The organism is Ketobacter alkanivorans, from assembly GCF_002863865.1.
Lineage (GTDB): Bacteria > Pseudomonadota > Gammaproteobacteria > Pseudomonadales > Ketobacteraceae > Ketobacter > Ketobacter alkanivorans.
In genome coordinates, this window is record NZ_CP022684.1 from 57,672 (window position 1) to 115,342 (window position 57,671).

56 protein-coding genes (1 of these 56 only partly in view) are annotated in these 57,671 nt (G+C 49.6%); 29 read left to right on the forward strand and 27 right to left on the reverse strand.

Annotated features, from left to right (window positions below):
* From scpA to zwf, 5 genes are all read right to left on the reverse strand, one after another.
* A protein-coding gene (gene scpA, locus Kalk_RS00255; RefSeq protein WP_101892311.1) for a methylmalonyl-CoA mutase crosses the window boundary here: on the reverse strand, positions 1–304 show its start. The gene continues 1,841 nt to the left of window position 1, outside the view; the window shows 304 of its 2,145 coding nt (coding positions 1–304); its start codon is at positions 302–304; its stop codon lies off the left edge, out of view.
* A gap of 309 nt (positions 305–613) precedes the next feature.
* Entirely contained in the window at positions 614–1,231 is a 618-nt protein-coding gene (locus Kalk_RS00260) for a bifunctional 4-hydroxy-2-oxoglutarate aldolase/2-dehydro-3-deoxy-phosphogluconate aldolase (RefSeq protein ID WP_158643235.1), read from the reverse strand.
* A 22-nt stretch (positions 1,232–1,253) separates the two neighbouring features.
* Entirely contained in the window at positions 1,254–3,062 is a 1,809-nt protein-coding gene (gene edd / locus Kalk_RS00265) for a phosphogluconate dehydratase (protein ID WP_101892313.1), read from the reverse strand.
* Positions 3,063–3,065: 3 nt separating this feature from the next.
* The gene (pgl, locus tag Kalk_RS00270; protein ID WP_101892314.1) at positions 3,066–3,743 is read right to left on the reverse strand and encodes a 6-phosphogluconolactonase; all 678 of its coding nucleotides are present in this window, start codon (positions 3,741–3,743) and stop codon (positions 3,066–3,068) included.
* A gap of 9 nt (positions 3,744–3,752) precedes the next feature.
* Entirely contained in the window at positions 3,753–5,225 is a 1,473-nt protein-coding gene (gene zwf, locus Kalk_RS00275) for a glucose-6-phosphate dehydrogenase (RefSeq protein ID WP_101892315.1), read from the reverse strand.
* 191 nt (positions 5,226–5,416) lie between these two features.
* On the opposite strand from zwf, the gene galU reads away from it, so the two are divergent.
* Positions 5,417–6,250, forward strand: coding sequence for a UTP--glucose-1-phosphate uridylyltransferase GalU (gene galU, locus Kalk_RS00280; RefSeq protein WP_101892316.1), 834 nt, complete (start codon positions 5,417–5,419; stop codon positions 6,248–6,250).
* Positions 6,251–6,262: 12 nt separating this feature from the next.
* On the opposite strand, the gene pgi is transcribed toward galU, so the two are convergent.
* Genes pgi through galE form a run of 3 tightly spaced genes read right to left on the reverse strand, consistent with a single transcriptional unit; the run spans position 6,263 to position 9,591 of the window.
* Positions 6,263–7,885 (reverse strand): glucose-6-phosphate isomerase, encoded by a 1,623-nt coding sequence (gene pgi / locus Kalk_RS00285; RefSeq protein ID WP_199767982.1) that lies wholly within the window; start codon positions 7,883–7,885, stop codon positions 6,263–6,265.
* Between the two features lie 10 nt (positions 7,886–7,895).
* Positions 7,896–8,585: a 4'-phosphopantetheinyl transferase family protein gene (locus Kalk_RS00290; protein ID WP_101892318.1), complete on the reverse strand. Its 690-nt coding sequence runs from the start codon at positions 8,583–8,585 to the stop codon at positions 7,896–7,898.
* A gap of 1 nt (position 8,586) precedes the next feature.
* A complete protein-coding gene (gene galE / locus Kalk_RS00295; RefSeq protein ID WP_101892319.1) occupies positions 8,587–9,591 on the reverse strand; it encodes a UDP-glucose 4-epimerase GalE in 1,005 nt (334 codons plus the stop codon).
* Positions 9,592–9,732: 141 nt separating this feature from the next.
* Here galE and Kalk_RS00300 point away from each other — a divergent pair, with 141 nt between their 5' ends.
* From Kalk_RS00300 to Kalk_RS00370, 15 genes are all read left to right on the forward strand, one after another.
* Entirely contained in the window at positions 9,733–10,689 is a 957-nt protein-coding gene (locus Kalk_RS00300; protein WP_101892320.1) for a hypothetical protein, read from the forward strand.
* A gap of 126 nt (positions 10,690–10,815) precedes the next feature.
* The gene (gene gspE / locus Kalk_RS00305) at positions 10,816–12,333 is read left to right on the forward strand and encodes a type II secretion system ATPase GspE (RefSeq protein ID WP_101892321.1); all 1,518 of its coding nucleotides are present in this window, start codon (positions 10,816–10,818) and stop codon (positions 12,331–12,333) included.
* Positions 12,334–12,336: 3 nt separating this feature from the next.
* Complete coding sequence (gspF, locus tag Kalk_RS00310) at positions 12,337–13,557, forward strand: type II secretion system inner membrane protein GspF (protein WP_101892322.1); 1,221 nt, start codon at positions 12,337–12,339, stop codon at positions 13,555–13,557.
* 47 nt (positions 13,558–13,604) lie between these two features.
* A complete protein-coding gene (gene gspG / locus Kalk_RS00315) occupies positions 13,605–14,045 on the forward strand; it encodes a type II secretion system major pseudopilin GspG (protein WP_101892323.1) in 441 nt (146 codons plus the stop codon).
* A gap of 4 nt (positions 14,046–14,049) precedes the next feature.
* Positions 14,050–14,757, forward strand: coding sequence for a type II secretion system minor pseudopilin GspH (gene gspH / locus Kalk_RS00320; protein ID WP_101892324.1), 708 nt, complete (start codon positions 14,050–14,052; stop codon positions 14,755–14,757).
* The gene (gspI, locus tag Kalk_RS00325; protein ID WP_158643236.1) at positions 14,735–15,148 is read left to right on the forward strand and encodes a type II secretion system minor pseudopilin GspI; all 414 of its coding nucleotides are present in this window, start codon (positions 14,735–14,737) and stop codon (positions 15,146–15,148) included. The genes gspH and gspI overlap by 23 nt, the downstream gene beginning before the upstream one ends.
* Positions 15,145–15,885, forward strand: coding sequence for a type II secretion system minor pseudopilin GspJ (gene gspJ, locus Kalk_RS00330; protein ID WP_101892326.1), 741 nt, complete (start codon positions 15,145–15,147; stop codon positions 15,883–15,885). The genes gspI and gspJ overlap by 4 nt, the downstream gene beginning before the upstream one ends.
* Positions 15,830–16,984, forward strand: coding sequence for a type II secretion system minor pseudopilin GspK (gspK, locus tag Kalk_RS00335; RefSeq protein ID WP_101892327.1), 1,155 nt, complete (start codon positions 15,830–15,832; stop codon positions 16,982–16,984). Before gspJ ends, gspK begins: the two co-directional genes overlap by 56 nt.
* A 30-nt stretch (positions 16,985–17,014) precedes the next feature.
* Positions 17,015–18,376 carry a type II secretion system protein GspL gene (gene gspL, locus Kalk_RS00340; RefSeq protein WP_101892328.1) on the forward strand — a complete coding sequence of 454 codons (1,362 nt, stop codon included), beginning with the start codon at positions 17,015–17,017 and terminating at the stop codon, positions 18,374–18,376.
* A complete protein-coding gene (gene gspM, locus Kalk_RS00345; protein WP_101892329.1) occupies positions 18,373–18,885 on the forward strand; it encodes a type II secretion system protein GspM in 513 nt (170 codons plus the stop codon). The genes gspL and gspM overlap by 4 nt, the downstream gene beginning before the upstream one ends.
* A complete protein-coding gene (locus Kalk_RS00350) occupies positions 18,886–20,625 on the forward strand; it encodes an ExeA family protein (protein ID WP_101892330.1) in 1,740 nt (579 codons plus the stop codon).
* The gene (locus Kalk_RS00355) at positions 20,625–21,305 is read left to right on the forward strand and encodes a general secretion pathway protein GspB (protein ID WP_101892331.1); all 681 of its coding nucleotides are present in this window, start codon (positions 20,625–20,627) and stop codon (positions 21,303–21,305) included. Before Kalk_RS00350 ends, Kalk_RS00355 begins: the two co-directional genes overlap by 1 nt.
* 76 nt (positions 21,306–21,381) lie before the next feature.
* The gene (locus tag Kalk_RS00360; protein ID WP_101892332.1) at positions 21,382–21,750 is read left to right on the forward strand and encodes a PilZ domain-containing protein; all 369 of its coding nucleotides are present in this window, start codon (positions 21,382–21,384) and stop codon (positions 21,748–21,750) included.
* Positions 21,751–21,817: 67 nt separating this feature from the next.
* Positions 21,818–23,104: an ABC1 kinase family protein gene (locus Kalk_RS00365; RefSeq protein ID WP_101892333.1), complete on the forward strand. Its 1,287-nt coding sequence runs from the start codon at positions 21,818–21,820 to the stop codon at positions 23,102–23,104.
* 141 nt (positions 23,105–23,245) lie between these two features.
* A complete protein-coding gene (locus Kalk_RS00370; RefSeq protein ID WP_101892334.1) occupies positions 23,246–24,439 on the forward strand; it encodes an MORN repeat-containing protein in 1,194 nt (397 codons plus the stop codon).
* Between the two features lie 14 nt (positions 24,440–24,453).
* Here Kalk_RS00370 and Kalk_RS00375 read toward each other — a convergent pair whose 3' ends face one another.
* The 3 genes from Kalk_RS00375 to Kalk_RS00385 are packed head-to-tail and all read right to left on the reverse strand — an operon-like array spanning position 24,454 to position 26,596.
* Positions 24,454–25,161, reverse strand: coding sequence for an LrgB family protein (locus Kalk_RS00375; protein ID WP_101892335.1), 708 nt, complete (start codon positions 25,159–25,161; stop codon positions 24,454–24,456).
* Positions 25,158–25,508 carry a CidA/LrgA family protein gene (locus tag Kalk_RS00380; protein ID WP_101892336.1) on the reverse strand — a complete coding sequence of 117 codons (351 nt, stop codon included), beginning with the start codon at positions 25,506–25,508 and terminating at the stop codon, positions 25,158–25,160. Before Kalk_RS00380 ends, Kalk_RS00375 begins: the two co-directional genes overlap by 4 nt.
* 59 nt (positions 25,509–25,567) lie before the next feature.
* The gene (locus tag Kalk_RS00385; RefSeq protein ID WP_101892337.1) at positions 25,568–26,596 is read right to left on the reverse strand and encodes an NAD-dependent epimerase/dehydratase family protein; all 1,029 of its coding nucleotides are present in this window, start codon (positions 26,594–26,596) and stop codon (positions 25,568–25,570) included.
* Between the two features lie 269 nt (positions 26,597–26,865).
* Here Kalk_RS00385 and Kalk_RS21145 point away from each other — a divergent pair, with 269 nt between their 5' ends.
* From Kalk_RS21145 to Kalk_RS00445, 12 genes are all read left to right on the forward strand, one after another.
* Positions 26,866–27,021, forward strand: coding sequence for a hypothetical protein (locus Kalk_RS21145; RefSeq protein WP_158643238.1), 156 nt, complete (start codon positions 26,866–26,868; stop codon positions 27,019–27,021).
* Between the two features lie 146 nt (positions 27,022–27,167).
* A complete protein-coding gene (locus Kalk_RS00390) occupies positions 27,168–27,803 on the forward strand; it encodes an OmpA family protein (RefSeq protein ID WP_101892338.1) in 636 nt (211 codons plus the stop codon).
* A 128-nt stretch (positions 27,804–27,931) separates the two neighbouring features.
* Positions 27,932–29,290 carry a glutathione-disulfide reductase gene (gene gorA, locus Kalk_RS00395; RefSeq protein ID WP_101892339.1) on the forward strand — a complete coding sequence of 453 codons (1,359 nt, stop codon included), beginning with the start codon at positions 27,932–27,934 and terminating at the stop codon, positions 29,288–29,290.
* Positions 29,291–29,700: 410 nt separating this feature from the next.
* Positions 29,701–30,390, forward strand: a complete 690-nt coding sequence (locus Kalk_RS00405) for an energy transducer TonB (RefSeq protein WP_101892341.1) — start codon at positions 29,701–29,703, stop codon at positions 30,388–30,390.
* A gap of 24 nt (positions 30,391–30,414) precedes the next feature.
* Entirely contained in the window at positions 30,415–31,149 is a 735-nt protein-coding gene (locus tag Kalk_RS21630; RefSeq protein WP_101892342.1) for a MotA/TolQ/ExbB proton channel family protein, read from the forward strand.
* A gap of 1 nt (position 31,150) precedes the next feature.
* Entirely contained in the window at positions 31,151–31,567 is a 417-nt protein-coding gene (locus tag Kalk_RS00415; protein WP_101892343.1) for an ExbD/TolR family protein, read from the forward strand.
* Positions 31,568–31,785: 218 nt separating this feature from the next.
* Positions 31,786–32,886, forward strand: a complete 1,101-nt coding sequence (locus tag Kalk_RS00420; RefSeq protein WP_101892344.1) for a polyamine ABC transporter substrate-binding protein — start codon at positions 31,786–31,788, stop codon at positions 32,884–32,886.
* An 18-nt stretch (positions 32,887–32,904) separates the two neighbouring features.
* Positions 32,905–34,020: an ABC transporter ATP-binding protein gene (locus Kalk_RS00425; RefSeq protein WP_101892345.1), complete on the forward strand. Its 1,116-nt coding sequence runs from the start codon at positions 32,905–32,907 to the stop codon at positions 34,018–34,020.
* On the forward strand, positions 34,017–34,940 hold the full coding sequence (locus Kalk_RS00430; protein WP_233716756.1) for an ABC transporter permease subunit: 924 nt from the start codon (positions 34,017–34,019) through the stop codon (positions 34,938–34,940). Before Kalk_RS00425 ends, Kalk_RS00430 begins: the two co-directional genes overlap by 4 nt.
* The gene (locus tag Kalk_RS00435) at positions 34,937–35,740 is read left to right on the forward strand and encodes an ABC transporter permease subunit (protein WP_101892346.1); all 804 of its coding nucleotides are present in this window, start codon (positions 34,937–34,939) and stop codon (positions 35,738–35,740) included. Before Kalk_RS00430 ends, Kalk_RS00435 begins: the two co-directional genes overlap by 4 nt.
* A 253-nt stretch (positions 35,741–35,993) precedes the next feature.
* Entirely contained in the window at positions 35,994–38,348 is a 2,355-nt protein-coding gene (locus Kalk_RS00440) for an arylsulfatase (RefSeq protein ID WP_101892347.1), read from the forward strand.
* 338 nt (positions 38,349–38,686) lie between these two features.
* Positions 38,687–39,190 (forward strand): hypothetical protein, encoded by a 504-nt coding sequence (locus Kalk_RS00445; RefSeq protein WP_158643240.1) that lies wholly within the window; start codon positions 38,687–38,689, stop codon positions 39,188–39,190.
* 126 nt (positions 39,191–39,316) lie between these two features.
* Here the strand turns inward: Kalk_RS00445 and Kalk_RS21570 are convergent, their stop codons facing one another.
* The 10 genes from Kalk_RS21570 to Kalk_RS21580 form a co-directional block, all read right to left on the reverse strand.
* Complete coding sequence (locus Kalk_RS21570) at positions 39,317–40,210, reverse strand: DUF3604 domain-containing protein (protein WP_199767983.1); 894 nt, start codon at positions 40,208–40,210, stop codon at positions 39,317–39,319.
* A 4-nt stretch (positions 40,211–40,214) separates the two neighbouring features.
* Positions 40,215–41,240 (reverse strand): DUF3604 domain-containing protein, encoded by a 1,026-nt coding sequence (locus tag Kalk_RS21575; RefSeq protein ID WP_199767984.1) that lies wholly within the window; start codon positions 41,238–41,240, stop codon positions 40,215–40,217.
* Between the two features lie 60 nt (positions 41,241–41,300).
* Complete coding sequence (locus tag Kalk_RS00455; protein WP_101892349.1) at positions 41,301–42,302, reverse strand: HupE/UreJ family protein; 1,002 nt, start codon at positions 42,300–42,302, stop codon at positions 41,301–41,303.
* 2 nt (positions 42,303–42,304) lie between these two features.
* Complete coding sequence (locus Kalk_RS00460) at positions 42,305–43,147, reverse strand: peptidyl-prolyl cis-trans isomerase (RefSeq protein ID WP_101892350.1); 843 nt, start codon at positions 43,145–43,147, stop codon at positions 42,305–42,307.
* A gap of 236 nt (positions 43,148–43,383) precedes the next feature.
* On the reverse strand, positions 43,384–44,238 hold the full coding sequence (locus tag Kalk_RS00465; protein WP_101892351.1) for a delta-class carbonic anhydrase: 855 nt from the start codon (positions 44,236–44,238) through the stop codon (positions 43,384–43,386).
* A 217-nt stretch (positions 44,239–44,455) separates the two neighbouring features.
* A complete protein-coding gene (locus Kalk_RS00470) occupies positions 44,456–44,809 on the reverse strand; it encodes a hypothetical protein (RefSeq protein ID WP_101892352.1) in 354 nt (117 codons plus the stop codon).
* 72 nt (positions 44,810–44,881) lie between these two features.
* Entirely contained in the window at positions 44,882–45,793 is a 912-nt protein-coding gene (locus tag Kalk_RS00475) for a fatty acid desaturase family protein (RefSeq protein ID WP_158643241.1), read from the reverse strand.
* A 444-nt stretch (positions 45,794–46,237) separates the two neighbouring features.
* Positions 46,238–48,955 (reverse strand): AAA domain-containing protein, encoded by a 2,718-nt coding sequence (locus Kalk_RS00480; RefSeq protein ID WP_101892354.1) that lies wholly within the window; start codon positions 48,953–48,955, stop codon positions 46,238–46,240.
* A gap of 371 nt (positions 48,956–49,326) precedes the next feature.
* A complete protein-coding gene (locus Kalk_RS00485) occupies positions 49,327–49,836 on the reverse strand; it encodes a site-specific integrase (RefSeq protein WP_199767985.1) in 510 nt (169 codons plus the stop codon).
* Between the two features lie 120 nt (positions 49,837–49,956).
* Positions 49,957–50,088 (reverse strand): hypothetical protein, encoded by a 132-nt coding sequence (locus tag Kalk_RS21580; protein ID WP_267892412.1) that lies wholly within the window; start codon positions 50,086–50,088, stop codon positions 49,957–49,959.
* A 297-nt stretch (positions 50,089–50,385) separates the two neighbouring features.
* Here Kalk_RS21580 and Kalk_RS21725 point away from each other — a divergent pair, with 297 nt between their 5' ends.
* On the forward strand, positions 50,386–50,679 hold the full coding sequence (locus Kalk_RS21725; protein WP_101892355.1) for an MbcA/ParS/Xre antitoxin family protein: 294 nt from the start codon (positions 50,386–50,388) through the stop codon (positions 50,677–50,679).
* 284 nt (positions 50,680–50,963) lie between these two features.
* Here the strand turns inward: Kalk_RS21725 and Kalk_RS00495 are convergent, their stop codons facing one another.
* The 6 genes from Kalk_RS00495 to Kalk_RS00520 all read right to left on the reverse strand — a co-directional run bounded on the left by Kalk_RS00495 (position 50,964) and on the right by Kalk_RS00520 (position 57,665).
* Positions 50,964–52,382: a hypothetical protein gene (locus Kalk_RS00495; protein ID WP_158643242.1), complete on the reverse strand. Its 1,419-nt coding sequence runs from the start codon at positions 52,380–52,382 to the stop codon at positions 50,964–50,966.
* A complete protein-coding gene (locus Kalk_RS00500) occupies positions 52,382–53,338 on the reverse strand; it encodes an ATP-binding protein (protein WP_101892357.1) in 957 nt (318 codons plus the stop codon). The genes Kalk_RS00495 and Kalk_RS00500 overlap by 1 nt, the downstream gene beginning before the upstream one ends.
* Positions 53,319–55,232, reverse strand: coding sequence for a hypothetical protein (locus tag Kalk_RS00505; protein ID WP_101892358.1), 1,914 nt, complete (start codon positions 55,230–55,232; stop codon positions 53,319–53,321). The genes Kalk_RS00500 and Kalk_RS00505 overlap by 20 nt, the downstream gene beginning before the upstream one ends.
* Positions 55,223–55,882, reverse strand: a complete 660-nt coding sequence (locus tag Kalk_RS00510) for a hypothetical protein (RefSeq protein WP_101892359.1) — start codon at positions 55,880–55,882, stop codon at positions 55,223–55,225. The genes Kalk_RS00505 and Kalk_RS00510 overlap by 10 nt, the downstream gene beginning before the upstream one ends.
* Before the next feature lie 287 nt (positions 55,883–56,169).
* Positions 56,170–56,556 carry a helix-turn-helix domain-containing protein gene (locus Kalk_RS00515; RefSeq protein ID WP_101892360.1) on the reverse strand — a complete coding sequence of 129 codons (387 nt, stop codon included), beginning with the start codon at positions 56,554–56,556 and terminating at the stop codon, positions 56,170–56,172.
* Between the two features lie 296 nt (positions 56,557–56,852).
* Positions 56,853–57,665 (reverse strand): WYL domain-containing transcriptional regulator, encoded by an 813-nt coding sequence (locus tag Kalk_RS00520; protein ID WP_101892361.1) that lies wholly within the window; start codon positions 57,663–57,665, stop codon positions 56,853–56,855.
* Positions 57,666–57,671: the final 6 nt, after the last annotated feature.

A 57,671-nucleotide genomic window follows, 5' to 3' on the forward strand; every position in this document is an offset into this window, starting at 1 on the left:
CTGCTGCCAGGTTTTTTCGGTAGAAGGCGTTGGATTCTTCGGCGGTTGAGAAGCCGGCGTATTGACGGATGGTCCAAGGGCGGCCAGCGTACATGGTGGCTTTGGGGCCACGTACGAATGGGGCAAAGCCGGGCAGTGTGTCGGCGTGCTCCAGGTTGGCGGTATCCGCGGCGGTGTAAAGTGGTTTGACGGCGATGCCTTCGGGGGTATCCCAGGTCAATTCATCGGGAGAGCGGCCCTTGCTTTCTTTAGTGGCAAGCTCTTTCCATTGTTCCAGTGAAGGCTTGTTGTTCTCTGTCGTCATAACTACCTCGCGTATTTTTATGCGGTTGACCCTGTGGTCACGGTTTTCCGCCTTCCTTCCCCAAGTTTGTGTTTCAGATTCTAAAGGGATACGGGATAAAACGGAAAAGGTACTGAGTTGAAAGAAGGGAAATGCCCCTCAAAGTGGCGGGTAGACTACCCAAATCCTGAGAAAAATTCACCCAAAAAAGCGTTACAACCCTTAATTTAGTGTGAAAATCAATGGCTTGAGGCTCATTTGTCCGTAGGGCCAGCGGTTTTGGCCAGGATTTGGTGGGGTTTATGGCTCAAATGTTGTCAACCCGATGATCTAACAGCGTTGCGCGATTTCGTGGATCTTGTTCCAGTCGCCCCTGCTTATCAGGCTCGTTGGTGTGAGCCAGGTGCCCCCCGCGCAAATAACATTGGGTAAGGCGAGATATTGATTCACGTTGTCTTCGGATACGCCACCGGTAGGGAAAAACTTGACGCCTTGAAATACGGCCGCCATGGCGCTGATGAATTCGGTACCACCGGCAAGCGCTGCGGGGAATAATTTGACGGTATCCATGCCGAGGTTGGCGGCCTGCATGATTTCGCTGGGTGTCATCACCCCCGGCACCAACGCGACTTGTTGTGCCCTGGCTTGTGTAATCATGTCTGAATCGGTGCCGGGGCTTACGATGAACTGTGCTCCTGCGTCGAGTGCCTGTTGCAGTTGCTGTGAGTTTTTAACGGTACCGGCACCGATGATTAACTCTGGTCGTTGTTGGCGCAGTTGGTTGATGGCGTCCAGTGCGCAGTCGGTGCGCAGCGTTATTTCCAGCATGGTAAACCCGCAGCTGCTAAGCGTGTCCGCCAGCGGCAGGGCGCTCTCCAAGGTGGGCAGCGCTATTACCGGCACGATGGGTTTGCTGTTACTGGCAAGTTCCTGAAAGCTGATAGTCACTGCGGTTCTCCTAAAGAATGGCTTAAAGAATAAAGCTGGCACCCTGATTCGCGGGGCTGACGTTGTTCCGTGCATTCTTGAACAGGGATCGTCCCAAGGTGGCGCTTGCTGGGTGGGGTTGGCTGATGGCGCGTGCGTTTAACCGGTCTTCGTCCACTTCCAGGTTCAGTTGGTCATCATGCCAGTTTAAGGTAATGGTGTCGCCGGTTTGGATCTTGCCGATAATGCCACCTTTGGCAGCCTCTGGTGTCAGGTGAATGGCTGCCGGGAATTTGCCGGACGCACCGGACATGCGTCCGTCGGTGATCAACGCGACTTTGTAGCCTTTGTTCTGCAGCGAGGTCAATGGCGGTGTCAATTTGTGCAACTCCGGCATGCCGATGGAGGCGGGGCCTTGGTGCGGGAGCACTGCAATGAAATCCTGGTTAAGCTTTCCTGCGCTGTACTGTTCCAGTATTTGCTCCTGTGAGTCAAATACGATGGCTTGCGCGGTAATGGTGTTGCCCAGTTGGGGCGATAGGGCGGAGACTTTGATGATGGCTTCGCCAAGATTGCCGGTGAGGAGCTTGACGCCACCGGTTGGGTTGAAGGGGTTACTGGCCTCTCTGAATACGGAGCTGTCTTTGCTGATGAGGCTGGTATTTTTCCAGCTCAGTTGTTTTTGGTCGGTGAGCATGGGCACGCAGCGTGCAGCGCTAAACGGCAAACCATAGGCAGTATTGATGTCGGTAAATACCAGTTCTTGTTCCCACAGGGTGGCAATCACGGCAGGGGTGCCGCCGTTGTCATGGAATGCGTTCACGTCCGCGGCACCGTTGGGGTATAGGCGCGTGACCAGGGGGATGATATCCGAAAGTTCCGCAATATCTTGCCAGGTGAGGTGCCAGCCACAGGCCTGACCAATGGCCAGTAAGTGCAGGGTGTGGTTGGTGGAACCGCCGGTGGCCAGCAGGCCAATGACGCCGTTGAGTAAATTCTCGGCCTCGACAATATAACCCAAGCCGGCATTTTGCTTGAGTGTGCTTTTCACCAATAAGCGCACGGCTTCTTCTGTGAGGGCGTCACGCAGTGCTGAGTTGGGAGCGACAAAGGCTGATCCGGGCAGTTGCAGCCCCATCATTTCCAATAGCATTTGATTGGAATTGGCAGTGCCGTAAAAGGTGCAGGTGCCAGCGGAATGGTAGGATTGTTCTTCTGAATCCAGTAGCACTGTAGCGTCGACTTTGCCTTCTGCAAACGCTACGCGTACTTTGCCTTTATCTTCGTTGCTGATTCCGCTGTGCATGGGGCCTGAGGGAATGAAAATACCGGGCAGGTGGCCGAATGCAAGGGCACCCATCAGCAGCCCCGGTACGATTTTGTCGCAGATTCCCAGGTACAGGCCGCCATCAAAGGTGTTATGGGAGAGGGCGATACCGGTGGCAAGGGCAATAACATCACGGCTGAATAAGGAAAGCTCCATGCCGGGTTGGCCTTGGGTCACGCCGTCGCACATCGCAGGTGTACCACCGGCCACCTGAGCCGTTGCTCCCTGCTTGAGGGCATAGGCTTTGAGTTTTTCGGGGTAGCGATAATAGGGTTGGTGGGCAGACAGCATGTCATTATAAGCGGTTACGATGGCGAGGTTGGGGCTGCGCTGGGTCTGGCGCAGCAGGTTTTTTTCGTCTGGCTCTGCCGCAGCATAACTATGAGCCAGGTTAGTGCAGCTTACATTGCCTCGCGCGGGTTTTTCGGTTTGCATCTGATTGCACAGGGCAAGGTATTGTTGGCGGCTGTCTGTGCTGCGCTGTTTAATGCGTTTAAGGACCGATAACAATGTCGGATGCGTCATGGGTTAATCCTTGCTGCTGTAAACGCTTAACTGTGGACACTGCGCGTTTAGCGTGTTGATAGGGCTAATGCTGTCTGCTGATGAGGTGATGCTATGAAAGCAGTGCAGCTTATCTGCGCCTGGGATATAAAGTAGGAGCTCTGATGCCTGGGCTATCCAGTGAAAACTCATGGATAGCCGTTGGTAGGGCGCCTCTGTTGGCATAACGGTGACATAGCGATCCTTACAGCCCATTGCGGTTTGAAATTCGTTTGCGTCCGGAAACAGTGATGCAGTATGACCGTCCATCCCCATGCCCAGCACAATGATGTCCAACTGGGTGGGGCAGTCACTGACTTTGTGATTGGCCATGATGCATGCTTTGTCGGGGGGCTCGTTTTCAAACAACGTAATAAGCTGGGGCTTCGAGCCTGGGATGCGCTCTATAAACCGATTGAGCATGGTTTGATTTTGTGCGTTGGCATCGTCCGTCAGGCGCTCATCCACCATCAGTAAAACGACCTTTTCCCAGGGCAGCGTCTGGTCTGCCAAGGCCTGCAACATGGGCTCTGGCGAGCTGCCACCCGACAGCGCGCAATAGCACCGTCCTCTGGCTGCAATTGCCTGGATCATCTTGGCGGCAACAACCTGTGCTGTTCGTTGGGGAAGGTCTGTACTGCTATAGATGTGCTCTTTTGCCATGATTCGATCCTATCCGCTGACCCCTTCGTGCCAGAGTCGTCCGTCCTTGGCCAGTAATAAGGTGGAACCAGCCGGGCCCCAACTGCCACAGGCGTAATACTCCGGGGGGCTGGAACTGCTTTCCCAGTCCTCCAGTATTGGATCAATCCAGTGCCAGGCCTGTTCCAGCTCATCCTGTCGTAAAAACAGGGTCTGATCACCTTTGATGACATCCAGTAACAGCCGTTCGTAGGCGTCGGCTGAGCGCTTGTTGCCGCGGGAGCTGGGGTTTAGGTTGAGGTCAATGGTGCGTACATCTATGCCCGGCCCCAATCGTTTTCCACACAGGCGCAGGGTAATGGATTCATCCGGTTGTAAGGTGATCACCAGTTGGTTGCTCATAAGCTGGCCCCTTGGTGTGTCAAAGATCCAGTGGGGAATCTCCTTGAATTGAACCACGATCTCGCAGCTTCGATTGGGCAACCTTTTACCCGTGCGTAAATAGAAAGGCACGCCGGACCAGCGCATGTTGTCGATCAGTATTTTCATGGCCACAAAGGTTTCGATGGTGCTGCTTTCCGCAACGCCTTCTTCCTCGGTGTAGGCGGAGCATTTCTTTGTGTCCAGCACACCTTGGGTATATTGCCCGCGCACCACATTGCGGCTGATGTCATCGCCCTTCAGCGGTTGCAGGGCGAACAGCACTTTCAATTTTTCGTCACGAATTCGGTCCGGCTCGATGGTGGCGGGCGGCTCCATTGCCAGGATGCACAGCAGTTGTAACAGGTGGTTTTGTACAATATCCCTGAGCGCGCCGGTTTCTTCATAAAATTCACCACGTCCTTCCACGCCAATGGATTCAGAGATGGTGATCTGGATATGATCGATGTAATGGTGATTCCACAAAGACTCAAACAGCGGATTGGCGAACCTTAAGACCAGCAGATTCTGTACGGTTTCTTTTCCCAGATAGTGATCAATGCGATAGATCTGGGATTCGGTAAAGTAGTTGGACATTTGGTGGCTGATATTACGCGCTGTGCCAAGGTCACGCCCGATTGGTTTTTCCAGTACCACCCTGGCGCTGGGGGTAATGAGTCCCAGTGCTCCCAGGCTGGAAGCCATGGCAGTGTATAGGGATGAATGGGTGGAAAAGTAGAATGTTCTGGGTCGATGATCCTCGCTCAGCAGCGGGATCAGTTCTCGATAGGATTCCGTTTTATTGGCCTGTATGGAGACACACTGCAAGTGTTTGGAAAACTGCTGCCAGGACACAGTATCCCAGCTCCCCTCGGGCAGGTATTGCTCCAGTTTGTCCCTTACCTTTGTCAGAAAAGCCTCGCGGCTGAGCGCGGAGCGGCCTACGGCTATAATGCTGGTGCCGGAATGAAAAGCGGCCGTTCGGTACAACTGGTAAAGCGATGGCAGTAACTTTCGCATCGCAAGATCGCCGGTGCCGCCGAATAAGACCAAATCAAATAGAAGGTTGTTCGACTCTTTCACCGTTGTGCTCCTGCTCTGATCGGTTTGACTGAGTATTTATTACAGCACGTTTTATACCAATACGCTTAAACCCCGATTCTTGCAAGTTTCTGAATATTTTAGGGTAGGGTGGATATTTTAAGGGGGATGTGGGTAAAATTCGCCATCCACGAGGATGGAACCCTTTTATTACTTTTGCACAAGGTTGGGTCATGATCAGTAAATGTATTTTTCCAGTGGCCGGTTATGGAACACGATTCCTGCCCGCTACCAAATCGCAACCGAAAGAAATGTTGCCCATTGTTAACAAGCCGCTGGTTCAGTATGGCGTTGAAGAGGCAATGGATGCGGGCTTGACCGACATCGGTTTTGTCACCGGTCGAGGCAAGCGGGCGATAGCTGATCATTTTGATATCAGTTATGAGCTGGAACACCAGATCAAGGGCACAGGTAAAGAGGCCTATCTGGATAGTATCCGTGAGGTTATTAACAACTGTACCTTTACCTACACCCGTCAGGCCGAAATGAAAGGTCTGGGTCATGCCATATTGACCGCCCGCAAGATGGTGGGTGATGAGGCTTTTGGTGTGATTCTGGCGGATGACCTGTGCGTTGAGCAGGATGAAGGTGTTATGGCGCAGATGGTGAAACTGTATAAGCAGTTTCGCTGCAGTATCGTTGCCATCGAAGAAGTCCCCATGGAAGAGATCTATCGATATGGTGTCATCGCGGGTGAAAACATCAAAGAAGGCTTGTATCGGGTGACGGACATGGTGGAAAAACCGGATCCAAAAGATGCGCCTTCCAACTTGGCCATCATCGGCCGCTATATACTCACCCCCGATATTTTTGAAATCATCGAGCGTACACCTCCAGGTGCCAATGGTGAGGTTCAGATCACCGATGCGTTGCTGACCCAGGCCAAAGAAGGCGCAGTTATGGCTTATAAATATCGTGGCAAGCGCTTCGATTGCGGCAGCGTCGATGGCTTTGTAGAAGCCACTAACTATATGTATGAGCACTTTTACAAAAAAGAAGGCAAGTGATTGTCGGTGCCGCTACTGGTGCCGAAGAAAGTAATCAATTAACCCCTGGGTGGAGCCGTCCTGCTGGTCGGCTTTACCGGGTTCTTGTATTACGCGGGTGATTTTTTTGCTCAGCTGTTTACCTAGCTCCACTCCCCATTGATCAAATGCATTGATGTCCCAGATCACCGATTGGGTGAAAATCTTGTGTTCGTACAGCGCAATCAGCTGTCCCAGTACGTAGGGCGTTAGGGTAGGGTACACCAGTGTATTGCTGGGTCGGTTGCCCGCTACAAACCGGTGTTTAGCCAGAAAATCCGCTTCTTGCTCAGATTTGCCTTCCGCGATCATCTCCTGCTTCAGGCTGTGTATTGAGCGGCCTTGCATCAGCGCCTGGCTTTGTGCCAGGCAGTTGGAGTAAAGAGCTGTTTGTTGTTCGCCGATCGGGTTGGTGGAGCGGGCACCCACAATAAAGTCCACCGGTATCAAGTGACTGCCCTGGTGGAACAGCTGGTGGAATGAGTGTTGGGTGTTGGTTCCCACGCCTCCCCAGAGTGCTGCCCCTGTCGGATAGTCCAAAGGTTCACCTTGTTTGTTGACGGACTTCCCGTTGCTTTCCATATCCAGTTGCTGCAAATACGCAGGAAACAGCAGTAGATTCTGGTCATAACAAATCAGTGCTTGCGACTGGGCACCGAAATAATCGTTATGCCAAATCCCCAGTAATGCCAGGATAACAGGCAGGTTGCTGGTGTGGGGTGCGTGTCGAAAGTGCTCGTCCATAGCACGGCCACCGGCCAGAAACGCCTCGAAGTTGTCCCGCCCGATGGCGATGGCAATGCTTAAGCCGATGGCGGACCATAGAGAGTAGCGTCCGCCGACCCAATCCCACATGGGAAAGATGTTGTGTTCAGGTATGCCAAATTCAGCCGCCGCCTTCAGGTTGGTAGAAACCGCTAAAAAATGGTGCTCAATGGCATCTTCTTGGCCGCTGGATTGTAAAAACCAGTGTCGGGCAGCATTGGCGTTGGCGAGGGTTTCCAGTGTGGTGAAGGTTTTTGAACAAACAATAAACAGTGTGGTTTCCGGGTCGCATTGTGCCAAGGCCCTGGATATATGCACGGGATCAACATTGGATACGAACAGAAAGCGGGCAGGGGCATTGTGATATCGAGTCAGGGCGTCAACCGCCATCGCAGGGCCCAGATCCGATCCACCGACGCCAATATTGACGACGGTTGCAATCGGCTTGCCGGTGTAGCCTAGCAGCTCCCCATGCTGCAACCGGTCGGCCAGTTGCAACATACGTTCTTTGGTGCTGGTGATTTTGGCAGCGGATTCTGCATCAATATCATTGCCGCCGTTTCTAAGGGCTGTATGCAGTACCGCCCGTTGTTCGGTGTTGTTGATCAACTGGCCGCTGAACATCGCTTCGGTTTTTTCGCTAAGGCCACTGCGTTCTGCCAGCTTGATCAGGTCTGACAGGCAAGCCTGATCCACGTAGTTTTTGGAGTAATCCAGCATGAGGTCTTCGCAGCGGGCACTGAACTGCTCAAATCGCTTTGGGTTCTGAGAGAACAAATCCTGCATGGGTTTGGCCGTTAAACGGAGCTTATGGGCCTTGAGTGTTTCACACAGAAATGGGCTGTTGGACACGGGTGCTTCCTTATTGATTCTCTGTTCCGGCAGTTGCTGCATCAAGCGCAATGAACGTCGCCACGAAACTTTCCTTCATGCAAAACCGTCCGTGCAGCCGTTGCAAAGGGTGTCGCGGATTCGGTTCAGGCTTGGTTATGGTTGCTTCAAACCTGAAGTGATCGTGCAGCAGATCGATGCGGGCATCGAGAAAGTCCAGGGTGTGATAATTCAATGGGAAATAGGTTTTATGTACCGATTCCTTGGCACTGAATATCACTTTGCTCAGGGGGATAGAAGCAAGTTTCTGGCCAGCCGTCAGTTGCAGTCGCGTAATTTGATCCTGCTCAGCCGGTGAGCAAATCAGGTTGATAATGTCCTCACCCAGCGGTGTTGCCTGTTCGACATCCAAACCGATGCTGAGGTAAGCGGCTTTCGGCGCGATGGCTACGACACACAGGCCATTGCTGTGGCTGATACTGCCTACCCAGCCATCCGGCCAGTTGGGCTCTCGCTGCTTGCCCTTTAATAGTGCAGAGCAGGAGATGCCTGCCTCATCGAACAGTGCATGGGCGCAATGCCGTCCGGCGCGAAATTCACGCTTACGCTTGTCAACTGCCTTGGTCACCAACGCTTCTTCTGCGTCGCACACAGGCGTGTTCCACATCCAGTCTTCAGCGACCTTCCAGAGTACGCCCTCGGGAATGATGTCGGTGAGCATGCTAGCGGTTGCGCTCCAGCAGCTTGCGCTCCCAATTCAATGCCGAGCTGACGATGACTTCCAGGTCGTCATGCTGTGGGTTCCAGCCAAGAATCGAACGAATTTTAGTTGCTTTGGCAATCAGTGCGGGCGGGTCCCCGGCACGACGGTCAGTTTCTATGGTTTTCAGTGGCTTACCGTTAACTCTTCCCACCATTTCTAGCACTTCGCGAACGCTGTAGCCATGGCCATAGCCCGCGTTTAACGTAATGGATTCACCGCCGTTGCGCAGGTAGTCCAGAGCTTTAATATGGGCTGAAGCAAGATCCTCGACGTGAATGTAGTCGCGCACACCGGTGCCGTCAGGGGTGTTGAAATCGGTGCCGAAAATATACACCTGTTCCCGCTTGCCGACGGCACACTCAACGGCGACTTTGGTCAGCAGCGTGGCTTTTTCAGTGCTTTGGCCGATTCGCCCTTCGGGGTCACATCCAGCGACATTGAAATAGCGCAGAATCACGTGGGTCATCGGGCTGGCAGCGGCCAGGTCGCGCAGCATGATTTCACTCATCAATTTTGACATGCCGTAGGGGTTAATCGGCTGAGTGGGGGAGGCTTCGGTAATGTTGGGGTCTTCCGGTTCGCCATAAACCGCCGCGGTGGATGAGAACACAAAATGTTTTATGCCATGCTTTTGGCAGCATTCAAGCATGTTGCGGGTGTTTGCCGTGTTGTTGCGATAGTACTTAAGTGGGTTTTCTACGGATTCGGGAACAATAGTGTGGGCGGCAAAATGCATCACGGTTTCCACAATGTGTTCTTTCAGTATGCGGCTCACCAGCTCCATATCCCCGGTATCGCCAACGATTAGCTCGCCATACAACACGGCCTCTTTGAAGCCGGTGGACAGATTGTCCAGCACCACAACATTTTCACCACGCTCACCCAGTTGGCGAACCACGTGACTTCCAATGTATCCGGCTCCACCTGTGACCAGGATACTTCCCTTGCTGTTGGCCTCACCCATTTTTATCTCTCCCGATTCTTAAAAATTCTGAAAAATCAAAGTATAACGATTATATCATGAAAACTGCGGCAGCTTTATTAAACGTCGCACCTGCCGATAATGACTATAGTGATTTAAAGAGTAATTCAAGGTCAGTTTACTATGTCTGTTTCGCGTCAATTAATAATACTGCTGAGTCTGATGGTTGCGCAGGCTTACGCTCACCCCGTTGAGCCCTGTCGGGCGCGTCTGGCGCAGCTGGCAGCCACCCTCAAAGATTGTGAACTGTCGCAGTCAGAAAAGGGCCAGTGTGAACAACCCAAAAGCAGTTTAGAAGTTCAGATGGCGCAATGTAAACAGCAACAATTTACACCAGAGGCCATCAACAGTGCCGTAGATTATGGTTACGCGAGCCTCGATGGCGATGTCGGCCAGAGCCCGTATCGGCGCCAAATACGCAAGCTGCGCTGGGAGACCAGTTTGATGAAACCCAACGTGGCGAGTTTTAATCAGCTGTTTCCGGACTTTGATCACATCCAGGAGCCTCTGACGGAACTCTTTAATACCCATTCCTGTCCCAAGCAATATCTTGGTAACAACGATCGGTTCATGTATTTCGGTTCCAGCCAAATCAGTCAATATCCCGCACAGGATAGCGAACAGGCCAGCGCCAAGGTATACCGGGTTTATTGGTTCCAGCCGGAACAAAAGGGGGAGTGCTATGCCCCTGATAATACTATGAGCGAGAATGGCCCGAAGGTTGTCAATCTCCCTGTGCAGTTTCTGGCTGAGCTGGGGCAGCAGTCCGATGTACGTTTGATTCGTTGTTCGTCAAATAACTGCGAGCTGGAAAAGGCCGGTTTAGCCGAGATGATCGCGCGTTATCAGCAGCAATATCGTCTTCATCGCCAGTTGATGGTGTGTTCGGACATTGAACAGAGAAACGAAAACCGCAAGGTTATCAAAGGTAAGCGGCGGTCGGTATACAGCTTGCCTGAGTATTGCCCTGACGGCGAAATTGCCGTCCACGAGCTGAATGCCCGTGGGCTTTTGCAGCAGTTGGAACAGGCTCTGTTTCACGACGTTACAATCCGTATCCAAACTGCAAAATCAGAATAATATTAGAAGTTTACTGCTGATTGATTAATGAACCCTGGAAGGGCATCATAGGCCTTCACTCGATAAAAACGACAAGACAACCTCAAGGATTGGGGCCAAAGCACGGGTTTCTGGAGAAAGTTAGCCATGACAGACGCATTACCACTGGCCGAAGACAATAATTATGAAGCGCCAAGCCGGAGGCGATTGCCCTTTTCATTTGCCAAACGTAATGGTGTGGTGATTGAGGAGATCGGTGAAGTAGACGCCATGGTGGCGTATAAGCCCGGTATTGCCCCTACCACCATTGTCGAAGTGCGCCGGTTCCTCGGTATGCCTATTCAGTTCAACGAAGTCAACGATACCGAGTTTGAGCGTCGACTCTCCAAAGCCTATGAGAACAATTCCAGTGAAGCCATGCAAATGGTTGAAGGGCTAGGGGATGAGCTGGATCTGGCGAGTCTTGCCGACTCCGTTCCCGAAACAGAAGATCTCATGGAGCAGGAAGACGACGCACCGATCATCCGCTTGATCAACGCGTTGCTGACCGAGGCCGTCAAGGTCAACGCGTCGGATATTCATATCGAAACGTTCGAAAAGCGCTTAGTGGTACGCCTGCGAGTAGACGGTGTTCTACGCGAGGTAGTGCAACCAAAACGCCAGTTGGCACCGCTGCTGGTGTCTCGTATTAAGGTTATGGCCAAATTGGATATTGCCGAGAAGCGGGTCCCTCAGGATGGCCGTATTTCCATCCGTGTGGGTGGGCGTGAGATCGATGTGCGTGTATCCACCATGCCCAGTAATTCGGGTGAGCGAGTGGTGCTGCGATTGCTGGACAAACAAGCCGGGCGGCTCGACTTAACCCACCTTGGCATGGCCGGTGGTGATCTTAAGCGCATGACCTCCATCATTACCAAGCCTCATGGCATCATACTGGTAACGGGCCCCACCGGCTCGGGTAAAACCACCACACTTTACGCTGCCCTTACTCAACTGAATGATTCCACCCGCAACATCTTAACGGTAGAAGACCCTATCGAATATCAGTTAGAGGGCATAGGCCAAACTCAGGTTAATACCAAAGTCGACATGACCTTTGCCAGAGGGTTGCGCGCTATGCTGCGTCAGGATCCAGACGTGGTGATGGTCGGTGAGATTCGAGATCTTGAAACCGCAGAGATCGCAGTACAGGCCAGTTTGACGGGTCACTTGGTGTTATCCACCCTGCACACCAATACAGCAGTTGGCGCGGTAACCCGTCTCCAGGATATGGGGATCGAGCCGTTCCTGATTTCATCGGCACTGCTGGGCCTGTTGGCGCAGCGGTTGGTGCGCGTGCTGTGTCCGCACTGTAAAGAAGCCTACACCCCGGATGCAGGTGAGTGTGAGCTAATGGGCTTTGATGTGGCCAATCCACCTAACATTCATCGAGCGGTCGGGTGTGAGCATTGTAATCATCTGGGCTATTCAGGCCGTACCGGTATCTACGAATTAGTGGTAATCGATGACGAACTACGCACCCTGATACACAATCACGCCAGTGAACAGGAAATGACCGCTTGTGCCCGTAAACACGGCACCGGCATTCGGGAAGATGGTCGCCGCAAGATATTAGAAGGTGCCACCACCATTGAAGAAGTATTGCGGGTTACCAGAGAGGGATAACGGGTGCCAGCATTTGATTACGTTGTACTGGATGAGCGCGGCAAGCAGAAAAAAGGCGTGCTGGAAGGCGATAGCGCCCGGCAGGTCAGGCAGCAGCTGAAAGAAAAGGGCCTGGTGCCGCTTTCTGTTGAGACCACCACCCAGAAGACCGATAAACAAGAGGGCGCCAAATTCCAGTTTTCCGGTGCTGCGATCAGTGCCGGTGATTTGGCTATTATTACGCGCCAGATGGCCACACTGCTGCAGGCCGGCCTGCCATTGGAAGAGGCGCTGAAAGCCGTGTCTCGCCAGCAGGAAAAGCCTCGCAATAAAAGCATGATGCTGGCTATACGCTCGAAAGTGGTCGAGGGCCATACCTTGGCGTCCAGTTTAAATGAGTTTCCCGGCTCCTTTCCGGATCTCTATCGCGCTACGGTGTCGGCCGGTGAACACTCAGGCCACTTGGATCTGGTGTTGGAGCAGCTGGCGGAATATACCGAGGCGCGCTATCGCACTAAAAAGAAAGTCCAGGGTGCCATGATTTACCCCTTAGTGCTCACCTCTTTCGCGTTCTTGATCATTGCGGGCATGCTGACCTTCGTGGTGCCCAAAATCGTATCGGTGTTTGAAGATTCCGGTAAGGAACTTCCTGCTCTCACAAGAATCTTAATAGGCACAAGTGAGTTGTTGCAGAACTGGTGGTGGCTGATGGCCATCGTCGCTGTAAGCGCCTTTTTCGGTTTCAAGCGAGCGCTTAAAAACGAGGATTTCCGCTTTCGGTTCGATGCCTGGTTGTTAAAAGCGCCCCTGCTTGGCAAAATCACTCGTGGTCTGGACGCATCACGGGTCGCCAGCACACTCAGTATTCTGTCGAAAAGCGGTGTTCCACTGGTGGAGGCCATGAAAATTTCAGGTCAGGTGGCTGGCAATGTCTGCATAAAAGAAGCCGTAATACTCGGTGCTGATAAGCTCAAAGAAGGCAGTAGTTTATTCACCGCGCTGGATGGTTCGGGGCATTTCCCACCCATGATGATGCAAATGATATCCAGCGGCGAGCGTAGCGGCGAACTTGATTCGATGCTGGCCCGCGCCGCAACCAATCAGGAGCGGGAGCTGGAAGACCTGATTAACACCATTGTAGCCCTGTTTGAACCGCTGATGCTGGTGGTGATGGGAGGTGTAGTTATGGTGATTGTGCTCTCGATAATGATGCCAATTTTGAGTATGAACTCACTGGTTGGCTAACCAACTGGTCAATATGACACTAACATGACAAAGGTAGTCTGGTTAATATGAAACCTATTAAATATACATCGTTCACTTCAGCGCAACGCGGTTTTACCCTGATCGAAGTGATGATCGTAGTGGCCATCCTGGGCGTGTTGGCCACCTTGGTTGTGGTAAACATCGGTGGATCTCAAGATACCGCCAACATCAATGCAACCAAAAGCAACCTGCAGGCGGTGTCGCAGGCGCTGGATTTGTACAAACTGGATAACTATCGCTATCCCACCACCGATCAAGGTCTGCAAGCGCTGGTGGAAAAGCCAGACAACGCCCGTAACTGGCCTCAGGGTGGATACCTGAGAAAAATGCCTGCGGATGCCTGGGATGGTGAATTGATTTACCTAAGTCCCGGTACCGATGGCCCCTATGATCTGTATTCACTGGGTGCAGATGGGGCAGAAGGCGGTGAAGGTCCTGCTGCGGATATTTCCGTAAACGACCTTTGATTGTATGATCCCAACTTTGCGCCGCCACCAGGGTTTCACCCTCATCGAAATCATGGTGGTGGTGACCATTATTGGCATCATGACCGGCTTGATTGCCATCAACGTGGTGACCAAAGATCCGCAAAAAGAACTCAACAAAGAAGCGCTGCGGTTTAAAGCTCTGATCGAAATGGCGCAGGAAGAAGCCCTGTTCAGCCAGCAGGAAATCGGCATCATCGTTTCAGAGCAAGGTTATAAATTTGCCCGTTGGAGCGTGCCTGAGGCCAACACCTCTTCCCTGACAGAGCCCGACCCTAATCTCTCTTCGGTTAACCAACAAGCCACAGAGCCCGCCACCGCAGCCTTGGCTACGGCATTGGGTAACACCCAAACCAGACCTGATCCCAGCTGGAATCTGATCACAAATGAACAGGCATTCCGCGAGTATGAACTGGATGAAGACTTCGAGTTGTTACTGGAGGTTGACCAGGAACAGATAGACCTTACCGGTGGTATTGATCAGCAACAACGTGAAAAAGCCAAGGAGGCTGCCAAAATCCTTGAGGAGGAAGAAGAGGAAATCAAGCCCTCGATCTTTGTCCTTTCCAGCGGCGAACTATCCCCCTTTGTATTGGAAATGTTTTTACGTGAAGACAGCGACATAACAGCCAAAGTTTCCGGTGATGAAATTGGCAAGATCTGGATCGGTGATGAAGATGATCAGGATCGATAACGCTTCGGGCATTCGCAGCGCCGCCGGGTTTACCCTGATTGAGGTCATGGTGGCACTGGCCATCTTTGCCGTGGCAGTGGCAGGACTCAGCTCAGCCATGCACAACAACGTACGCAATGCGAACTACCTTAAAGAGAAAACCGTTGCCAACTGGATTGCCAATAACAAAATGGTAGAAATCCATGCGGCCGGGGATTATCCGCCTTTGCAGGACAGATCGGATAAAATCGAATATGCGGGCACACAATGGGTGGTTAACACCAAAATACAAAAAGCCCAGACCAAAATGGCCATTCGGATCATTGAAGTGAGTGTCGGCATGGAAAGCGATGGCGAACCCAACTACTTCGCTACAATCACCGGTTTGGTGTCGGATACCAAGTCGAAATGATGAAGGTCAAGCAAGCACAGGGTCTGACGCTGATTGAGCTGCTGATTGCCATGGCGATCTTCGCGGTAATGAGCGCCGCCATGTTCATGGCCTTTGATAGCTTCCAGAAAGGCAAAGAGGTTACGGAGGCCAGTGCTGAGCGTCTGAAACGCTACCAGATCGCGTTTAATATCCTTTCCCGTGACATGCAACAAATGTTGCCCCGTGCGGTTCGCGATGAGTTTGGTTCCGATACTCCGTTGTACGCCATGCGCTCGGACGTGGGCACTGAAATCGAGTTTACCCGCGCGGGTTGGAACCGATCCCCCTTCTCAAAAATTAAACGCGCCGAGCTGCAACGAGTTGGCTATTACCTCGAAGAGAAAAAGCTAATGCGCGGTTCCTGGCGAGTCTTGGATCGTGCCGAGGACTCCATTCCGGATCGCACCGAATTGCTGGACGGCATAGAAAGCCTGTCGTTTGTATTCTATTACCTCGATAAACAGAGCACTTTGCAATCCACCGATGTCTGGCCACCCGACAGCATCAAACAAGGGCAGGTAGGGCAGGGGGGCAGCGGCACCCCGGGCTCCGTGCCAGATCGTGAATTTCTGGTGCTGCCTACGGTAGTGGAAATGAAGCTCGACACCGAGGACATGGGTGTTATTACCCGTAAATTCCTGGTGGCAAACTGCTTTGTCGATGCATACCACCCAACCACTGGCGGTGCGCCATTGGGAGGTGGATGTGGCTCGTAACTCTGTGCCTATGACAAAGCAAAGCGGAACTGTATTGATCACCGTTGTCATGATGGTGGCTATCGCCGCCATTATTGTCACGGATATGAGCTATCGACAGAAGCTTGATATCAAGCGCACCTCAGCGCTGTTGTCGCGGGATCAGGCATTTCATTACCTGCTGGGAGCAGAAGAGATCGCCAACTGGACTCTGGTGCAGGATCTGAAAGATGATAACGATAGAAACGATCCCTTTATCATCGACACACTGCAGGAGAACTGGGCCGAGAAAACTCAACCATTCCCGGTTGCCGGCGGTTTAATACAAGGGCGCATCGTGGATTTACAGTCCCGATTCAATGTGAACTCCATAGTCGCATCAGATGCCAAAGTGGCCACTCAACAGAGGGGGCGTCTGCGGCGGCTGATGGACTCGGTCGGCATACCGAAGGATAGTGAAAGCGACGTTACCACCCAGATGTTGGTGGAGCGAATGGTGGATTGGCTGGATGCCAATCAGGATCCAGAGGGCTTTGATGGTAAAGAAGATCTTGATTATCTCGCATTAGACACGCCCTACCGCGCAGCGAACAGCGTCATGTGGGATATCAGTGAATTGATGCTGATCGAAGGCTTTACAGCCGATGACATCGCAGAATTGTCCGATTGGGTGAGCTTCCTGCCCCCTGATGTGGCTTTAAACGTCAATACAGCCGACCCCAAGATATTAGACGCCTATGATCTTGGGGTGCCGGGCGCTCAGATCGAAGAAGATCGAAAGAAAACCCAGCCTGGTCGCCACGATGGCGGCTATACGGATCTACAAGCCTTCGAGGATCTTGTTGCCCAGTCGGCCACTCCAGTGCCCCCAGGTACTTCAAAGCAAGATCCAAGTGAGCCAGACCCCCCTGGCAAAGATGACCCCAAAAGCAAACTGATAGGTAACTTTTCGGTCTATAGCGAGTATTATCTGTTAGATGCGGAAGCCATAATCAACGAAAAGCCGGTTTTGATGCGCTCGATCCTTTATCGCCCCACCCTCAAGGCAGGGGCCAAATCGAATGATATAACCATCAAAACCCTTACAAGAAAGCTGGAAGATCCGCTAAAACGGGTATAATGATAATAAAAGCACCTTAGGAAAGGCCCTGTGACTAGTAAAGTTTTTGTACGCTTTATCAATGAAAATCAATGGGTTGGCTTGTGTGGCAAGCTGGCCGCTGGTGATCCTCTCGAGATCCCTGAGGATCTCTTTGTCGAGTGGTCCAGCGCTGATCTGGATGGTCGGGTGTCTGATTCCCAAATTGTGCCCTTCAATGAATTTGTAGAGCAGCTGAAAAGTCGCTGGGCGCACAGCTATCAATATGGCATCAGCCTGATTGTATCGGGCGCCAACGTGTTCAGTTCTGAAGTCACCATTCCTTCCAAGCAGACCCGTCAGATCGCCCAGGCCCTGCCTTATATGATCGAAGATCAGGTGGCGCAGGATGTGTCCCATTTTCATTTAATAATGGGTGAGCGCAGTGCCGAAGGCCTGGTGCCGGTGGTGGGTATTCCCAAGCAGCTGATTGAAGGCACGCGGGATCTGTTTTCTCAGCATGATTTGCCGCTGGATTCCATTTTACCCGATATGCTGAGTTTGCCTCTCCGTGATGGCGAATGGAGCCTGATGTTTGATGGCAAGCACCTGCTGATTAAGCGTTCTGAACTGGATGGTCTTGCCATTGAGATGGACGCAGCGCCGGTGGTGCTTGCATCGATCATGGAACATTGGCAAAACAAGCCCCAAGTGCTGCGGGTTCTGTTTTGCCTGGAGCATCTTAACGAGAACGTGAACAATTGGATTCGAACCCAGATCTCCGGTCAGGTTGCTGATTCGGAATTCGAAGTTGAGTACGATGAAATCAATTCCAATGATTTCCAGTTGTTGTGCGATCACCTACACAGTCACTTTGGTGCCAAGAAGCCCCGCTTCGATCTGTTGCAAGGTCGTTATGCCAGCTCCGGGCGTCGCGGACCTTCTGGTTTCAATTGGAAGCCGTTAGCCGCCATGGTTGCCCTTTTTGTTGTTTCCTATAGCGTTTTCCTGCACACCCAGGCGTGGAAAATGAACCAGGAAGCCGAACAGTTGGCCGACAGCAGCAAAACCCTCTACAAACAATTGTTTCCGAGGGATAAACGGGTGGTAAATGTTCAGCGCCAAATGGAACAGCATATCAAGGAATACCAAAGCGGTGCCCAAGGGCAGGGCTTTATGGCGTTGTTGGCCCTGGCGGGCGAACAGATTCATGCTTCCAACCGAGCTGATAGCAGCAATATTTCTCCACGCCGGGTAGCCTATGACGATGCCCAGGGCGATCTTAAATTGGATCTGCTGGTGAAGGATTTCAGCCAACTGGAAGAATTCAAGGGCAAATTACAGCAAGCGCAACTGGGCGTGGAAACGGCGTCCGCCACCCAGGACAAAGAAGGCGTTAAAGCACGCTTGAAAATTCGGAGCGAACGCTCATGAGTACAGCATTACAAAACATTCAAAATAGCCTGGATCCGGTGCGTCGTCGTTACGACAGCATGGCACCGTCCGAGCGTATGATCGTTAATGGTATTGGCGTGTTATTGGTTCTGGTGCTGGCGTTCCTGATTCTGATTCTGCCTGCGCAGCGCTCGGTGAGTGAAGCCGAGATGAAGCTGGCAGGGCAGCAGAAATTGATGTCCTGGATGAAAGAAAACGAGCAAACAGCGCGCATGGCTGCAGCGGGTGGAAGCGGGCGCACCAAGTCCGATCAGCCATTGCAAAGTATCGTGACCTCCACCGCACCGGCCCTGGGTTTGACGGTTAAGAGGATTGAACCCGAGTCTGATGACAAGCTACGAGTCTGGCTGGAAAAGGTTTCGTTCGATAAAACCGTGCGCTGGTTACATCAGATCGAATCCCGCTATGGTATTCAGATAGTCAACATCTCCATTGACGCTGACCGCACTGAAGGGTTGGTTACCGCAAAACTGGTATTGCAGAAATAAATGTACGAAAGCTTTTTTCATCTAACGGAAACACCGTTTTCCATCGCACCTAACCCGCATTATCTCTACATGAGTCAGCAGCACAACGAGGCGCTGGCTCATTTGGTTTATGGCGTGGGCAGAGACGGTGGTTTTGTGCTGTTAACCGGCGAAGTGGGCACCGGTAAGACCACGGTGTGTCGTTGTTTTCTGGAGCAAATACCCAAAGATACCGACGTTGCTTTTGTGCTGAACCCCAAATTGCAGGTTGAGGAGTTGCTGGCCACCATCTGCGATGAACTGTCTATACCCTACATAGGCGATAGCATATCGGTTAAAGATTACGTCGACTGCATCAACGGGTTTTTGCTGCGGCAGCATTCCCAGGGTCGGCATACCGTGTTGATTATCGATGAGGCGCAGAACCTAAGCTCTGATGTGCTGGAGCAAATTCGTCTCTTAACGAATTTAGAAACCCACGAAAAGAAGCTGCTGCAGATCATTCTGTTGGGGCAACCCGAACTGCAGGACATGTTTCAGCAGCCCGAACTACGGCAACTGTCGCAGCGGGTCACGGCACGTTTTCATCTAAATGCGTTAGCCGATGAAGAGGTGGGGCCCTATGTATTTCATCGACTTACTGTTGCCGGTGCGGTCGATCCACGTGCGATGTTCCCGGCGGCTACCATAAAACGCCTGTTTCATATTTCAAAGGGCATCCCTCGTATCATTAACCTGGTGTGTGATCGCGCCATGCTGGGCGCATATGCTAAAGAAACGCGGGTAGTCGACACCTCGATACTCAGTAACGCAGCCAAGGAGGTGCTGGGTTACGACGTCTATTCGCCCACCGGGAAGTCACCGTTTTTTAGAAACAAATGGTTGCCAGCCGCTATTGGAGGTGGAGCCGGGGCGTTGATCATGATTATGGTAGGGTTATCCTATCTGTATGGCCTGTCTGGTCGCGATAGCATCGATACAGCGGCTGCCAGCCCAGAGCCCGAGATTCAGACTGTTAGCCCACCCAGCATAGTATCAGAGCCGCCGCCACCGCCGCCTTCATTTAACAGTACCTCAGTTGCCAGCCCGGCAGCCCCTCTTGCTGTAGAGGATGCTTCCGGCATTGAGGCCTTATCCCTGGCTCAAGCATTTCAGCGGGCCAAGCATGTACAGGATGCCGAGGCCTATCAGGATCTGTTCGCTGCCTGGGGTATCAAATATGCCCCTGCCGATAACGGCTCAGCCTGCCGCTATGCTGACGGTCTTGGGCTCAGTTGTTTAAGCAAACTAGGCAGCCTTGGCTCCATCAAACATTATGGTTTGCCGGTGATCATTCGATTGTTTGGTGCCGAGGGTGAAGAGCGCTATGTGGTGATCCGCTATATGGACGATCGCTACGCAGACATGTACCTGGGTGACAGCATCCAGAAAGTGGATCTTAGGGATCTCGACAGCTATTGGCGTGGCCATTTCTCGCTGCTGTGGAAAAAACCACCGTCCTACCATGGGCCGATGCACCCCGGTACTATTGCGCCGCTGTCAAAGTGGTTGGCCTATCATCTGGATGTATGGGAGAACAATCCTACCCCCAGCGCCGGTCGCTCCACCTACGATACCGACCTGGTTGAGCGGGTAAAGGAGTTTCAGCGTTTGGTTGGTGAGTCAGATGATGGCGTGGTGGGTACCGGGACCTTGATTCAGCTGTCGCGTCGGATAGACGATTCCATTCCGGTGCTGAAGGTATCAGGAGGCGATTCCTGATGTCTTACATCCTGGATGCATTGCGAAAATCCGAGCAAGAGCGACAGCGTGGTAAGGTGCCGGATATTCACGGGGCTGCGACCGAAGCGTCCAGCACCCACAAGAAAACCAATCTATGGCCACTGGTGACGGTGATGGTGGTGGTTGCTAACCTGGGGATTCTGTTGTTCTTCGGGCTGAAACTGTCTGATGACAATGCTGTGCAGCCTCAACCCCAGCCCGCCGCAGTGGACATGGCTCCTGCCCATCAACAGCCGGAATCCCAGCAGCCTCCCACCCAAGCCAGTAAGCCTGCACCGGTGGCAGCTTCTAAACCGGCCGTCATTGAGCCAGCTGTTCCAACGCCAAGGGTCGAGCAGCCGGTCGTGATTAACCCGACCCCCGCTGCGGATAACCGTGAGCAGGGGTCGGAATCCTCGATGCCATCCGTCGGCTATCTTCCGCAGCTTGAGGAATTGCCTGCCTACGAGCGTGATGGTATTCCTGATATGACATTCTCATCCCATATGTTTTCCAGTATCCCCAAATACCGCTCCATCATCATCAACGGGAAGCGCCTCAAAGAAGGTCAATTTCTAAACGATGAAATTCAGGTTCGGGAGATAACCGATAGTGGGGTAGTTTTGAGCCGAGGTGCCACCTTATTTGAAGTGGACGTGTTGGGGCGTTGGGCACAATAACGCGTTAAAAATAAGGAAGAAATTCGTATTGTCGACTAGGCTTTAGGTATAGACACGTGCCTCATAAGGGTGTGATATGGAAGCGAATGAGCAAGCCGCCGAAGACAATAAACGCAGTGTGCCCCGGCGGCATCTTATCTATTATTTGCGAGTGTTCGATACCGAAACTAATTCACTTTTGGGAAACCTCGTAGACATCAGTACCAAAGGCATCATGGTGGTATCAGATCAGCAAATTGAATCTGGCAAACGGTATCGTTTGAAGATGGTATTACCCGATACACTGGAAGGCAGCAAAGAGGTCGAATTTGATGCTGAAAGTCGCTGGTGTAGGAACGATGCCAATCAGGATTTTTTTGATACCGGGTTTGAACTGATAGACCCTCACTCAGCTTTTCTTGATGCGGTTGACCGCTTGGTGGAGGATTGTTTATTCAAAGAGTAGCCAAGCCCGCTGCGATCAGAGCGCAGCATTGCCGTAGCACACGACAGGTGATCCTTCCGGAGGTCTGATGGATATGAGTGCTCTGGATGTCATTAAATCCAATCTGAACGTTGCACGAACCCTCATCATTGATGGTCGAGACCGTTATATCGGCGTTACCCGTGCAGCCCTCAATATCGAGCAAATATACCGCAAGTACCGATCTCGCGTTAAAGTCCTTTCCCCAAATGAAGCAGAAACCCTATTACGTCAGGCCCATCGTGAGGCCGCTGAAACGATCTGCCAGTTGTGTTTGGAGAACGGAGCCATTTGGGTCAAGTTCGCCCAGTTTTTAAGTTGCCGCCCTGACTTGCTGCCACAGGAATTCATCATTGCTTTGCAGCGTCTGCAGAATGACGCTACACCGGCAGGTTTCGAAGAAATTCATCCGATTATATTGATGAACTGGGGCCCCGAATGGGATAAACAGTTCATCAGTTTCGATGCATTGCCGGTTGCGACGGCGTCCGTCGCGCAGGTGCATAAAGCTACCCTGCAAAACGGCAAAGATGTAGCGATCAAGTTTCAGCTGCCCATGGCCAAAACCCTTTTTGAACAGGATTCACTGGTATTTACCGCGTTGGCAAAGGGGCTGGCTCCGCTGGTTCGTGAATTTGATATCAAGCAGGTAATTAAGCAGCTGATAAATATGACGCTCGAGGAGCTCGACTTTCGGCGTGAGGCCAATAACCTGAAAACGATTCGTGCCTTAAAGCACCTTCCTGGCATCATAATGCCTGAGCTTTATGAGGAGTTTTGCTCAGAAAAAATCATGGTGACCTCATGGGTGGACGGTGTCAGGCTCAGTGATTATCTGGAAACCAACCCCGACCGCGCCAAGCCGGTGTTACAGCGCTTGCTTGCCAGCTATATCCACCAAATCACGCAGTTAGGTATATACCATGCGGATCCCCACCCAGGTAACTTCCTGATCACCAAAGATGAGCAGATAGCGATTCTGGATTACGGCGCTATCGCGCGTTTAAGTAAAAACCAAAAGCTTTGCTATACCAATCTGCTTATGGGTTTAATGGGTTTTTCGACGGTTAAGTTAGGCGACTTATTTGCGCAGGCAGGCTTCGAATGCGCACGGCCAGAAACCCTGGAGGAGATTTCAGAATACATTGTTGGCGATAATCTTGAGCAATGGTCAATCGCCGATAGGCTCAGTGATTCAATGGATAAACTGCGTAAAAACAAAGTCGTGATGCCGGATTCATTCGTTGCGATGGCTCGGGTAATCATCACCATAGGTGGGTTTATGACACATTATGATGTGGATTTTGACTTTGACCCGTCGTCCATTGCGGCGTGACCTGCAGTAAGTAAACATTCCTTACACAGGTATAACAAAATCGAATTGTGTCCCTCAGGGGCAAACAGTACTATAACCCATATATTAATAACTACATTAAATTACCTGTTTTGTACATTTTGTAGACCCTAGGGGGTTTTGGTGTTTGCTCGCAGTCTTCGTTGTATCGCTATACTGGCATGTTTGTCTGTCGCTCAGGCTTATGGTGCCGTTTCTCAGGTTGTTACCGAAATAGTATTTAAGGAAAACATCGCTGAACTTATGTTGGCCGGTGAGACCTGGAAATACGCCAACGGCGATTCCTATACGGGATATTGGTTGCATAATAAACCTCATGGTAAAGGCACCTACCAGCGTCTTAGCGGTGATGTCTACACAGGCGATTTCAGAAACGGTTACATGCATGGCGTGGGAACCTACAAGTCCAGCAATGGTGATGTCTACAAAGGTGAATTCAGTCAGGGTTTAGCCACGGGTTATGGTGAGCTGCAGTACCAGAACGGCAATCGTTACGTTGGTCAATGGCTGGCAGGAACGCGTCACGGCCAAGGCAAGCTGTTCTATCGCAGCGGTTCAATCTACGACGGCAGTTGGATTAATGATGCCAAAGAAGGGAAGGGGCTCATGACCTACCGTAACGGAGAGCGTTACCTGGGTGATTACAAAAGTAACCTGCTTCATGGTCATGGTATTAAGATTGAAGCAGATGGCAGCAGCTATCGTGGTACCTTTTCCAAAGGCTTAAAACACGGAGTGGGGGAGTGCAGCCTGGAAGGCGGCGTTATTCATGTTTGCCTGTACGATAAGGGGCGTGAAATTCGGGATCCGGCAAAATTGGAGCTGGCCAAGGCCTACTACGAAAAGCATCAGCCAGTATATGAATTTGACGGCGGGATCGCCTATCACATCCAGGATGAATTCACCAAAGCCCGTGCCTACATCAATACCCGGAATGTATGGTGGGAGAAAACCGTCGCGCTGCTGGAAACTCAACTCAGGATCAGAAGCGAAGACGATGATCAGTTCCTGTACCTGATCGTTAACCGATATACTGGCCCTGGCGTTTACCATCTGCGTAAGGGTGAGATACTGGCATCGTCTTTGGACGGCGCAGCGATTGAGCTCCCAGATGACATCGTTGCTCATATCGAGATCAAAACAGACGAACAAGGTGAAATTCATGGGATATTCAATATCCCGGAGCTTGCCCATGAGGAATCCAACAAGCGCTTCAAAATATACGGCGGCCGGTTTGAGGCACAATCTCAACCACCCGAGATCCCCGAACCGAAAGACAGATCAGAGTTTCTGGCGAAAAATCGCGGCGCGGGTTGAGCCGATGGCAGTGGCTAAAGTAGCCACGCCGCAATTATTGGAATCAATACGGCAGTCATAACACCTGTCATGCTCATCGCCAGAGCAGAAAAAGCACCACATTCAGCACTTTCTTCCAGCGCTCTTGCTGTGCCAAGGGCGTGGGAGGTCAGCCCCATTGTAAATCCTTTCACGCCGTCATCCTTTATTCCCATTCGATTCATCAGCGGAATGCCGATCATTGCACCTACTGCTCCGGTCAGTAGAACAAACATGGCGCTGAGCGCAGGGATGCCACCTAGCTGTTCCGTCACGATCATTGCAATGGGTGTAGTAATGGATTTGGTTGGCATAGAGAGCATGGTGGAAAGATTGGCATCCAACATCCAGAGAATTAGTAAAGCCACACCTACGGTGAAAGCACCACCAACCAGCACCGTGCAGATTATGGGTAGCAGCAAGTCTCTAATACGCCGAGCATGCTGGAACAACGGAATCGCCAAAGCCACGGTTGCAGGGCCCAGCATCGCGTGCAACAGATAGGAAGATTCGTAATAGCTTTCGTAAGGCACACGCAACATCAAAACGGTGCTAATTACCGCAGCCATTCCAATCACAACCGGTTGTAATACCGGGTGTCTGTTGCTTCGCGCATACAGTCGCTGACCAAGATAAAACGCAGCCACCGTGATCAGTACGCCAAACAGTGGGAAGTTGATAACGATCGATAAATATTCAGTCATGACTGTCTTTGAAATAAGCGAATAAAAAAGAGAAAGATATGCGGTACCACTAAAATCGAGATCGTCAGACTCCCCAGTAACGCTGCAGCAATGGCAACGCCGTCTTCGATTATAAGATCTCCGTACTGGATGATTCCGGCACTGGCCGGGATCAGAAATAATGGCAGCAGAGGCAGCAGTACATTGGCGACGCCCAGTAGTGACGCAGGAACATGTCCTTTAATTAACAGATACACAAACAACAGAACCAGACCCACGACAGGAGAGGGAATGGGAATGGCCAGGCCAACAACAATAAGATGCCCCAACAATTGGAATAAGATTAGATAGAGAAGACCCACCAGCATAAACACAACACCTGCCGTAATTAACTGCGCTTAGAGTATCACAACTAGGGTCTTACACCTTAGCTTGCTGGGTTTGCTGAGGGTTGCTGGGTTTGCCAGTTCAGTGCTCGTAAAATACCTTCACGGGTGGGGATGCTGGGCATCCAATCTAACTCGTTTGCAGCCCGGTCAGTGCAGAATTGGAACGCGTTACCAAAGGCTTTAACATCGGTGCTGGATAGCACGGGTTTGGATAATATTCCGATTCGAGCCAATGACTGGGTTACTAGAGCAACCAGCATCATGATCGGATAGGGCACGTGAATGTGCTTTATTTGGATGTCGAGGTAGTCGGCGATGATGCCATACAGTGTGAGTGGCGTAATTCCGCTTGTTGGATCCAGTAACAGATAATCACGATTTGATGATTCAGAGGTGTGCAGAACTCTGTCTATTCCCAAGATCAGATCATCAATGTGCACGAAATAGATGTCTGAGGCTCGCGACTTGTGCCAAGTGAAGACGATCCCATCTCGAACCATGTCCATGACTGCCGGAAAAAACTGTCTATCACCTTCACCATAAATCCAGCCAGGGTAGACAATCGAGGCGTTCAGCTGCCCCTTCGCTCGCAGCGCTTTTACGTAATTGGCTGCCAGAATCTTGGTGTCAGCATAGGGTTCATTCCAACTTCGGTAAGGAGATTCTTCGTGAAGTAGCTGATGTTGTTGAGGGATGCCGAATACATCCGATGTGCTGATTAACGTGAAGTGTGGAACACCTTCGGCCACACAGGCATCACAAATGGTCTTAGTGCCCTGCACATTGATGCGGTGAAAGTGATCGTAGGCAGCAACTGAATTGAGTAAGGCAGCCCCATGAATCACTTCTTGGCAGCCCCTCACTGCGCTCAAAACCGAATCGTAATCACAGATGTCTGATTCGAATAATTCGTACGATCCGGCTTGCCCGAACTCCGTAAGTAGCTGTTCCTTGAGTGCGTGATTCGGCAGATCGAAAAGCCGCACTTTCCAACCCGCTTTAAGGTAGTAAAGCACCAGACGACTGCCGAGAAATCCAAATGAGCCAGTTATAAGAATTTGTTTCATTTATTGACGGAAATTAGATAATAATGCGTACGATAGTACCACTATTGTGCCCCCGTGACGGAGCTTCCAAAAAAACTGTGATATAAATCACATTTGATATGCGCGAATGCTATTACACATATTACAAATAAGTCTAAGAAAACAACGTATTGGCATACAACAAGTTTAACGGCTGTCTATACTAGTTATTGATTATGCTAGGCTTTGTTCTGACCAATGTCAGCCTAAGCCGATTACCTAACGAGGACCATCTTTCAGGAGTGGCAGTTATGGATCCGAAATCAAAAGTGATCTACAACAAAATTGAACATTATCTTGAGGAACGCAAAGGGCGTGATCGTCGTAAGGACGAAACCCCTGAAGAGGCCAAAGCCAACGCTGAGCGGCGTACAGGTGAAGATCGCCGTGACGAGGTCTCCCATTAGAAAGCCTTCCACAAAATAATCAGTTCCACCCAATCAAGGCGAAGCGTTTCACACTTCGCCTTCTTTCGTTTTACCTGTTCAGTTTTGATTCAGTTAGAATGCCCCATGCTGTTTTGGCATACAATTCAAATTTTCAGGAGCATTAAATGAAGAAAACTCTGGTCTGTGCCTCGGTTTTGATGTCTCTCGGCCTTGGCGGTTGCGCTATAGACCCCTATACCGGCGAGCAGAAAGTAAGCAACACCGCAATCGGTGCAGCAGCGGGAGCTGTCGTTGGCGCGGCGGTTTCCAGCAAAAAAGACCGTGCAAAAGGTGCGGCTATTGGTGCTGCTGTAGGCGGTGGCGCTGGATATTATTTTGACTATCAGGAAAAGTTGCTACGTCAGAAACTGGAAAGTACCGGTGTCAGTGTGAGCCGCCTCGAGAATGGTGGGATCAAACTGAACATGCCGGGCAATATTAGTTTTGCCTCCAGTCAGCATGACCTGCTACCCTCGTTCAATGATGTCCTGGACAGCGTGGCACTGGTGCTTAAAGAATACAGCAAAAGCACCATTCAGGTGACCGGTCACACCGACAGCACCGGCAGTTTCGAATTTAACCAAGGTTTGTCAGAGCGGCGGGCCGCTAGCGTTAGGGATTACCTGATCGGTCAAGGGGTGGCTGCAAACCGCCTGCATTCCAACGGCTTTGGGCCTCGCTATCCAATCGCGACTAATGATACCTCTGCCGGGCGTGCTGCCAACCGCCGTGTGGAAATCGAGATCCTGAATCAGATTTAAATCGAATCTAGCGGTGTTAGATCGAAAAGGGAGCCTATAGGCTCCCTTTTCGGTTGGGGTAGTAACAATTTTGATTACGATGAATCTATGAAATAGTATGTGGGCATTGGTTTGTTGGGAGCGTTGAAGTGGATAAGTTCGATTATGACCTTTTTGTAATAGGCGCAGGCTCTGGTGGGGTACGTTGCGCCAGGATGTCTGCTTCTATGGGCGGCCGGGTCGCAATCGCAGAAGAACGCTATTTTGGTGGCACCTGCGTGAATGTTGGATGTGTGCCAAAGAAACTGTATGTTTATGGTTCTCACATTAATGAAGAGTTGGCGCTTGCTCAAAGTTATGGGTGGAACGTAGAGGCCTCGGGCTTTGACTGGACTGTATTGCGTGATAACAAAGTTAAGGAAATCCAACGGCTCAACGGGATCTATGATCGATTACTGGTTAACGCCGGTGTCGAAGTATTCAATGGTCGAGCCGTTATACAAGGCCCTAATCAAGTATGTGTGAACGGCAAGGTTGTCTCGGCGCGATACATATTGATAGCAACGGGAGGGTGGCCATTCCTGCCAGAAATTCCCGGAGTAGAACACGCAATCACATCGAATGAATTTTTTGACTTGCCCGAGTTGCCAGAAAAGGCATTAATCGTGGGTGGCGGTTATATAGCAATAGAATTTGCCTGCATACTGCATAACCTGGGTGTCGATGTTACGCTTAGCTACCGTAAGGAACTTTTCTTGCGTGGTTTCGATGATGATGTAAGAGAGCACTTGAGAGATGAGTTGCTCAGAAAAGGTATTAAAATTCGCTTTAAGCATGATGTTACAGCAATCGCAAAATGCGGCGATAGCCAGTTCAGGGTCAACGATGCATCAGGCAACAGCGAGCAGTTCAACCTGGTCGTCTATGCTACTGGTCGTAGGCCAAAAATCGATGGGTTAGGCCTTGAAAATACCTCGGTATCCATTGCAGAAAATGGCGCGGTGATCGTCGATGATCATTATTGCACGTCTGAGCCAAGCATATACGCAGTAGGTGATGTGATTGATAGAGTTCAGCTGACGCCGGTTGCCCTGGCTGAGGGAATGTACGTTGCCAATACGTTGTTTGCAGACGGTGGCAAGCCTGTAGGGTATGATGCGATACCAACAGCCGTGTTCACGCAGCCTCCTATTGGTACAGTTGGGCTTACAGAACAACAAGCCAAAGATGCCGGCCACGATATCGATGTTTATCGTTCAGTTTTTTCCCCGATGAAGTACAGTTTTTCCCCCCATAAAGAACGCGCGTTGATGAAATTGATTGTTGATAAGAAAACGGATCGGGTATTAGGTGCTCACATGGTAGGGCCTGATGCAGGAGAGATTATACAAGGTATCGGAATTGCAGTTTCCATGGGGGCAACGAAAGCGCAATTCGATCAAACCATTGGTATTCACCCCACAAGTGCTGAAGAGTTTGTCACAATGAGAACGCCAGTAAACCACTAAGCAAATTGAAAGAGAATGTAGATGGATAGTAAGGAATTTACGCTTAAACGGATTGGCATCTATGCCGGGAAAGAAATCGACCCTGATTCAAATGTGCAAGTACAGGAGCTGTTACGCAGTAAATTTAACATACATCTCCCCCAGAGAAAGTCGTTCGATGAATCTTTGGCGTCGACCATAAGCGATCATGAAATCATTTCTTTGATACTTAAGTACCGTGGAATGAAATAGGCGATCAACATGGAGTTGCTGCAGTTCTGCAGGCCAGCGCAACCCCCCTACATTGTTTTGAAAGATACTTGTGAGTAAAATTGGGACACAGTAACGGTTATAAACTCCACCTGACGCTATAGCGTTCACGGATAGCACTTGTATATCTTTTATCATCACAACAGATCGAGCGCACAGTGATGCAATGGCAGCGTCAATTGACGGTTGTTGTGGGCGTCCTGTTGGCCCATGCGGGCGTGCTGGTTTTAGTGTTAAGCCCACATCAGCCTCAGTTGTCACGGGTAGAGCCTCCTCGTATCAGTGGTGTGTTCATTCAGGCACCTCCTGCAGAATTGGTACAAAAGCCATCGTCGAAGCAGCCATCGTCGCAACCAGTTAAGCAACCAACGCCAATATCCAAGCCGAAAACTGATCCAATTCTGCGCCCTAAACCGGATGCGCGGCCTGCTCCAGTTGTAACCGAAATCGATAATCCTACGCCGGATGCTGCCGAACCTGATATTGTTGAGCCTGTATCGCAGCCGCCGGAGCCTTCGCCTGTGCAGGTGGAATCTGAACATGATGAAAGCCTGGGTGCTCCGATCACACCGCCAAGGATTGATGCCTATCATCACAGCAATGCAGATCCAGCTTACCCTTCATCATCCCGGCGCAGGGGGGAGGAGGGAGCGGTTATTCTGGAGTTGGTGGTGTTGGCCGATGGCACTGTCGGTGACATAAAAGTCAAGGTGTCCAGTGGCCATCCTCGATTGGATCGTTCTGCCTTAAAGGCTGTTAAAACCTGGCGCTACACCCCTGCCCAACAAGACGGTAAACCTGTAGATTACCGTTATTTGCAGCCAATCACATTCAGTCTGCATGAACGTTAAACGTGCAGGCATAAAAGGAGTCTTATGGATACCAACGCATATGGTATAGAACATCTCTGGAGCCAGGCCGATTTGGTTATCAGAACGGTGGCCATATTACTGCTGGCCATGTCGGTTGCATCGTGGACTATCATCGTGCAGCGTGCGCTGCATCTGTTTTCTCTGCGGGGCAGTACACGCGCCACGCAGGAATTTTGGCATGCCCACAGTATTGCCGAGGGGATTCAAATTCTGGCCCGAGATGGTCGAAGCAACCCTTTTCGTCATCTTGCCGAAGTTGGGCAGGCCGCGGCGGATCACCATGACACCCATGAGGACGACCTTCATGGCAAGCTGCCGATGGCTGAATGGTTGACCTCCTGCATGCGAGGTTCCATTGATGAAAGCGCAGAGAGTCTGCAGAGAGGCCTTTCCATACTGGCATCAGTAGGATCTACCGCCCCTTTCGTAGGCTTGTTCGGCACAGTATGGGGGATCTATCACGCCCTGGTTAGTATTGGTGTTTCGGGGCAGGCCAGCATCGATAAGGTTGCCGGTCCCGTGGGTGAATCCCTCATTATGACCGCGTTCGGGTTGGCTGTGGCGATCCCGGCGGTATTGGGTTATAACGCGCTCACCCGTCACAATAAGCAGGTGCTGGGTAAGCTGAATCGCTTTGCCCACCAACTTCATGCGTACTTTCTCACCGGTGCACCACTCAAACGTAACGATGACTCGCCCAGGCTGCGTGCGCTGAAACCCGCCAAGGGAGATAAGTAGCATGGCTTTTGGTGGAGGGTTGGACGACGATGATGAGGTAATGAGTGAAATCAATATGACCCCGTTAGTGGATGTCATGTTGGTATTATTGATCATCTTTATTTTAACGGTGCCGGTGTTGACTCACACGGTAAACATTGATTTACCCCAGGCAAACAACGCCCCGAACGACGTTACCCCCCAAACCATAGCGCTAACCGTCACGGCGGACGCCGCCATCCACTGGAATGATGAGGTAATCAGTGGGGAGGTGCTGGCCAACCGCCTGCAGTCCGTCGCTGCTGTTCGGCCGCAACCTGAAATCCAACTGCGGGGGGATAAGGCGGTAGCATACCAGCATGTCATTGCGGTGATGGCGGCGGCGCAACAGGCAGGGATCGAAAAACTGGGCTTTGTGACCGAACCGATCCCTCAATAGATGAATTTCTACCAAAACAATCATCAAGACGTTTAAAATTGGTAGGATTTGACTAGGTTTTGCGCGAAAATATGTCGCTCTGCTAACACATAAAGCGCTCAAAACGTTCCCATGTTTGCGCATTACCTATGACACTTTATGTGAGGGGCAGCGTAGTTATGATCAATCAATGATCGTTTCTTCCTGTAACGATCCAATACTTTTTGGAGAAGCCTCCCATGAAATTAGCCAGTTTGTGGCGTTACCCAGTGTCTGTTTTTGGACTTCTTTCGATTAGCCTCGGTGCCCACGCTGAGACGCTTCATATATACAACTGGTCAGATTACATAGCCGAAGATACCGTAGCCAACTTTCAGGAACAGTCTAAAGTCAAAGTCAGTTATGACGTTTACGACTCTAACGAAGTGCTCGAAGCTAAATTGCTAGCGGGTAAGAGCGGCTATGATTTGATTTTTCCAACTGCGCGCCCATTTGCCGATCGCCATATCAAGGCCAAGCTGTACCGGCCTCTGGATACCAGCAAGCTCAGTAACTATGCCAATGTCGACCCAGTGATTTTAAAATCATTGGCCGATATAGATCCCGGTAATGCGCATTTGGTGCCTTACATGTGGGGTACCACAGGCATTGGATACAACGTCAAAAAAGTCAAAGCCATCCTGGGCGATGAAATGCCGCTGGACACCTGGCGTCTGGTTTTCGATCCCGAAATTGTCGCCAAGCTCAGCGCATGCGGGGTGGCGTTAATGGATGACCCGACTGAAGTTTTCGTCGCCGCCAGAGCATACCTGGGGAAAAACACAGAGGACTTTAGCTCCCCTGCGATTGACGAAGCCGCTGCAGTGATAAGTAAAGTGCGATCTGGTATCCGTTATTTCCACAGCTCACAGTATATTAACGATCTGGCCAATGGCGACATCTGTGTTGCGCATGGCTATTCCGGTGATGTACTGCAGGCTCGTGACCGTGCTGCTGAAGCCAAGAACGGGGTAGAGATTGCCTATGCGGTACCAGCCGAAGGCGCCGTGGTATGGACGGATGTGATGGCTATCCCGGCGGATGCTCCCAATCCAGAAGCTGCCCACAAATTTATCAACTACTTACTGAATCCTGACGTTATCGCCAATATCACCAACTACGTCGCGTACGCTAATGCCAATATAAAAGCCACGGATTTGATTGATGAAGAAATTCGTAATGATCCCGGTATTTATCCACCATCCACCACGCGTGAACATTTACTGGTGTTAAAGACCCCTAGCGACAAACAGGTTCGGGTTATGAATCGCACCTGGACACGGGTTAAAACCGGGATCTGATGTAGGGTTTTATTACTAATGGTTGAGCAATCCACCGTCGACACGGCAGATGATTTCATCGTCAAGCTCGAAGACATCAATAAGCACTTTGATGGCGTGTATGCATGCGATGACATCAGCTTGAATATCCAGCGAGGTGAGTTTTTTTCCTTGTTAGGCCCCTCAGGCTGCGGAAAAACCACCTTGCTGCGTATTCTTGCCGGTTTTGAGGCGCCCAATAAAGGGCGCGTCATCATAGATGGGATTGATATGACATCCGTTCCGGCCTACCTACGGCCTGTGAACATGATGTTTCAATCCTATGCCCTGTTTCCCCATATGAACGTAGAACAAAATATTGCATTCGGTTTGAAGCAGGAGCCGATGCCGAAGGCACAACGCAATGACCGTGTTCGCGAGATGATGGCGCTGGTACAACTAGAAAAGCACGCCAAGCGTAAACCTCATCAATTATCGGGTGGGCAGCGTCAACGGGTCGCCTTGGCTCGGGCATTGGCAAAACAGCCCAAGCTGTTATTGCTGGATGAACCGTTAGGGGCGTTGGACAAGAAATTGCGAGAACAAACCCAGTTTGAGTTGGTAAATCTGCAAGCCAGGCTGGGTATCACTTTTGTGGTTGTTACTCATGACCAGGAAGAAGCGATGACCATGTCCAGCCGAATTGCTTTAATGAATAATGGGCGTATCGAACAACTCGATTCACCGCGACGCCTGTATGAGTTTCCCGCTACCCGCTACGCGGCTGATTTTATCGGCTTGGTTAATTTGTTCGAAGGTCACGTTGTTTCACATGAGAATGACACGGCGCTGATTGACTGCGAGCAAGCAGGTACACTGCTTCGTGTTCATCACAGCCAGCCTTTGGCGGCAAACATGCCAGTCACCGTTGCCATGCGTCCCGAGAAAATACGCCTGCACAATCAGTACGACGGCCAACCGAACCAAGTGCGGGCGGTTATTAAGGAGATCGCCTATCTTGGTGATATATCCATATACCATGCTGAATTGGAAAGTGGCAGGCGAGTGAAGTTTACCTTGCCGAATGTTCAGGCGTTGGCCGAACAACCATTAACTTGGGAGCAAACCGTTGTGCTCGGTTGGAATGCCGACAGTTGTAATGTGCTTACACAATGAGTAAGTTGTTAAGTTATATCGGTATGGATGGGCTGAATAGCCGATCCCGACATTTGATCGTTGCTGTTCCCTGGTTCTGGTTGGTCATATTTTTTATATTGCCATTCCTGTTTCTACTTAAGATCAGCCTATCTGAGTCGCAACTGGCCCAACCTCCATACCTTGATATGATACGAGGTGATGGCGAGGGCCTACTTACTATATTTATTAACGGCGCAAACTATTTGTTGCTGTTACAGGATTCATTGTACGTAAGCGCATTATTAGGGTCACTAAAGGTTGCCGTAATATCCACAGCACTGTGTCTGATAATTGGATACCCCATGGCCTACGCAATTGCCAGGGCCCCGGAAAGTCGACGCATGCCGTTGCTTATGTTGATTGTTTTGCCGTTTTGGACTTCATTTCTAATCCGTGTGTACGCATGGATAGGTATCTTGAAAAACAATGGACTGCTAAACAATCTATTGCTGTGGTTAGGCCTGATTGATGAGCCTATTGATATTTTGTACACGCCGATTGCTGTGTACATCGGTGTCGTATACAGCTACTTGCCGTTCTTGATTCTGCCGCTATATGCCACCTTGGTTAAACTGGATAACACATTATTGGAGGCAGCAGCAGACTTAGGCTGCCGACCATTCAAGCAATTCATAACGGTTACTCTACCTTTATCTATGCCGGGCGTCATCGCTGGTTCTATGTTGGTATTTATACCTGTGGTTGGCGAGTTTGTTATTCCTGATCTATTGGGTGGGCCGAATAGTCTGATGATCGGCAAACTGCTTTGGACTGAATTTTTCAGTAACAAGGATTGGCCGATGGCATCTGCGCTGGCCTGCGTGTTACTGGTGGCGCTAGTCGTGCCGTTTGTATTGTTGCGCCACTATGAACGAAGAGCAAGCGAGGAGGGTGGATGAAGATTCGATTCCCTTGGCTTGTTACGGTTCTACTATTAGGTTATGCCTTTCTGTATATTCCAATAGTAAGCCTGATCGTTTATTCGTTTAACGAAAGCCGACTGGTTACCGTATGGAGTCGCTTTTCTACTAAGTGGTATGCAGAGCTTTTGCACAACGACCCGTTGTTGAGCGCAGCATGGTTGAGCATTAAGATTGCATCGATTAACGCCACTTTGGCGGTGATTCTTGGCACATTGGCGGCACTAGCCTTGGTGAGATTTGGCAAACTAAGAGGTAGTCGTAGCCTGGGTGTTATGATCACGGCGCCTTTGGTTATGCCAGAAGTCATGACAGGCCTATCACTGCTGTTGCTATTTATTGCTTTAGAGGGTGTGTTTGGGTGGCCCTCAGGCAGAGGGCTTACTACCATTGTTCTTGCTCATACCACTTTTTCTATGGCCTATGTCGCGGTCATCGTGCAAAGCCGCCTGGGTAGTATGGATAGATCACTGGAAGAGGCAGCCATGGATCTCGGCGCAACGCCGGTGAGGGTATTCTTCTATATTACCTTGCCAATTATTTCCCCAGCCTTAATCGCGGGCTGGTTACTTGCATTTACGCTGTCCATGGATGATTTAGTGATTGCAAACTTCGTTTCGGGCCCTGGAGCTACCACATTACCTATGATGGTGTATTCCAGTGTAAGATTAGGGGTAAGCCCTCAAATCAATGCACTGGCGGCTATTATCGTTGTAGTTGTGAGTATCGCAGTGCTGATTGCCGCAGTTATTCTGCAAAGGCAGGCGAAAAATCGTTAGATTGAAATCGTAGTGATCGGCATTGCAAGTTCGGTGTTACGTATTGTGGTTACCGCTGTAGTGCCATTAGCCTGATATGGACGTAATTTTTAACAAAATATGATCGATTAGGTTTTACTGTATTATTGTTAAGAACATACTTTAGTGTCGCCTGTAGGCTAGCTGAATGTGATTTCTTTGGTAACTTCTATTTCGAATCGTAGTACAGTGTGATTCGTATCCCTAAATGACTGTTAATGGAGCTACAACTTTTATGGACCGGCTTAAGAAAATAATCATTTGCAGCATGTTGCCAGCGTTATGTTTTATACCAACGGCTTTTGCAGTAACAAACAAAGCGCTGGATCGTACGATTCTACCGATCCAATTGCCAGAGCGGCCAGTATATAACGAGCTGGATGCTCGTAATGTCAAAGCGCCTGAACCGGTAGAAATAGGTGCGCCGGAGGGAGCACCTAATATCGTGATTGTATTGATCGATGATTTGGGGTTTGGTGCAACCAGTACGTTTGGCGGGCCTATTCCAACACCGACTTTGGATGAATTGGCCGAAAATGGCCTTCGTTATAACAACTTTCATACTACTGCATTGTGCTCACCAACGCGTGCCGCCCTAAAGGCAGGCCGTAACCATCATACGGTTAATATGGGTTTTATTACCGAGATGGCAACGTCCTTCCCTGGTGCTACTGGCCAAATCCCCAATACCACCGCTCCACTTGCAGAAACATTGCGCTTAAATGGTTACAGCACAGCCGCATTCGGTAAATGGCATGAAACTGCCGCGTGGGAGGCAAGTATGGCCGGGCCGTTTGATCGCTGGCCTCATCACCAGGGTTTTGACAAATTCTATGGTTTTATTGGTGGCGAAACCAATCAATGGGCTCCGTATATTTACGATGGTGTAACCCCGGTCGAGTTGCCGCAGGATCCGAATTATCATTTTATGAATGATATGACTGTTCAAGCGTCTACCTGGGTGAAGTTTCAACATGCTTTAGATCCCAAAAAGCCATTCTTTATTTATTTTGCGCCCGGTGCTACTCATGCCCCTCATCACGTTCCGCAAGATTGGATCGATAAATGGAAAGGTAAATTCTCAAAAGGTTGGGATGTTATTCGTGAAGAAACCCTATCCCGCCAGATCGAGCAGGGTATTGTACCCAAGGGCACGCCATTAGCAGAAAAACCTGAAGCTATTAAAGACTGGGCTAGTTTAAGCAAAGATGAACAGCGCCTATTTGAACGTCAGGCTGAAGTCTTTGCTGCATACGTTGATTATACCGACCACCATGTTGGAGAATTACTTAATGCTATTGAAGAAACTGGGAAACTAGATAACACCTTGGTGTTCTATATTGCCGGTGACAATGGCACTAGCGGTGAGGGTGGTGAGAACGGCATGTTCAACGAGTACACCTACTTCAACGGTGTGCATGAAAAAGTCGAAGATATGCTCAAACTTATCGATAAATGGGGCGGCCCCGAGACGTATCCGCATATGGCAGCAGGGTGGTCTGTGAGTTTCAATTCGCCTTTCGGCTGGATGAAACAGGTTGCATCTGACCCAGGCGGTACCCGCAATGGTATGGTGGTGCACTGGCCTAAAGGTATAAAAGCTAAGAATGAAATTCGCAGTCAATTTGGTCATGTCATCGATATCGCACCAACGATACTTGAAGCCAGCGGGCTACCCGAGCCTAAAGTTGTCAACAGTACGCCGCAAATTCCGATGGAAGGCACCAGCTTGGCGTATTCATTTGATGATCAAGGTGCCCAGGAGCGTCATACCACTCAGTACTTTGAAATTTCCGGCAACAGAGCCATTTATCACAAGGGCTGGTACGCGCGAACAATTCATCGCGCACCTTGGGAGGCAAAACCCCGGCATAAATTAGGTGAGGATAATTGGGAGCTGTATAAGATTGATGAAGACTTCAGCTTGGTTAATGATCTTGCAAGTAAGGAACCTAAAAAACTCGAGCAGATGAAAGCATTATTCATGGCTGAGGCCAAAAAATATCATGTATTGCCTATTGATGATCGCTTGTTTGAACGTATGGATGGTGCTTCTGTGGGGCGTCCTAATCTAATGGAGGGACGTTCATCTATCAGCTTGTCAGATGGGATGAGTGGCATGCTCGAAGGTGTGTTTATTAACGTGAAAAACAGAAGCAAGGCGATAACCGCTGAGCTTGAAATCCCCGAAACCGGGGCCAACGGCACTGTGATTGTGCAAGGTGGCCGTTTCGGTGGTTGGTCTTTGTATGTTAAAAATGGTGTGCCAGCTTATACATATAACTTTTTAGGTTTGCAAAGCACCACGATTTCAGCAAAAGAGAAATTGCCTGCGGGTACAGCCAAGGTTCGTTACGAGTTTGACTACGATGGTGGGGGCCAAGGAAAAGGCGGCTTGGGAAAACTATTTGTCAATGGCAAGCAAGTAGCTTCTGGACGTATTGATCATACTCAGGCAGGGATTTTCTCGGCAGATGAGACTGCGGACGTCGGCATTGATTTGGGTACTGCGGTTGTACCAAGCATTGGTGCCGAGCGTGCCTCAGATTTTTCTGGGTATGTTAAAAATGTAACGGTTGAAGTGAGATAGTTCTAAACCGGTCGTTCGACGGTGGTCTAATGAACTTTACATAAAAGCAGATGAAGCTTGGCGGCAGGAAGCCGAGCTTCATCGCGTTTATGCGCATTATGAACGTTCCATTTTTTAGGCTTAATTAACCCGTTGATGTGACGGGCTTCTTATAGGTGTCCACTTGGTGCTCCCATGAGCTGTCTATTGGGGTAAGTTAGAAATGCCACTCCAGTAGCTGATTGATCGGGCTTAGTGCACCTGAATGTCTGTGTTGAATTAAAATCTCATCAATGGATCAATGGATTAATTGATTACATCTAGCCCCTAATCTCATAAACTTGAGGCCCGAAATAACGATGCTGCGTAATGTTTACTTATGGGTGTGGCGTGAATTCAGAGAAATGCTTCCTGCGTTGGCTTTCTTTATGATGACATTTCACATGATTGCCATAACCAAAAGCATTGTCCTCAGTACTGCCAACGTATCTGCAGTTGATGCCTCCATGGCCAGCGTAGCCGCTTTGCTGGTAGCCAAAGCCATCCTGATTGTTGATAAGCTTGCCATAGCGGACTTGTTTAATAGTGTCGCATGGCGAAATGTTGTCTGGCGTACATTACTTTTTTACCTAGTCACTATCCTGTTTCATCTCTTGGAGAGGGCATCGAGCTACTATTTGAGACCCGGCCCCCAGGTATTCGACATAGGTGAGATATTAGAGTGGATTTCGTGGCCATATTTTCTGGTGATGCAAATGTGGCTGCTCGTGCTTGTGCTTATGTTTACTTTGTTACGTGAAATCATCCAGCTCGTTGGGCATGATCAACTGGTTAGGCTGTTAACTCAAAAGCGGCAAGGATAGATTTAGAATACGTGCGCTGGGCGGACACAGAGTGTTATGACAATAAACTCAATGGTATCAACCTGTCCGTTTCCTGGTTTATGTAGATGTGAGGGTCTGCTGAGAACTCAGACCCTCACAGACAGACTATGGCGTATACCAGATTGCTGAGGTATAGGCCCGTTCCTGAATTGTTAAACGCGTACCTTCAGGGGCTGTTACACCAAATCGTTTTTGATCGTATGCAGTCCATCGAGGCGTTGGTATCTCAATGACACGTGCGTAGTAGAAAGCCCGCTCCTTTGGATTGAAATCGGGATCTTTCCAAACCTTAATGAGCTCTGTGGCGCCAATGGTGTTGGTCCAGGTTGCATTTTCGATATCCACAGTACTGCCCACAGCGGGGATTTTACCTTCACTGTTCGGCTTGCGATCATCGCTCCAGACCACGTCGTAGACCTTTTCCTTCAGGTTACCTTTTTGATCTAACCATCCCTTGATAATCTGGATCCGGTCCAGGTTGGCACCGATAGGATCACGCAAGGCGGCTACCAGGAACGTGGGGGCGGTTCCTTCCGGTGCAGATTGTATATCCCCACCCATGGGGACTCCCTTCATGTAGCCCGTGTCTGCCGGATTTCGGGTATTCGCGTCGGCATCGTCAAATTCCCAGCCGCCAAAGAAGCGCACAATCATTCTGGTGCCGGTGGTTGCATAGGTCTCTTTTCGCTCCATGGCATCCCAAATGGATTCGCGGGTGTTTTCTTCCGCCCATACTGCGGCGTATCCAGACGAGCCCACTTCCCAATCATGAATGGTGATGCCAGTTTTCTTGTTGTTCATGAACACCGCGCTAATGCGCTCAGGGCTGGGCTCCTGTGGTGTGGTCTTGCCAAAGAAATTTTCTTCCTCCAGTGCGGCAAGGCCGGTATGGGCGTCGCTACTACCCACCAAACCAAACTTATAGGGGTTTGTGCCCAGCTTGTCCTCGAGTTTCAGTCCAGACTTGTAAGCGCTTCGCGCGTATTCACCAGCCAACATGTCCTCATGTTTTAGCGACAGAGCCGTCCAAATTGCCCTTATCCCAGGTTTCAAAATCCGCAAATTCGTCATTGGGTGAGAGAATAGGGTGGGCCTCACCATCACCCTTCGTCTGCGTTGCTTCGTACAGACGCTCCCACTTTTCACGTTGCTGTACGTAGTCTTTGTCCAAGCGCTTACCGAAGCTTTTCTCAACCGGAAACATTGTGCCGTTACTCAGGTTTCCGTTATGTGCAATCGCCAGTACCTGCCCACCGGTTTTGTCTTCGTAGTTCTGCATCCATTTCCACAGATCCACCGGGTTTGCACTGCCTGCTGGAGGGTAAACGGTAAACGGTTCTACCTGACTGGCCTTGTCGCCGTTGTCGCGGAAGATGACGTTGCGGTGCAGGTTGTTGCCCTTAACCAGAGAGGTCCATTCAAAACCGATGAACGCGGTAAAGCGACCGGGGTCGTTGTATTCCTCAGCGGCATCGATGGTATCCTGCCAGGCATTCTTGTAAGCCGCTGTGCCAGGAGCGTACATGAGCGCTTTAGGAAAGGTGCCCTGGGAAAACTGGGTTATAAGATCCAGTGCAGCCTGGGCACCTTTGCCTTCCTGGATCATTTTGTACCATTTCCTACCGGTCGGATCAGCGAGAATGTTGGGTTTTCCGGCAAACAAATCCGGAAACATCCCCATATTGTCGGAGTGATCCGCCACCACCAAAAAATCCAAAGGACGCGCCAGTTTGGCAGGCTGCCCGGAGGAGGCCATGACCTGATCACCCCGAGCAAAGCGGTAGGCGTCGCGGGGTGTTAATTTGGCGCCGAATGCCCCTGCATCCATGGAAAACCCTGTATGTAAATGGGTATCACCGAACAAGGGGCGGGTAGGGAAGTTACGGTTTACATAAGGTGAGTAGGCTTTGCTCTTGTGAACCTTCTCTGCCGTTTTCGCATCGAGGCTTCCAGTATCGTGCGCGTGAGTGCCACCTGAAAACAATGCGGTAGCCCCCAGCAGCGCGACCAGATATCGGACTTTGATCATGTTGGAACTCCTTTTTAGAGGTTTGCTCTCTCGCTACAAAATATGGTCTTCGGGTCTATATTAATTCCAGAAAGCGACTGTGCGCTCTATGGTCCAGAACGCTGCAAGGGAGCCGGCTATGTATGCTGGCACACCACGCGTCATGATGGGCAAAATCCTGAAGTAGTTCTTCATCAATCTGCCCAACAGTAAAAGAATGGCAACAAACGCCAATTGACCTATCTCAACACCCACATTGAAAAACAGCAGAGCAGCGGGGATATCTGTCTGCGGTAAGCCAATTCGCTCCAAAGCTGCCGCAAAACCAAGGCCGTGTAGCAAACCGAAAGTAAACGCAACAAGCCAGGGGTGTTGTTCTGCGATGCCGGGGTTCCCCCGTTGTGATCGAATGATTTCAGTGGATACAAACACGATGCTGAGCGCGATACAGGCCTCTACCGGGGGGACTGGAACCCGTATTACGGATAATGCCGCAAGGCTTAATGTGATGCTATGGGCTATGGTAAAGGCGGTAATAGTTAAAACTAGTTTACGCAGGTTCGGCACCAGAATCATCAAGACCAGTACAAATAACAGATGATCGAAACCGATCAAAATATGCTCAACGCCAAGGGTGAAATAGGTTTTTATTGTTTCAATCATTCCAGGCGGTGCTGTCACCACATGTATTGGAGCATCCGGCGTTACGCGGTTAATTGAGGTCCTTCCATCCAGGTACTCGATTCGCAACAACACCTCAGTGGCTATTTTTTCCAATCCCTCTATGTGAATTGCCTGGCCTGTCAGCCCTCCGCTGCGCTCTATCGCCCAGCGCTGCAAATGAGCACTTCCAATGTAACCGTCCACCGGCTCGTTCAGTATCCGGGTTTGAGAATCAAATTTTACACCCAGTGCCAGGCGCTGAGCGTTACCTTTCGCAGGCACTTTCCACAACACCTGAAATCGATCAGGAGAAATTTCAGACAATTCAAGATAGGCGGGGCGGATATCGTCGGCCGAGGCGCTTTGAATAAACGTACCCAATAGAATTGCCACTACTATGACGAGTGCCTGACACTTCATCGTTAACTCCGTCCTTCCTGTGAAGATCGCCGTTCCGACTCGATCACTATGGTGTAATTGGTTCTAAGCTGTTCCAGCAGTTGGGCCTTCATCTGTTGATTTCTGGAGTTTCGCCACTCGCGCAGCACTTCTTTTTGTACTGCTGCCAGAGGGGGTAGAGTGGCGGGTTGATACGCGCTGATACGCACCAAGTGCACACCCAATCCTGACTGTAATGGTTCGCTCCACTGATTTAGGGGGACTTCTGCCAGGTGTTCTGCGAACCCGTTACCAAATATTCGGTTAATCTCAAAATCGGTTACTTGTTCAAACTGCACTGGTATCAGGCTGCGCGACCCTGCTACCTGCTCGCCTTTATGCAATTGCTCTTTAACAACATCAACCTGCGCCTTCCAGTTGTTTTCAGGCTGATCGGTGTTGATGTAGACCTGCTCAAAGCTGAATCGAGCCGCCGTCTGGAATAGCTCCGGTTTCTCTTCCAAGTAATGCTGTAAATCGGCTTCGGAGGGTTCTTCTAAACTGATTGCCTCCATGGTGAGAAACTCCAGTTTCTGGCGCAGTCTTCTCCGTATAACGCTGTCATTGCTGTCCAACCCCATTGCCAGAGCCTGTCGATAGAGAATTTCCTCGACAATAAAGTTATCGATTATCCCTTTCAGTTCTTCCTCAGAGGGCTTTCGATTCCAGGTTCGTTCAAAACGAGCGCTGAGTTGTTCAATACGACCAGCATCCACAACAATTTCGGCATCATCAGCCATACTGGCAGGATTAACCCATAGATATGTGACAAAAAGAAGCGCACCGATTACAACGAAATGAAAAAAAGGTTCTTTTAGTAGTTTCACAGCGATGTCCCACTGCTTGATGTAATTACAACCCAAATGACCAATGCGGCATCAGGGCATGACTGGGGCTTTCAGTCCCTCAAAAAAATTGACTGAATCTGTGGCGATTCATGCTACTCAAAAACTTTGTGGGTGAAAAGCAATCCGGAGGAGATGCTAGGACTAGGGAGTGATGACAGCCTAACCATCGCACGCCCTTTACGGTGCTTTACAATGGTTGACTGCCATCATGATGATTACTTAATTTCAGATAGGAGATCTGGATTCTCTACCAGATTGCGTACCCCGTGGGCGTGATCTTCATTGAAGACATTGCCCTTACACCAGTTTCCAAGGGTGTTGATATCCACTTTCGCCACCTTTGGCCGCACTCCCCAGGTTACCTGGTACGGTGAGCCGGTTTCGTTGTAACCGGGACCGGTGGTAGATCCTTCATATTGGGTTGGCGCACCTGTATTGTTTGGGATATTGAGCGCCTGAAATAACCCGTTTTTTCGCTCATGCTGGGTAAGTTTCATAAAGTCCAGCGCCTTTCTATCGTTCACCAATACAAAAACCTGCGATTCAACCCTAAGCTGCGGATTGATAATTGCTTCATTGAAGCAGGAGTTCAATGTGGGGCCAGGCTCTATATCTGCAGTGGAATACACATAGTGAACCTCAATGGTGTCTCCGGGATAAAGGCTTCCATGTTCACTGGGGCAGATTTTATTCTGTATCTCTTTTTTCTCATCCTTTGTCAAATTCCCCGTATATTGATAACCACTCAGGTAGCCTTCACCGTTGCCGTTGCCTGCATATAGGGTAAATTCGCCACCTTTATGTTCAGCATTCTTATGAAAGTGGATATTGCACAGATTCATGTCTTGATAGTCTGGAGCCGCTTCAAATATTATAGGGTTTTTACCGGTTAACGAATCAATATCCCTTGGCGACTGCGGACCAAAGCCTTTTGCTTCAGTGGCCGTTGCCAGTTTCTGACGTTGTTCAGCAATGACCTTGTCCGATACCGGGGCCGTATTCTCTTTAGCAATGGACGCTAATGGTAACGAAATTAAGCATGCAACGATGAAGAAATTGCTGGTTTTCACTGTTTATCTCCCTTTCTGTTCTTCCTAATGTAGACAAAACATATGCCTAATACAGCGCTAGTCGAAAAATCGGATCTATGAAATTGGCTGATAATTATTAGAATCAAACTATCGTAAGTGACCATGTTCGTCTGCAATCATATAGAGAGACAGTAAGGTTCAGCTCTGCGAAGCAGACTATGTATTTGTACGCCATTCTATCGCTATAAGTCCACAATTAGTTGTCTGAGAGTTCGTTCTCCCGACCAATAAAGTCGAATGAGGAGTTTTCCGGTTCAAAGTACTGCTGAAAGAATTTAGAGCGACTCCTGGCCAGCTCAGCATCTGTCACTCCAAACTGATCCACTGCAGCCTTTCGAAGCTTTTCGGTCAGCGATTCAAGAATAGCTGGTTGCTTAGCCCCCAATAAACCGGCGCGGGGAACTGTCCATTTCTCTGCCCAACTATAGGAACGCCCCCACGGCTCAATCATCGAACAGATCGCATCCTTAGAAAGTGCCGGTTCGCCATTTCGTAAAAAATCTACGATAAAATCCCACTCATCAGCAATGCTTGTTTCCTGACGTGACAACGTATTTCTCCTTTTGAAATAAAAAAAGCCCCTCCACAAATCATGTGGAAGGGCTTTAACTCAGTCAATGATTTATCTGGAAAAATTCCAGCGCTTCAAGAGTGATTTTTGGCCGACTACATAACCGTCACAATGTTCCAGGCAACGATAGGTTTTAGATTTGCGCAGTATCCGGTGGGCCTTCTCTGCGTTCCGGTTCGTTACCAGCGGCAGAAAATGATGCACCAGGTGCCAGTTATCGTTGTACGGGTGGAAAAGTGCATCCAGCAGCGCATTACCCTGAATGTTACGGGTAATGGTCAGCACCTCGTTACCGCTCAGATACTGGTGATCCATCAGTTCACGCAAGGTAAACACCGGATGATACGCCAGCAGCTTTGCCGCAAACCATACTGCCAGCACGTTCAACCCTGAGGGAATCAGTGCCAGCGCCACTCCCAGCACCAGCCAGTATTGAAGAATACCCGTTCCGGTATTTTTCCAACCTAGCTCACCAAACACGCTGCCAAGCATCCTTTTCGGGTCCAGCGTCAGGTTCCGCCAAAAAGTCAACCAGCCCTTATTCGCCTGGTAGCGCACCACATCAATATAATCCGGATCCCGGTGACGGTCACCGGTATACCGATGATGAACTGCGTGGATCTCCGAATAACCCTTCAGCGACTGGCACATGGGATAGGCAATAAACCAGTCCACTAGTAACTTCTGCCATGGCTTCAGGCGCCGTTGATGGTGGCTGGCCTCGTGGAGGATGTTATTCAGCGCCATCATATGGGCGGTTAATAACAAAGCCGTTACAGGCAGAAGCCACCAGGATAAGGCGACACTCAACGTGATTGCCACAGCTGCTACTAGCCAGCTCCCCAGGGTTGCCAAAGCAACATGACGCTTATCCAGGTTTCTCAGCAAACTGAGCTCTTTTAAATGTGTCGGCGACAGCTCCTTGCGAATCTGATTTGCCGACTGGTTCGTACTGTTTTTCATGAGAGTTCTCCGCATAACGGAGAACCTCGGGGCCCTTCGGTTCTCGACTGTTTAGGGCTAAGTCACACAGTGTCCGGATGTGTGCTCTAACCCTCCGATTTGTCAGTCTGGAATTCCAACTTGATGTTGGTGTTTTCCCTTCTGACAGGGCCTAATTTAAGGCTTTGGTGAGGGCTCATGAATGCAGCGTTATTGGTCGGAAATATTTCTTAAAAACATAGAGATAGGAAACTCATTGAAAAACAGAAAAGGCGGGAAGGAGGGTGTCACAGGATTATAGGATTATCCCAAGAGTCGATCATTTATTGTACAATAATAGACTCAAGTAAACCTGCGCTATTTTATCAATACGGTGTACGGGATGTCCGAAACTCAGGCTAGAACAAGTTCGAACGACTGCTTTTCGCCGTCGACGCCGGCCTGACCCGGGCGGACGCTCCCGCCTTATACGCCGGACATCGGGCTGGCCCACTGGGTGATGAAGTCGCCGATTCTTTCCGCGATGCGGCTCTCGATCGTGCGCAAGCGCAGGATGGGAATGCCGCTTTTCTCCAGGATGCCATTCTTTAACGCGTCCCGCGCCGCTTGTTCGGGCCGGTCGTGAGAGCCACCATCGACTTCGATCACCCCCAGAGGGGTCTTGCCCACCTTGAAATAGATCACGAAATCGCAACTGGCACGCGCCATGAAGGCCCGCTCACGTTCCGTCAAATCCGGGTTGCTCGGTGATACGACCTGATCCAGCTTGACCTGGTCGTGACACCTCAACGCTTGGCACGACGGATCGGACAGCGCCTCACGCAGCAGTTGCGCCGCGATCTGTTCGGATCTGTAGCGTGAATCCTCAGACCGCAAGCGGGCGTTCAAGCGCGCCAGGGACTGGTCATATTCGCGGTACAGCAAGTCGAAGGCCGACACCACGGGCGCACGCACTATCTGCTCGTCCTGCGCGTAATACGCGACATAGCGTATCAAGGCTGCGATGTGACCGTTGTTGCTGGTGAACACTTCGTCGCCCGTCACCAGGGTGAAGCGGTGCTTGGCCCGCGACACCGCTACGTTGATCATGCGCGGGTCATCGACGAAATCCAGGCGTTTGCGCTGCTGGTTGTAGCGTTTCTTGTCCAGCACGGTGGAGAACACGATCTCGTCGCACTCCCGGCCTTGGAACTTGTGCACGGTGTCCTTGACGAAATCCGCTGGCAGTTGCGTGCCGGAGAGGTTGACCTGTGCCCGGTACGGCGCGATGAAACCGCGCCCGTCGCCGTCCAGCCCGAGCGGCTCGCCCTCGTCGTCGAGCAGCTTGAGTAGGGAGTCAAGCTCCCGTAAGTTGGTGTTCTGGCGGGTATGGTTGCCCTTGGCGGTCACCACCAGGCGCAGTGGCGCTTCGCCCTTATCCTCGGTCATGGGCACCAGCGCGTTATCGTAGAACTGCTGATTGCAGAACTGGATGATCCTGGGGTGGCAGCGATAATGCTCTTTCAGCAGGGTTCTAGGCAACGCCTCCTTGAATACGCCGATACACGAGTCGAGCAGGCTGTAGCGCTCGCAATCGTAGACATCGGCGGGCGGCTGCAGGCCCAGCGCCAGGGGAATGTGTGCCAACTGGCGGCTGTCACCAACGACGATCAGGTTCTTCGCGCAGCCCAGCGCCAAAATACCCGGCACGATATCCTGCAATGAGGCCTCATCGATGATCACGTAGTCGAGGATCGCCCCCGGCGCGATCGAATTAACGATGGAATGCGTGCCGCTGCCCAAGATTGGGAAACGCCGAACAAAAGCATCGAACTGTTGCGGATGCCGATACGTCTTGGCATTGAAGTTGTCCGACGGCCGCGCCTGACGTTGCAGATGCTGCTTCAGGTGGCGCATCGACGCCGCCTTCAATGCCTCCATTGAGGCCTCGAAATCTCCACGTGCCAGCGATTCGCGGCACAATTGCAGCTGCGCGTTCTTTTCTCGCAGCGCCTTGTCGTAATAGTGCATCTGTAAGGCATGGAAAACGGTCAGGCGCGCATCGGCCTGGGCGAACGGCTTGGCGCGGAAAATCCTGAAGTTGAACAGCAGCTCGATACGATCCTTGAGGCGGATGTGCTTCTCACCGAGATGGGCCAGGTAGGCCATCAGGTCTGCGGTCTTGCGCGGCGACAGTCCGTACCTGTCCAGCGAGGCGGCAGCCTGCACACCACTTTCTGCCTGCCATTGCTGCAGGTGGCGCCGCTCAGTGGTCAGCTCATCGAGCTCGACCTGCAGTTGCGCCGCCCTATTGTGATCGTGCAAGTGCTGCTTCAAACGAGCCAGCAGGGCCTGAATCTCGTCCAGAGTCGGTGCGGGCTCAGGCTCGCTCGATGGCCAGGGCGGCAGGTCGGCGAAGAAGTCCTTGCGGTTGCCCTGGTTGCCGAGTTTGGCGATCAGGTGGCCCAGGCCGCATTTCTCCAGCTTCTCGTAGATGTTTTCCACCGCCGCATTGTTGTTGGATAGCACCGCCACGGTCTGTCCACGAAGTAGGATATTGGCGAGGATGTTGAGGATGGTCTGGGTCTTGCCGGTCCCCGGTGGGCCTTCGATCACGCTGACCTGCGCGTGGAAGGCTTGCTCGACCGCCGCAAGCTGGCTCTCGTTCAGTCCGAACGGATAGATCAGCTCCTGGCCCTGTGCCAGCACGCCGTTGCGCCTCGTGCAGTAGGCCTGCAAGGCGGTGTCGGCACTGGCAGGCAGTTTTTTCAGTTGGCGCACAACATTGGCAGCGATTTCACGGTCACTCTTCGACTCAGCGCGATCCTGCCGAGTATTCGCCACAGCTGAGAAGTAGTGGAACACCGGCGCGTCTTTCATCGCCGTCGGCGTGGTAAAGCCGATACTGTCCATCTTGTAGACGTAGGGCTTGTCGGCGTCCGGATAGTGCACGACGGCATACCGCTCGCCGTAGATCGTCGCCTTGGCGATGGGCGTGACGATCGTGCTGCCGGGCTTGGTAAGCAACATCTCACCCAGCTCGCGGGAGGGAGAAACACGGCAGTCGCTGAGCGGGCGAGTGTAAGTTTTCTTGGACGGGTAATAACAGGTCAGTTGCAGGGCTTCGTACTTGTCGCTCCAGTAAATTGCCCAGTCGCTGATCTTCGCGATCTTGTCCTCACCATCAACCTGAATCGAAACCATACATCCCTTATCCATATGCGTACGGCATCCGGCTGCGCCTCACGCCGAACATCGAATGCCGTTTCCAATAAAGATCATCTTGCCATCATTGTGTGTAGCTCCGATAGCCGGCTTATGCATTTGCCCATCTGCCGGTTCTTCAGCTATTACCTGAAGACGGGATACTGTTCGACTTTGGCACGTGGGTGATTCAGATAGATGAATGCCTACGACCTCTGAGCCCAGCGCTGTAGGCCTGGAAGAGAAAATCGCCAAGATCAAAACTCAAATGAAAGAACTTCAGGTGATCGAGGCTCAGCTCAAAAAAAATTGACTGATTTACTTTCCTTACTATATACGTCCGCTTATGGCCGTTTCTGACTATTCGAGATTTACCAATGCCTCCTCAAGAACGTCTTCGGAGGCTCTTCATAAATTATTGTTGTTGAAGGATTAACATGACCAGCGATTTTCTGAGCTATCTTCACAGATTTTCTTTGCTTATGGATTACATTAGTAATAAGAGATCTACGACCACTGTGTGAGCTAGCCTTTTCAATTCCTGCCCAGTTTCTAAGCATCAATGCCATATGCTCCTGGAGCGTGTTGGGAGAGTAGGGGCCGCCTTTCTGGGTAATAAAAAGAGGGGAGGAGGGCTTTGGTTTCTCACCTTTACTCAGCCGACATCTCAGGTATTCATCAAGCGATGCTCTTAAAGCCAAGTCAACCATCGGCAAATCGCGGGATTTTCCTCGATGCTTTTTGACTGGTGGGTAAAATGTCTCCGGATCTATCTCCACTCCTGATTTGGCACGCTGTTCAATTTGCCTGACTACTTTATTGAAGCTCTCGAGATCAAAGCTAATCGTTCTGCGCTGGTAGTGACTTTTGGATCGAGCCATGGCATCAGCCCCTTATGTATAAGATGCTGGCAGGCTCATGATTTCTAAGAGCTGAAAATCAGTTCCAGCTTTGGTGAGCTTCGCGACTTCATTTATTTGCAACAGTGAGATCTCCTGGGCTCAGAGCCCCAGTTTAAAACTGATTCGCATGATGGCAGTATTCTTTTCTGGGTGACGGTGCTCTTGAATCACCTCGAATAGTTGGCGCTGTTGCTCAGCTGTTGGAACCCGTGCCTGACCAGATTTAGCCATAAGTAAGTCTCGAAGTGGGGCGCACACATAATCCGTAATAATCATATTTTAACGGATTATCGCGATTTAGATAGTGAGGTTTGACGTAGATTTGCATTTTCCCGTAATAAATCCAATATCACGATTTGTCAGGAACATACCCGAGGATTGAATATGAAAACTGGGATCGATATCGAAGTCGCTAAGAAACTTTTCCATAAGATCGCCAAAGAATGAAGTCTTACACCTGCAGAAATAAACGCTTTACTCGGTGGCGCTGGAGACATTGATGATCTCCAATTAACCGAAGAACATATAATGAGAATTTCCGCCATAACTGGAATCTACGGAGCACTACAGACCTTGTTTGTTGACGAGAGCCAATGGCGTGGTTGGATTAGAAAGCCAAACAGTGATTGGAATGGGCTATCCGCTATGGATGTGATGATCTCTGGAAAACTCGAAGACATTCAGAAAGTCCGAAATTACCTCTCTGCCTGGACCGGGCAACACAACCTTTATTGGAAATTCACCATTTGTTCTGGAAATCTTCACTGTTTTACTTGGTCATCCATTTGGTGGATAACCAAGAAAAATAGTAAAGATGTCTGAGTTATAAAGCCAATAAAAACATGCGGTTATGTGTTCTTTATCCAAGACATTTAGTAACTTTTTTCTATCATCCCATTAATGTACGCAGAGCTTCAAGATTCCAAAACATAAAGTAAAGTTAATGTCCGCTAACTCTGTCCGAGCCGTAGCCAGGAGGTTTGAAGAAACCGACGGAGGCCTCTCAAACAGTGATTGATCTTGTGGTTTGGTTGCATATTGATCAATTATGCGGAGTGCGCATAATTATGCATAAAATTGTTTGAAATAAAGACAGGAACCAATGATCACTGCATCAAAGGTGAACGTCTTTCAAGAAAGTAGCGTTCATTGAACTTGTTAATGAAATAGTCAACGCCCCGTTGTTCGTAACAGCTATACATTGGATCAATCGGCTCACAAAGGGTGTTGTCGCCAATGACTAGCAACTCCGTGATGTCTGGCTCTTTATACACGAGACACCCATCATTGCGTCCGGTCCTGAATATCAGATAGTCTGAATATTTTTCTATTGATCTAAACGGAAATGCAGAATAACTCCAGCGAAGAAAGCCATCCTTTCTTTTTTGTGCGTTAAAGGCTAGTAGACCCTTAACTTGACGCATGATTTCAATAAAACTATGTAGGAGATCATTTCTAAACAACGTATTTATGATGATTTGGGGAAGCTCTACGATTTCGCCATCAGTTGTCTGAATGGCTTTGGCATGGTTTGGTGCGTCAGCTAATTGAATATCGCCAATCTTCACTGGCATAGCGTAATGCCAATGGTGGTACCACACTCCAAAAGCAGTACAGTATGGACATTCCCCTAAATACATGCTGTTAGAATCATCTTTCAATGTATGTCCCGCTGGAGCCCGAATTTTGATTTCGTATGCAATTAGATCTGTAATTTCTCGTAGGGTTTGACGGAGAGTAGTACAAGCTTCTCTCAAAAACCCTCTTTCGTTGTATTGCCAAGATTGAGACATATTTTCTTGATCGATTTCGTTAAACGTAAAATCTACCCGAGAAATTCCTGTGTGGTAGATCAAATGATCAAAAGAATCCAGGCCTGGGAATGTTTTCGCCAATAGTGAAGGTAAATACTTTGAGTTTAAACCCGACATTGAGCGGTCTACATCAAAAATGCCCGATGTCATCTTTCCAAACCCGTTAGAAAGATATAAATCTACTAAAGAAAATGTCGGGCTCAAATATTCACTTAACTTCGCTTTAAAATTCATGTCTGGAAGGCTACGCATGACTGGGGAGAGAATGCCGCAGGTCATGCACCTGTTTTCCAAATCACCACCTATCTGGTATGGGCCAAACATAGACCATTCGCGACCACAATCAGGGCATTGATTGCAGAGTTCAACATCGTGAACGGGGCAAGATTGTAGCCAATCTAAATTATATACATCACAATGAAACAATAGTTTTTCGCATTCAGGACAGCTCTTCCTCTTTTTAGCGTGGATATCAAAGCGGCGCGGCACCATATAAGAAGGTACCTTGTTTTTTTCAACTGGCAGATAAATATATTCACATCGGCAATCATGTCTCATCACAGGAATCGAATGATTGAAGATATGACGGTTAACAGTCTGCCTTATCGTAGTTTTATTTCGACGACAAAAAATAGGATTCGAACGAAACAACCGTCTTTGGATATTTTGAAGGCTTTCGAACTCGTGCGCATATAACCAGCCTTCGTTCATTACTTAACCCTGTTGATTTCGTTGGTAATTAAACCAGAAGCCTGTATAGCACGGTATACCATAGCTTCGTTTACTCTATTAACGCCTTCTCTTTTTAGATAGCCGCTTAGTAAAGGAGCTATTGTCCCTGTGAAATACTTCATACCCCAACTCGTCCGACGTTCCGGCTTTTTTACGCGTAGGTATGTTTTCCAAATGAGATCAGTCAAGTTTTCCAGACGCCAGCCGTTTTTAAACGCTTCTGGCAAGAAGTGCTCAGTGTAAGTTGGACCATCGATTTCTGGAAAACGTAAGGTATCGTACTGTCTCAAACATTTTGACAATTCATCTTTGTTCGTTATGCCCCTGAAGACATACTTTTGTATAAAAAACCGTCCATGCAAAAAATTATACTGTGAAGTCTTTACCTGGTTTAGAAGGTGATCGCTTTCATCTATATTCCCAAATAAGAAGACATTAAGAAGAGCTTTATAGTCTTCGAGAAGTTCATCTTGTAACTCAGCAAATACTATAAGTTGATCGAGTGTCATACGCTGAAACTCATCTACAAATAACAATACCTGTCTATTCGAGTGCAGCGCTGCAAGATCAAGAATATAACAGACTATCTGATCCATCATGTCCTCAGGAGAGTATCCTTTTTTATCCTTTTCCCCAGTTATTCTGTATAAGTTACGATAGCATTGCGCTATCGTGCGTTTGTCTCTTTTCTTCGCTCTGTATGTGATACTAGGTAGAGTTTGGTTTGTGGTCTTTAATTTAATTGCTTCTTTTATCATCCCTATGGATATAGATTTTCCAGTCCTGCCGTCTCCTAATACTACGCCACCGGTGATGCCACTATTTGCCCATAAACATATTTCACTTTTCAATTTGCTGATAGCGGGCGTTTCAAATGGAAATCGCATGGTATCCCATATTGGGTGAATGTTTGTGTTAAATGCTTGCATCTTCATCATCTTCTCCAAAGTATTCTGATGACCATTCTGGAAATTCAGAATCATCGAGCCAATCATCGTCTGTTGATATATATGTGTCCTGGTGATAAGAGGAAAGAGTTGGTGTGAATTGGTAAGATTGGTTAGTAAACTCGCGATAAACTCTTACTATTTCTCTTGCTCTTCCTGGAAGCTCTTTGTGCTCAAGCAGGTAATTGAAATACCAAGTAAGATTGTTCTTGATATCTGCCTTTAATTTCTTGCGCAAATCATGGATAAATTTCCTCGTGCGAGTTGAGTGTGGGTGGCTCTGCCAGCTTTTTGGCGCGTATGCCTTGCCAACGCTACTGTAGTTACTGTCAAGCACCGTTACCCAACGAATATCATTTTCATCAAATTCGAAGTCTGCATATTTTTGATTCAGGCATATTTTATAAAGTGATTTACCTCGGTATTTTCGATAACAAAAATTGATGTATGGTTGACCGTTTTCGTTAAAATGTATGCGTGCTCTCGCTCGCCTGGTAGAAGATACCAATGCCTGTGCGTTGTTAATCGGGAGCCTTGGAATATAGGCGCTTGATAGTAAATACTCCAAATCCGTCAATGGTGTTAGATGCTTTAAGGTGGCTCTTGGTTTTGCATTTTCATTCGCTAACGACATTTCAATGAATTCTTCTAATGCTGTTAAGCTGATTATTGGAGGTTTTTTTGAATTTTTTACGCTTTCACGAGTTGGGTCTGCTGGACCTGTTCCTGAAGTAGATTTGAACATGTGGCTGCCTTCGCAGAGGATTTTGAAGGCAAACTCGATCCAGTTTCTGTCTTTTGGCAGTTTCGGTATTCCAGCAGAAAACGTTGCGCCGAGATAGTCTGCTGAGGTGATATGGCTTCTAACCGAGTTCGCGGTGTTTTCTAAAGCGTTGTCTAGTAAAACTCGTCCAATAGCTGGCGCACTCTCCAAGCAAAAAAGATTTTCAGAAGGATATCCAGCTCCCGGTATATATTTGAATCCCGGTGTGCGGAATTCAATACGTTTCCAAGGTTGATAGATCCGGTCAATGCATATCAGAATTTCATATTGATTTGGCTTGCTGTTTAAGATGAATACGTATGATAGGTTTACAGTAGTGGCAACGTCTCGAGCTACGAGAAGGGAGATACGATCCACTCTTTGAGCCTGTATTCTTCCTTCAAATTCCAGCAGTACAGAAGACGGGGTGTCAACGCAATGGTGGTCTATCTGTATCTCGGAATAGGCTGTGGGATCAGACTTCACTCGATCTAGTACGCGGATTTCTCTGTCGTGTTTTGAAATTATATCTAGCTCAAGCTCATGCCTTCTTTTATTTAAGTACAACCTGCAACTTTCATATCCACGTAAAACTTCCGTGTAGGGGTAACAATCATGCGGCCAATCATTTTGTTCCAGGAAAGCTAATAACGTAGAGTGAAAGACGTTAGCCTTGATATTTTGGCCCCAGGCTTGGTCTGTTACATCTGCAAGTATGTGCTCATCTAGATGTCTTCTCAGGCCGGGTACCCTGTCAAGTAAAGCTGAAAACGCACCCTGAGCCCCTATAGAATTTGTTAAACTCGGTAATGGAGATTTACGGTTGTAATTACTTCTGCGAAAGTGTGGTATTAATGCTTTCGATAGCGGTGGATCGTCGGTGTCATCACCTGCAAGACAGCGAGACATGATTTTATGGATGGAGCCTTCAGAAAGGTTATACTCTGTTGCGATAGCGCTGAATGTCTTCCCTGACAGAACATGAGAAACTATTGTTTGATTTCTTAAATATCCACGCCGTTTTTTGGCAGGAATTTCATTGAATGGTATCAAAGGCCAATTGCTGAGCTGCCATAGATAGGGGTGTTGGTTGAGGCGTTCGCGCCAATTTATATACATGGCGTCACCCAACTATCAAAGTTCAGATTACGTTCGCTTAGATTGCAACACAGGCAACCTTTGTGTAGCAGCCGAAATATAGAAAGTTCGCGAAGATGTCGATTGGCTGGAATATTGCGATCTAAAAGTTCCCCAAAATATGCGCCTTCTACAGGAATTATTTCTTCTATGAGTCGGCGTTCGGTAGGTTCGGTATCGTAGTGCTGCCCCCTTACCAGAACTCTGATTATCGTTAGCCAATTTTCAGCCAAGATTTCTTGTTCGTATAATTCTTCGTTTGAAATAACCTGGAAGTGAAAGCCATTGAGCCTAAGGTATTCTTCAAAATCATCTCGCCAGGGTTTATCAAATCGGCCACCGCGTTTAATCTCGATGATAGTTTTCTTGGTGCCTTCCTGGACAAAACAGTCTGGCGTATAAAGGGTTCGACCAATCTGAAATCGAAATGGTTGAGGCACAAACCAAGGTACACGATCTTTAGACTCGTTAATTGCCGCGTGATATAGCTCAGCACGGGAGTGGAAGCAGGCCACATGCGGAAACTTCACGAAATGCTGTTCGTGATAATCTGCCGACATGCGTAACGACTTCGGGGTTGGGATCTGGGTAGGTACCCAATCGTTTACCTTGATCTTTGTATTCGCATTCATATATTCACCTATATAAGCAAACCACTCTTTAACGTCAGATCTGAGCGAATTTTGGCGATAGCAAATCACCAATACCCGCAATACAGATACAGCCGGTGTTTTTCTCTGGGCGAAAAAGATCTGTACCAAAAACAGTAAAGTTTTTGGCGCAACAGGAATCTGTAACAAGGGGAGGGTTGACGATTCGCTTCTTGGTAGGCGATACTGACACTGTCACATGCGGTATCACACATACCGAGAAGCGGAATCAGCCCCTTGGCTTATTCCGCTTTTTCATTTGTACTTCTCTATAGCGTTAAATATTCTTCATCGTTCGTTTCCTTCTGATTGATTTTCAGGATCGAAGAGATCGCAGTAGCTTCAGCCTGACTAATTGACCCTAGCCGTTTCCAAAGCTCATCTACTAACGCATATTCGTGTACGGATACGTCTTTCGGAACGCGTCGTTGACGCTGGGAACACTCTGCTGCTCTAAGTAAGGCCGTTTTCTCTTCGGGTGTGAGCTGAAGTCCGGTTGTTATGGCTTCCAATAAATGTTCTGTGGGCGGTCCTTTTCGGCCTTTTTCCATTGCGCTGATATAACAGGGAGCGACCTGGAGCAGGTCTGCCAATTGCTGTTGTTGCAGTCCTCGGCGACGACGAAGATCCGATAATTGAAGCCCAAATGGAGTCATAAACTTTACCGCTTTAGGTATGTTTATTTCAGGCTATGGGGCAGAGCGAGGAAAGTCAAAAAACTGAAAGAATAATCAAGCATAGGTTGTTGATATTATAATAAATGTTCGGAATATATTCGGAAAAAATACTCAGGTTTTTAGACTATATCTAGTCTAATATTTGCTTTTATTTTTAAACTTGGTAGCCGTGGATACTAACAAATATTTTCAGATCAGTCGGCCTCAATGCCAAGAAAAACCGGAAAGTAACAAAAATCATGAATGCACTTAGAATGACAGGTGGCGGTAAAATTCTAACCATGACCGACTTTTTCTGGACACTCTTCTATTCTCGATAGGTACAACTGGTATTCAGGTGGTCGCTGAATATCGGGGTTTTCAGCGACTTCAAGGTCTCTCAATACATAAGTCACAAGTGCCCGGCGAGTCTTTACCTGACGTCCCGCTGCGCCATTGAAAAGCTCATCTCTTATGAGTTGTTCCTGGGCGGAATTCAAGCGTGGATGTGGACGCAGTTGCAAGATCACATATTCTTCCCAATCGGAATCTAGCGGCGTTGGCTTATCCTTTTCTACTGGTTCGGCGGTGCTAATGCGGGCTAGATTGAAGTCGCGATGTTCCCCTGTGGCTTCGTCGAACGCACGGAGGTGCCAACGCCTACCAGCAAAAACAAATGCCTTTGGATGTAAGATACGTTCGACTCCAGCTGGATTATTCATCGAACGATAAGTAACCTGAACTGCGCCGTTTATAGCCGTGACCCCATGCAGGATACGGAAACACTTGGGTTCCATGTGGGTAAAGTCCTGCCGAACCTCTTCCATCTCAATGTTTACCCTGTTATTGGCCACGGCACGGAAGTACCGATCAATACTCAGGGCTGCGATGCCAGGGGTAAAGCGGGGAGTGGGAATATAGCGACCCCTGCCTTCTCCTTTGGCAGGAGAAGCGTTGCGAGGATAGGCATTACGATACGCAGAAATGATGCGTGATGCCTGCACACTGGTAATACCGAACGTCTCACGCAACCGTTTGTTGGTTAAAAGGCCTTCGTAAGCCAATACCAGTTCGATGAACTCAAACTGCTTGGAGGTTCGTGAATCCACTTTCGT

What these genes read in the sequence shown, in the direction of transcription:
- edd (WP_101892313.1), bottom strand. Translation starts at nt 3,062, where the DNA reads ATGACGCATCCGACATTGTTATCGGTCCTTAAACGCATTAAACAGCGC.
- pgl (WP_101892314.1), bottom strand. Translation starts at nt 3,743, where the DNA reads ATGGCAAAAGAGCACATCTATAGCAGTACAGACCTTCCCCAACGAACA.
- galU (WP_101892316.1), top strand. Translation starts at nt 5,417, where the DNA reads ATGATCAGTAAATGTATTTTTCCAGTGGCCGGTTATGGAACACGATTC.
- Kalk_RS00290 (WP_101892318.1), bottom strand. Translation starts at nt 8,585, where the DNA reads ATGCTCACCGACATCATTCCCGAGGGCGTACTCTGGAAGGTCGCTGAA.
- galE (WP_101892319.1), bottom strand. Translation starts at nt 9,591, where the DNA reads ATGGGTGAGGCCAACAGCAAGGGAAGTATCCTGGTCACAGGTGGAGCC.
- Kalk_RS00300 (WP_101892320.1), top strand. Translation starts at nt 9,733, where the DNA reads ATGTCTGTTTCGCGTCAATTAATAATACTGCTGAGTCTGATGGTTGCG.
- gspE (WP_101892321.1), top strand. Translation starts at nt 10,816, where the DNA reads ATGACAGACGCATTACCACTGGCCGAAGACAATAATTATGAAGCGCCA.
- gspG (WP_101892323.1), top strand. Translation starts at nt 13,605, where the DNA reads ATGAAACCTATTAAATATACATCGTTCACTTCAGCGCAACGCGGTTTT.
- gspH (WP_101892324.1), top strand. Translation starts at nt 14,050, where the DNA reads ATGATCCCAACTTTGCGCCGCCACCAGGGTTTCACCCTCATCGAAATC.
- gspI (WP_158643236.1), top strand. Translation starts at nt 14,735, where the DNA reads ATGAAGATGATCAGGATCGATAACGCTTCGGGCATTCGCAGCGCCGCC.
- gspJ (WP_101892326.1), top strand. Translation starts at nt 15,145, where the DNA reads ATGATGAAGGTCAAGCAAGCACAGGGTCTGACGCTGATTGAGCTGCTG.
- gspK (WP_101892327.1), top strand. Translation starts at nt 15,830, where the DNA reads ATGCATACCACCCAACCACTGGCGGTGCGCCATTGGGAGGTGGATGTG.
- gspM (WP_101892329.1), top strand. Translation starts at nt 18,373, where the DNA reads ATGAGTACAGCATTACAAAACATTCAAAATAGCCTGGATCCGGTGCGT.
- Kalk_RS00350 (WP_101892330.1), top strand. Translation starts at nt 18,886, where the DNA reads ATGTACGAAAGCTTTTTTCATCTAACGGAAACACCGTTTTCCATCGCA.
- Kalk_RS00355 (WP_101892331.1), top strand. Translation starts at nt 20,625, where the DNA reads ATGTCTTACATCCTGGATGCATTGCGAAAATCCGAGCAAGAGCGACAG.
- Kalk_RS00360 (WP_101892332.1), top strand. Translation starts at nt 21,382, where the DNA reads ATGGAAGCGAATGAGCAAGCCGCCGAAGACAATAAACGCAGTGTGCCC.
- Kalk_RS00365 (WP_101892333.1), top strand. Translation starts at nt 21,818, where the DNA reads ATGGATATGAGTGCTCTGGATGTCATTAAATCCAATCTGAACGTTGCA.
- Kalk_RS00375 (WP_101892335.1), bottom strand. Translation starts at nt 25,161, where the DNA reads ATGACTGAATATTTATCGATCGTTATCAACTTCCCACTGTTTGGCGTA.
- Kalk_RS00380 (WP_101892336.1), bottom strand. Translation starts at nt 25,508, where the DNA reads ATGCTGGTGGGTCTTCTCTATCTAATCTTATTCCAATTGTTGGGGCAT.
- Kalk_RS00385 (WP_101892337.1), bottom strand. Translation starts at nt 26,596, where the DNA reads ATGAAACAAATTCTTATAACTGGCTCATTTGGATTTCTCGGCAGTCGT.
- Kalk_RS21145 (WP_158643238.1), top strand. Translation starts at nt 26,866, where the DNA reads ATGGATCCGAAATCAAAAGTGATCTACAACAAAATTGAACATTATCTT.
- Kalk_RS00390 (WP_101892338.1), top strand. Translation starts at nt 27,168, where the DNA reads ATGAAGAAAACTCTGGTCTGTGCCTCGGTTTTGATGTCTCTCGGCCTT.
- Kalk_RS00405 (WP_101892341.1), top strand. Translation starts at nt 29,701, where the DNA reads ATGCAATGGCAGCGTCAATTGACGGTTGTTGTGGGCGTCCTGTTGGCC.
- Kalk_RS21630 (WP_101892342.1), top strand. Translation starts at nt 30,415, where the DNA reads ATGGATACCAACGCATATGGTATAGAACATCTCTGGAGCCAGGCCGAT.
- Kalk_RS00415 (WP_101892343.1), top strand. Translation starts at nt 31,151, where the DNA reads ATGGCTTTTGGTGGAGGGTTGGACGACGATGATGAGGTAATGAGTGAA.
- Kalk_RS00420 (WP_101892344.1), top strand. Translation starts at nt 31,786, where the DNA reads ATGAAATTAGCCAGTTTGTGGCGTTACCCAGTGTCTGTTTTTGGACTT.
- Kalk_RS00425 (WP_101892345.1), top strand. Translation starts at nt 32,905, where the DNA reads ATGGTTGAGCAATCCACCGTCGACACGGCAGATGATTTCATCGTCAAG.
- Kalk_RS00430 (WP_233716756.1), top strand. Translation starts at nt 34,017, where the DNA reads ATGAGTAAGTTGTTAAGTTATATCGGTATGGATGGGCTGAATAGCCGA.
- Kalk_RS00435 (WP_101892346.1), top strand. Translation starts at nt 34,937, where the DNA reads ATGAAGATTCGATTCCCTTGGCTTGTTACGGTTCTACTATTAGGTTAT.
- Kalk_RS00440 (WP_101892347.1), top strand. Translation starts at nt 35,994, where the DNA reads ATGGACCGGCTTAAGAAAATAATCATTTGCAGCATGTTGCCAGCGTTA.
- Kalk_RS00445 (WP_158643240.1), top strand. Translation starts at nt 38,687, where the DNA reads ATGCTGCGTAATGTTTACTTATGGGTGTGGCGTGAATTCAGAGAAATG.
- Kalk_RS21570 (WP_199767983.1), bottom strand. Translation starts at nt 40,210, where the DNA reads ATGTTGGCTGGTGAATACGCGCGAAGCGCTTACAAGTCTGGACTGAAA.
- Kalk_RS21575 (WP_199767984.1), bottom strand. Translation starts at nt 41,240, where the DNA reads ATGATCAAAGTCCGATATCTGGTCGCGCTGCTGGGGGCTACCGCATTG.
- Kalk_RS00455 (WP_101892349.1), bottom strand. Translation starts at nt 42,302, where the DNA reads ATGAAGTGTCAGGCACTCGTCATAGTAGTGGCAATTCTATTGGGTACG.
- Kalk_RS00475 (WP_158643241.1), bottom strand. Translation starts at nt 45,793, where the DNA reads ATGAAAAACAGTACGAACCAGTCGGCAAATCAGATTCGCAAGGAGCTG.
- Kalk_RS00480 (WP_101892354.1), bottom strand. Translation starts at nt 48,955, where the DNA reads ATGGTTTCGATTCAGGTTGATGGTGAGGACAAGATCGCGAAGATCAGC.
- Kalk_RS00485 (WP_199767985.1), bottom strand. Translation starts at nt 49,836, where the DNA reads ATGGCTCGATCCAAAAGTCACTACCAGCGCAGAACGATTAGCTTTGAT.
- Kalk_RS21580 (WP_267892412.1), bottom strand. Translation starts at nt 50,088, where the DNA reads ATGGCTAAATCTGGTCAGGCACGGGTTCCAACAGCTGAGCAACAGCGC.
- Kalk_RS21725 (WP_101892355.1), top strand. Translation starts at nt 50,386, where the DNA reads ATGAGAATTTCCGCCATAACTGGAATCTACGGAGCACTACAGACCTTG.
- Kalk_RS00495 (WP_158643242.1), bottom strand. Translation starts at nt 52,382, where the DNA reads ATGAACGAAGGCTGGTTATATGCGCACGAGTTCGAAAGCCTTCAAAAT.
- Kalk_RS00500 (WP_101892357.1), bottom strand. Translation starts at nt 53,338, where the DNA reads ATGAAGATGCAAGCATTTAACACAAACATTCACCCAATATGGGATACC.
- Kalk_RS00505 (WP_101892358.1), bottom strand. Translation starts at nt 55,232, where the DNA reads ATGTATATAAATTGGCGCGAACGCCTCAACCAACACCCCTATCTATGG.
- Kalk_RS00510 (WP_101892359.1), bottom strand. Translation starts at nt 55,882, where the DNA reads ATGAATGCGAATACAAAGATCAAGGTAAACGATTGGGTACCTACCCAG.
- Kalk_RS00515 (WP_101892360.1), bottom strand. Translation starts at nt 56,556, where the DNA reads ATGACTCCATTTGGGCTTCAATTATCGGATCTTCGTCGTCGCCGAGGA.